Genomic DNA, 57,671 nt, shown 5'->3' with positions numbered 1-57,671 from the left:
CGCAGCATTGTCGCTTATGGTGACCGTGACCCTGCAAAGGTCCTCAATCGTGAAACCTGCACCGCCGACCCGTTTTGCAGTGACGGGTGAATAAGAAACGATATCGCTTTCCTCCACCACTACCTCGCGGCCCGCGTCAACAGTCCCGTTTGAGGCTGCATCGAGCAAGGCGGCACACAGAAAAGCCTTGAAAGTGCTGTTCATCGGAAACCGTTCGTCACCTTTATGCGACCAGGTTTTTCCCGATTCAGTATCAATGATCGAAACACCAACCCTTGCCGACAGGCGAGTCTCGATGTCCTCGATCGCCTTGGCTACGGGACGAGGATTGAAATCGGCCGCCTGAGCAGACCCCAGTGTCAAAAATGGAAGAAGAATGCCTACGAGGGCACTCTTGTGGATGCTCAATGTCATCATGATCTCCAGGAAATTAGATATATTGCCCGCTACAACCCGCCCCCGTGAGGACTGCAACTGGTCCAACAGACATTGCGCTTGCCATTTGCATAAGACAAATGATGAATGGTGGTATCAGACATGAGAAAAACTAGGCCATAAGCCCGTGGACATATCCAGGATACCACTCAACGCCCTTCGCGCTTTCGAGGCTTCTGCAAGGCTGCAGAGTTTCACGAGGGCCGGGCTGGAACTACGCGTTTCCCAGACGGCCGTAAGCCACCAGGTGAAGGCACTTGAAGAAACACTGCAGGTGTCGCTGTTCAAGCGGCAACCCCGCGGTGTCACGCTGACAGATGAAGGCCAGGCACTGCTTCCCGTGCTTTCCGATGCCTTTCGCCGCATGAGCGAAGCGCTCAGCCGGTTCGAGGATGGCAACTTTCGGGACGTTCTGACCGTCGGCGTGGTGAGCAGCTTTGCCACCGGCTGGCTTCTGCCGCGACTGCAGGATTTTTCCAAGTCGCATCCGCAGGTCGATATCCGCCTCAAGACAAACAACAACCGCGCCGACCTGCTAACGGATGGGTTGGACTGCTTCATCCGTTTCGGTGATGGCGCCTGGCACGGAACGGAAGCCGTAAGCCTGTTTGATGCCAAGCTGTATCCGGTCTGCTCACCGGGAGTTGCGGACCGTATTGGAGAACCTGCTGATCTTCTGCGCGAAAACTTGCTTCGGTCCTACAGGTTGAATGAATGGACACTGTGGTTTCAGGCAGCAGCCCTTGCTCCACCAAGGAGCCGCGGCTGGATCTTCGATTCATCGCTTTCCATCGTTGAGGCGGTATCGCAGGGAGCCGGGATAGGTCTTGTTCCCGCCCGCCTTTTTGAACGGGACCTCAGGGCCGGACGGATCGTGCAACCATTCAAAACCGGCGTTGAGACCGGGAGCTATTGGCTAACCTGGTTGAAGTCACGCGAGGAAACCGGTGCAATGCGTATCTTCCGCGAATGGATCACCGGGATAGCAGCTTCCGAAAAATAGACCGGATCAACTCTTGCGTCCGACGACCATCTCGCGTTTCCCCGCAAAACCCGCTTTCTTTTCGATGGCAAATCCGGCCGAATGCAGATTGCGGCGAACCCAGCCTGCAGCCGTGTAGGATGCGAGTGTACCGTCCCTCGCGGTCAGTGTCGCGGCACTCGCCAGAAGGTCCGCATCCCAGAGTTCAGGATTTTTCGCGGGACTGAAACCATCCAGATACCAGGCATCGACGGGTGCGATGACCGTTCCATCCACCGGCACTTGTCCGCTTTCAACGACAAGATCTGCAATCAAATCTCTTGCATCGCCAATCCCGAGCAGAAGATCTGCCTTTGAGACCGTCATCCGGTTCCAGCCCGGTTTCGGTGCCCATTTCGAGATCAATTCCGCCGAAGTTTCAGCAAGCACCGGAAACGCGGCAAGGGCCCGTTCCAACTGACCGGCCGTCATCGGAAAGAGTTCAAACGAGATGAAATGAAGCCCGGGGGGCCTGCTCATGCCGGCGAGCGTTGCAAGCGTTGTCAGGAAGTTGAGACCGGTTCCGAAGCCGAATTCTGCGATGGTGAAAGCCTGACGCCCCTCAAACCGCTCCGGCAAGCCGTTGCCGTCCAAGAAGACGTGGCGGGTCTCTTCCATGCCCCCGGCCCTGGAAAAATAGGTGTCGTCAAAACCCCGGGCCAGCGGCACCTCGCCCTCCAGCCATTTCAGGTCCGGTGCACCTGAAGGCTCCCTGGACGTGTCTTTCTGTTTGGGGTCTTGCGCCGTCATCTTTCCAAGTGCCTTATTTCCTTTGCCAAGCGTGCCGTGTTCTCATATGAGAGCCGGTCTAGGCAATCAATCCCAGGAAGCCCTCCGACATGGCGTCACCGTCTGCCGCCCCATTCGATATTGCCATTGCCGGCGCCGGAATTTTTGGCCTTGCCATTGCCTGTCAGGCGATCAGGGCAGGCCTGCGCACCGTCGTGCTGGAAACCGAGCGTGTCGGTGCCGGTTCGAGTGGCGGACTTCTCGGCGCCCTGATGCCGCATATGCCGGCGCGGTGGAACCCTAAAAAGGAATTTCAGTTTCAGGCACTTCTCTCGCTGGAAAACCATATTCAAGCGCTGGAAGCAGACACCGGTCTCAATTGTGGTTACAAGCGCTGCGGTCGCATTCTGCCGCTGACGACAACGGACAAGCTTGAGCATCATCTGGAACGTGCCGAAGAAAGCAAATTGCGCTGGCACCCGGACGAAACCGGCTTTTCGTATGCGGTCGAGCCTGCGGGGAGCCGGTCCGACTGGCTGAACGGTGCAGCGGCACCCTATGGCATTGTTTATGAGACGCTGGCAGCACGTGTCTCCCCGCGAAGATATCTATCGGCTCTTGCAGCATATGCCAAACAGCACGGAGAATTGCGCGAAGGCGCAAGGGTCGTGGGTTTCGAAGACAAGTCAGGCGAAGTGCTTGTTGAGGGGCAAGCTTCTCTATCCGCCAAACGTCTCGTTATTTGTGGAGGTTTTGCGGCATTCGACCTGATTGAACAGTTTACCGGTGAAAAAATCGGACGCGGGGAAAAGGGTCAGGCGCTGCTGCTCGACGGCAGGGGCCTTGAGGACAAACCGGCGATCTACTGCGACGGGCTCTATGTTGTTCCGCATGGCGACGGAACTGTCGCCATCGGCAGCACGTCCGACCGGACATTTGAAGATGCGTTCCCCTCACCGGCGCGTACGTCCGAGCTGATCGAACGAGCGACAAGTTTTTGTCCTTCACTGAAAGGTCGGGAGGTCTTGACCGATTGGGCCGGCATCAGGCCACGGTGCAACAAGCGCGATCCGCTGGTGGGAAGACTTCCCGGCTTTGACGCAGTTTACGCTGCTACAGGCGGCTACAAGATCTCGTTCGGCATCGCGCATCTTGTCGCCGATTGCCTGGTCTCCGAATTTGCGCAAGGCAAACCTCAGCACGAACTGCCGCAGACCTTTCGGCCAACACACCACTTCGGTGCAAATCATCTAAAGGACGACAACTGGAGAAAAGGCTAACCCATCATTGTTGATGCGATCCGGGTTAGAACCCGCATTTTCGATTTTGATCTCAGGGGATGACGAACGCTGAATTACGGTCAGAGGAAAGTGGTGACTGCATAGAGCCAGTAGAGGCTGAGCGAAACGGAGCCCCAGAACAGAAGATTTTTCGCCACAAGAAACGAGAGGGTTGCAACCGTACCGCGATGTTTCGACAGCGCAGCAGGTTCGCTTCTTCCCAAATCCGGGTTACGAACTTCCCTGACGGCTGTCATGGCTCTGGCCATACTGGCGATCCTCGAAACTTTTGCGCGGTCTAGCGCAGGAACATTATTCTCCGGTACCTTATTAATAAACATTACGGAGCAAGTGTTTAACTCACGTTTAAATTCAGTATGAATGCATTCTTAATTTTCGATAGGATAAAATTAAAAATATACACAACTTGTTTGCGTATCTGTTGATTGTTTTAATAAACATTCAGTGTCAAAATTTACGATCTCTTCAACAACATTGGAAATCTACTCTCTCATGAGCCTAGAAAGTGTACGCGACCATTTTGCCAATGCGGCACCCGAGCTCGAAATCATCCTGACGGACGAGAGCAGCGCAACAGTGATCCTCGCCGCAGCGGCGCATGGCGTGTCTCCCGGCCAGATTGCAAAGACATTGTCATTTCAGTTGAAGGACAGGGTCATTCTGGTTGTTGCCCGTGGCGATGCTCGCCTGGACAACAAGAAGGCCAAGGCGGCTTTCGGCGGAAAGGTGAAAATGCTTGGTCTCGAAGAAGTCGAAAAACTCACGGGACATCCGGTGGGCGGGGTCTGCCCGTTCGGACTTGCCCAACCGCTGCAAGTCTATTGCGATATCTCGCTGAAGGATTTCGAAATAGTAATCCCGGCAGCTGGAGCCACGAATGCCGCGGTCAGAATTGCACCGGATCGCATGGCCGAAATTACCGACGCGCAATGGGTCGACGTGTGCCAGCGTCCGGCAAACGGAAGCTGATGATCAGACCTGATAGTAGTCACGATACCAGGCGACAAATTTGGCGATGCCGTCCCTCACGGACGTTCTGGGCGTATAGCCTGTGAGCTCGCGCAACAGATCAGCATTCGCCCAGGTTGCCACGACATCACCGGGCTGCATCGGCATCAGATTGCGTTCCGCCTTTTTCCCGATCGCCGCCTCGATTGCGTCGATGAACTCCGTCAGCTGCACGCTTGTGGAGTTGCCTATGTTGACGACCCGCCAGGGCGCAACCGGTGACAGGCTGTCGCCCTCGGGAACCTCTTCACCGTCAGCGGGACGCACAGGGACGGCATCCATCAACAGCCGGATCCCCTCGACAAGGTCCTCGACATAGGTGAAATCCCGTTTCATGTCGCCAAAGTTATAGACGTCGATCGGCCGCCCTTCGAGGATGGCCTTTGCGAACTTGTGGTGTGCCATGTCCGGTCGCGCCCAGGGGCCATAAACGGTAAAGAAGCGGAACATCGTGATCGGCAGATCGTAGAGATGGGCATAGGAATGCGCCATCGACTCGGTCGCCTTCTTGGTCGCGGCGTAGAACGACACCTGATGGTCGGCCTTGTCCGTCTCCGTATATGGCATGTTCTCATTCGCACCATAAGCGGACGATGTTGACGCCAGCAGCATATGTTCAGGTGGAAAGGCCCGCGCGGCCTCGAGAAGCTCGAACGTGCCGCCGATGTTGCTTTCAAGGTATGAACGGGGATTTTCAATCGAGTAACGGACACCTGCCTGTGCCGCAAGGTGGATGACAAAATCCGGCTTTTCCGTCCGGAACAGGGTCATCAGGAGGTCCGATGCCTCGATCCTGTCGTTGATCGCCTGAAAATGCTCGTGCTGCAGGAGCATCTGCTGCCTGCGTTCCTTCAGCCGGACATCATAGTAATCCGTCATCGCGTCAAGGCCGATGACTCTGAACCCGTCCTTCAAAAGACGCGTGCACAGGAAATAGCCGATAAACCCCGAGGAGCCGGTCACCAGTACGGTTTTCATTTGCGCCCGTCGTCCCTTCGCCGAAACGGAATAGTCGATGGCGTCTTAAAGTGCTTCTTGTTCCCGGGCAACGGCAAAGTCCGTTTGGGGCTGCTTCCGACGGGGCCCAAAGACCCGTCCGGCCGCGTGTTGTGCCCCAAGCAAACGGCGCGGCCCCCATTTTGCGGAGGCCGCGCCGTTCAATTTTCAGTCCGCGGGACAGACATTCCCTTTGCTCAGCTTCCCAGGAAACCCCGCTCGCGCAGATAGGCGATCACTTCCTCGGCAATTTCCTCCGGTTCCCGGTCAACATTTTTCAGGTGAACTTCAGGGGTCTGCGGCGCTTCATAAGGACTGTCGATCCCGGTGAAATTCTTGATCTCACCACGATCCGCCTTCGCATAAAGGCCCTTGGGGTCACGCTGGCGACAGATTTCGATCGGCGTATCGACAAAGACTTCGATGAATTCGCCCTCTCCCATCAGGTCCCTGGCCAGTTGCCGTTCGGACTGGAAGGGAGAAATGAAGGATACCAGGGTGATCAGACCGGCATCGGTGAACAACCTGGCAACCTCGCCAACGCGTCTGATGTTCTCCACGCGATCAGCGTCTGTGAAACCGAGGTCCTTGTTGAGACCGTGGCGCACGTTGTCGCCATCCAGCGTGTATGTGTGCCTACCGTCAATGTGCAGCTTCTTTTCGACGATCGAGGCTATGGTCGACTTTCCCGAACCGGAGAGGCCGGTGAACCAGAGAACCGCCGGTTTCTGGCCCAGCTTTTCGGATCGGGCACCTTTGTCGACGTCGAGCGCCTGCCAGTGAATGTTGCTTGCCCGACGCAGCGCAAACCAGATCATGCCGGCGCCAACCGTCGCGTTGGACATGCGGTCGATCAGGATAAAGGACCCGGTGGACCGGTTGGCCTCATACGGATCGAACGGAACTGCCGAAGACAGCGCGAAATTGCAGAAGGCAATCTCGTTCAGCTCCAGCGTCTTGCCTGCGACATGCTCGAAGGTGTTGACGTTGATCTTGTGCTTGATCTCGGAGACCGTCGCTGTCACCGTCCGGGTACCGATTTTCAGAAGATACGGGCGGCCCGGCAGCAGCGGCTCGTCGCTCATCCAGATCACGTGTGCAGCAAACTGATCGGCTACATCAGGCCGATGAGCGGTCGTGGACAGAAGATCACCGCGCGAAATGTCGATCTCGTCTTCCAGCGTGATCGTGACCGCTTCGCCTGCGGCGGCCTCCGGAACCTCACCTCCTGCTCCGATTATGTTCTTGACCCTGGACATCTTTGCCGGTCCGGCAACGACAAGTTCATCGCCGACTGATACACGCCCGCTGGCTATCGTGCCGGAATATCCACGGAAGTCGAGATTGGGCCGGTTGACCCACTGCACCGGAAAGCGGAATGGCGCCTCAAGCGCATGCTCGCCGACTTCGACGGTTTCCAGATGCTCCAGCAGCGTTGGGCCGGAATACCAGTCCATATGCTGCCCTCTGGCCGTAACGTTGTCGCCAAACCGGGCGGACATCGGGATCGCCTGCAGCGTTTCAAAATCGAAACCATTGGCGAAAACCTCGAACTCCTTGCGGATTTCATCGAAACGGCTTTGAGAATATTCGACGAGGTCGATCTTGTTGATCGCCAGCACAACGTGCCGAATGCCGAGCAGCGAAGCGATGAAAGCGTGCCTGCGGGTCTGCACAAGCAGCCCGTTGCGGGCATCGACCAGCAGAACGGCAAGATCCGCCGTTGAAGCCCCTGTCGCCATGTTACGGGTATATTGTTCGTGCCCCGGGGTATCGGCGACGATGAACTTGCGCTTGTCCGTTGCAAAGAAACGGTAAGCAACGTCGATGGTGATGCCCTGCTCGCGTTCGGCTTCAAGACCGTCGACCAGAAGCGCAAGATCGATGTCTTCCCCGACCGTGCCATGTTTCCTGGAATCGCGCTCAAGCGCGGCCAGCTGGTCTTCAAAGATCAGCTTGGTGTCGAACAGCAGGCGTCCGATAAGTGTCGACTTGCCGTCATCCACAGACCCGCATGTGAGAAAACGCAGCTGGTCCTTGGTTTCCTGCGCCAGGATATAGTCCGTGACCGCCGTTTCCGCGGCTTCTTTTACATCTGCAGTCATCTCAGAAATATCCTTCCCGCTTTTTCTTTTCCATGGACGCGCTTTCGTCCTTGTCGATCAGGCGGCCCTGCCGCTCCGATGTGCGGGCGATCAACATTTCACGAACGATGGCGGGGAGCGTGTCAGCATCGGATTCAATGGCACCGGTCAGCGGGTAACAGCCGAGAGTGCGGAAACGAACTTTCTTTTCCTGGATGATCTCGCCCGGATTCAGCTTCATCCGGTCATCATCAACCATGATGAGCATGCCGTCTCGTTCCACCACCGGTCGCATGGCCGCAAGGTAGAGCGGGACCATCGGAATGTTCTCGGTCAGGATGTACTGCCAGATATCGAGCTCGGTCCAGTTGGACAACGGGAAGGCCCGGATGCTCTCACCCTTGGCAACACGGGCATTGTAGAGGTTCCAGAGTTCGGGACGCTGGTTTTTCGGGTCCCAGCCATGGCTGGCATTGCGGAATGAAAACATGCGTTCCTTCGCGCGCGACTTTTCTTCATCCCGGCGAGCGCCACCAAATGCGGCATCGAAACCGTATTTGTCGAGTGCCTGTTTCAAGGCTTCCGTTTTCATGATGTGGGTGTGAACGGATGAGCCGTGATCGAACGGATTGATGTTTTTCTGAAGACCTTCAGGGTTGGTGTAGATCAGAAGATCCAGTCCCAGACGCTTGGCGGTATCGTCCCGAAACTGGATCATCTCCCGGAATTTCCAGGTCGTGTCGACATGCAGCAGCGGGAAAGGTGGTTTGGAGGGGTAAAACGCCTTCATTGCAAGGTGCAGCATGACGCCGGAATCCTTGCCGATGGAGTATAGCATCACCGGATTGGAGAATTCGGCCGCCACTTCCCTGATGATGTGGATGCTTTCCGCTTCCAGACGCTTCAGGTTGCTGAGGCGCTCGGGCGTGATCCCGTGAGATTGCATATTCATGTTCACTTTTCCGTTGTGTCCGGCGAACCGGCCTTATCTGGACCTGTCCTGTCAATATTGTGGCAGCCCGCTAAAGAACGGGAGCAAACCCGGGCAAAAGCTCCCTAGCACTGACGGCAATGAAGTGAGAGTTGCGGAGATCGTCCTTGGTGGCATTTTCCGGCATCGCATAAACGAAATCAGAACCAGTGTCCGCAAGAACGACGGCCCCGCCCGCTGCGCGCACGACGGCATCTCCCGCCGCTATGTCCCATTGCATGGTGGGAGCCAACCGCGGGTAGAGATCCGCCTTCCCGGCAGCCACCCAGCACAGTTTCAGCGAAGATCCGACCGAAACAATTTCACTGACTTGCAGCTTGTGCATGAATGCAGCTGTTTCGTCGGACATGTGGGACCGGCTTGCGACAACCGTCAGGTCTTGCCGGGGTGCATTCACCGCGATCGCTTGAACGTCTTCGATGTTATTGGTGTCCTGGACACGACCGGCAAACGCGCCTTGCGCACTTCCCCAGTAGATCTCCCCAAGAACCGGGGCATAAACCACGCCGAACACCGGCACGCCGGCATCTACCAGGGCGATGTTGACGGTGAATTCACCGTTCTTCTTGAGAAATTCTTTGGTGCCGTCTAGCGGGTCCACCAGGAAATAGACATCGCCGACGGCGGGAAGATTGCCTGCTTCGACAGCTTCCTCGGCAACCACCGGAATGTCGGGGAACGCGTCTGCAAGCCCGGCCAGTATGATCTTCTCGGCCGCGGCATCTGCCTTGGTTACAGGAGAACCGTCAGTCTTGCTTTCGACTTCGAACGGCTCGGCATAGATTTTTAAGATCTCCTCGCCAGCACGAATTGCCAACTGGCTCAATAAGGATATCTGGTCTTCAGTCATGAACGCCTCTAGTTCGCCAAAATCTGCCGATCTTGAGCGAGTTGTACCGGATTTGTAAGTCCGTAAGTAAATGGAACGCATGCATCAATTCAAGAAATGGCGTTCCACGATTGTGCCTGAAAAGAAAAAGCTTCGAACAATCGGCCCTCTGACGAAGGCTATTGTTCCGCACTCCGGGTCACAAACCTGCGAAGCGGGGAATACGACTGTTCTTGAATTCGAATGCCTCCTGCAGTTCGCAAAACACGGGACCTGGATCATTTATTCTTCTGCATTGCGAAAGCACGTTTTCGCGCCAGTCTAAAATCCGGAAAGGCAATCTGCAACAAATCTCTTCATTAAATTGCAATGAAACATCGAATTTCAACCGTAAATTACTTCAAATTTAGTTACATTTTTACCTTTTTACGTTAATGTCAGAATTTCATTAGTTAATTTTCCGGAGAAAATCAATATAACTCGTTATCTACACATGAAAAATCTAAAATTCGGAAACAGTTAAACGTTTGATGGGATAGATTCATTTATTGGAAACCGCTTTCAACTACGCTTTAATGACAATAGGTGCCGACAGATTTCCGAGCCTACGCGAGATGACCATGTCGAACGTCAATCCTGCACCGCAGCAGAATGCGGAAGATGAAGAGCTTGAGGATTTCAAGCCACGCGCCCGGCGCGCCCGCGTCTACAAGAAAGGCAAGATGGTCTTTCAGAACGGGTTGAGATCCATACCCTGCGTTGTCCGGAATATTTCCGATGGCGGCGCGATGCTGGAATTCGACCAGCCTTATATCCTGCCAAAGGATTTTGAACTTTATATCGATCTGGAAGACTACGAAGTCACCTGCGAGCGTCGCTGGGAAGCCGGCCTGAATTGCGGCGTCATGTTCACAAGTGAAAGACGCAATGTTCCGCAGCAACGCTACCAGACGCTGAAGCCGTCCGATAACACCTTGCAGGAAGATCACGAAGATGATCTTGAAGACGATGACGCGCTGGACGCGGAAACTTCCGGCGAGGCGTCACAACGCCAGCATCCACCGGTGAGTGGAAAACCGGCCTTTGGAAAACGGCGCTGACGCGCATGATTATTCATAAGGGGGTGCAAACCTGAGCCGGATTCCGATTCACGGAATGACAAGGTCTTCTTGTTAAAAGAGTCATGTTCCCGGGCACTAAGTGCCCCTGAATGACCGTGAGATGTGAAACGAACATGCCCGACGCAAAACAAGAGCCGCTGACTTCAAGCGAAGAGACCGAGAGCGACATCAACGAACGTGCACGTCGTGCCCGTGCCTTGAAACGGGGCAAGTTGCTGTTCAATCGAGGCCTGCGTTCCGTGCCCTGCATCATTCGAAACCTGTCCGATACCGGTGCAAAGCTGGAATTCGAACAGGCCTATCTGCTGCCGCAGGAATTCGACCTGCAGATCGATCTTGAAGATTTCGAGGTGACCTGCGAGCGCCGCTGGGAAGAAGGCCTCAGATGTGGCGTGGAATTCATCAGCGAAAAGCGGCCGGTCGGAAAACTGCGTGCCCAGATCCTGAAATCATCAGACGACGCACTCACCGAGGAAATCGACGAGTTGAGAGATTCGCCGGACAACTATTTCTCGCGCAAGCGCGTTATGGACGAGAAGAACAAGCCCGCATCCGAGCAACCCGTCAGAACCGCGCGCCCAGCAGGCGGCAAACCCGGGTTCGGTAAACGGCGCTGAGCCGAAACGCTTGTCACGGATGCAGGATCAGGAGACCCGCAGCCCTGCGCTTCCTCCGTCACGCCCGCGGTTCACCGCTCAGCCTGCACACTTCCTGTAGCGCTCGTCCCGGTCAAACGCCGTGGCCAGCGGAACGGTGCTGCCTGCCGATCCGATGCCGACAACCATCGGCGTCCCCACATCGATCGGCATCAGCCAGCCTCCCGCAATTGAATGCAGCCCGGCTCCAGGTGAATGATGCCCACGGACGATCCATGCGAGAAACAGATTCCCGACCGGGACACAGTAGCAGACGTCGCAGGCGCCCTTGCTTGATTCGCAAACAAGAAACGGGGTTGAAGGGTCGAGGATCTGCATGATGACCATCGTCTGCACCAGCCAGCTCCCCAGACGTCAGTGAATACGGCACCCAACGGCGAGATACATGCAGCCTTCAGGGGTTTCCTCCTCGCAGGCTGTCCGTCGCGCCGTCAAGTGTGTCCGACACCGGCGCCACCCGGCATGAAGCAACAATGTGAAATACACAGACACCGGAGCCACAATCCCCGGTTACCTTGCAAAGAGCGTGGTCCCGATTTGCCAGCCGGGCCGCATTCTGACATGATCGCGGCGCCGGACCGTATTTTGGTTCGGTTATACCGCATTAAGCAAGAAGCACCCCGGCAACACTGCTGGGGTGTTTCGCGTTTGGGTCGAAGCCCAACTCCGTAGCCTTCTCCCCCACACGTCCTGCTGTTTGCATCACCGACACAAACACGGGTTCCATCGTTCTGTGCAATTTCTGTAACGCGCAAGAACACTTGGCCAAAAGGGCTTTTCCGGGATTAAGTGGGATTAGGTGATTTCTGGCGGTTTTCTGCCGTTTAACCCGAAATCAACCGCGACCAGGCGCGCAACTTCGGGTGGCTAAAATGACGGAACACTGCACAGCGAAGTCTTGGGCCATCTGAAAAAGTGCAATTGAATCAATAGTCGCGCAAATTCAAGGTGGGAACTAATTCTGATTTTGGGAAGGCAGTTCCCATCTCGCTAAAATTGGCGGAATTCTGCGGTGAGCAGGCAAAGTCGCAAAATCGAGGCACTGGCCATGGTAGGAACTTTCAAGATGGGTTGAAGGGCCGTTTCAGAGCGCTTCAAACAGGTGTCGAATACCGCTGGATTACCGCTCTATCCTCCTTCATATTCAAAGTTATGAGAATTCCGCCCAGGAGTTGTTCAAGAGCCCGCCGCAACCGGCTGCTCCAATGCGGACTTTCGATTTTCTTCGCAGGATTGGCGGCAATGCGGACAAAGCTGCCGTTGACGAAATTTTTCCGAATGCCGGCTTTCAACCCACCCAGCGTCTGAACACTTACGGACGTTCCAACCTTTGCCATTTGTCTTGGTCTGCCAAGTAACAAAGGTATATGACTTCGGGAAGGTTTTCGGGCGTAATTACGATGTCGCGTTTGATCTCTTGACCAATTTTGGCGCAGAAATTGAGCACAAGATCGAGATCAGCCTGCGAGGTGATCTCACGGGGATCGAGGTCCAACTCTATCTCATCTGCAACGAAAAAATGAGTGTTGATGAAAAGGCCACCAAGGTTAATCCGGAGAAGATGCGAATGATCGGCATCGTCGAAAATCGAGTTGGCTGTGGATGGAAGTGGGGCTTCATCACCGTCGCAAAAATAAGCAGCTTTGCCCAGACTAGACGATAGGCTGAGCAGCCGGTTCCAATCATCAACCGTCGTTTTAAAGGCATAAATGTCACGTAGTGAGCCATCTACTTCGAGTTCAAAAACCAAATCTTGATATAGCATTTGAGATCTTCTCATTCATCACAACTAAGAATTACTATTTCCCAAACCGGACATCCATGCTCGCCGCAGCATCTGTCAAGTTGGGCTAATTCCGTTGAAAAAGTCCTCTGCCAAGTTGTCAGAGTATGGTTCCAAGAATTGGCAAACGGCTGCCTCTGTCATGCAGGCTTCGTTGTTTGTTCGATTGGGAAGAGCTTTGCGAGTTTTCTGAGGTTCTGGGCGGTTGCTGCGAGGAGGAATTCATCGTTCGCCCCGTTTGTTCCTCGTAGTCTGAGCCTCCTGAGACCGAGAATGCGCTTCAGATGAGCGAACAGCATCTCCACCTTTTTCCTGAGCCGGCATGAGATTGCGTATTCTTCGGTTTCGGCAATGTCGCGCGCCATTTGCCGTGCGCCTTCAAATTCTGATGCTGTAATCCGGCGTGGTGAGTTCTTGGGGCAGCACTTTTCCTTCAAGGCGCATGCATCACAGTCTGCTTTCAAAGCGCCATATTTTGCAAAACCTGTGTCTTTTGGTTTCTGACGGATCGTCTGAAACGCGCGCCGGCTTTTGAGCAGCTGCTTGCCGGACGGGCAGATATAGGCGTCAGCCCTGTAATCATAGGTGAAATCGTCGCGCGCGAAGATGCCATCTGTCCGGTTTGATTTATCAAACACCGGTATGTGCGGCTCGATGCCGTGGTGCTCAACAAGCCAGTTCAAGAACTCGGCAGTGCCATAAGCCGTATCGGCGATCAGCCGTTCCGGCCACAGGTTGAAGCGCTCCTTCACCCGATCGATCATGGAGATCGTGGCATGGGTCTCTGCGGTGCGAACCGAGCGGCTTGCCTCCACATCGACGATGATCGCATGGTCCGTGTCGATGAGATAATTGTTTGAATAGGCAAAATAAGCCGGACCATGATGCGCGGCGGTCCACTGACTGGACGGGTCGGCATGGGACGTGAACTTGGGAGCCACATCGGTGGCGGCGCCAAAGGCTTCGTCATCAAGGGCAAAAAGGTACTCGCGCACGGCGCGGGCTGCAGTCTGCGGATCGATCTTGTCGAGGTCCCACTCTTCCTTGGCCGTCGAATTCTGCTTGTTCACATCCGCTTCGACCAGGCTGGCATCGGTTGCAAACCGTTCACCGCCGACAACACCCTCGGCAATGCAACGGGCGACCACTGTCTCAAAAACCTTGCGAAACAGCTCGCTGTCCCGAAAACGGCCATGACGGTTTTTGGAAAACGTCGAGTGATCAGGCACTGCATCGGTCAGATCCAAGCGGCAGAACCACCTGTAAGCCAGATTGAGATGCACTTCCGCGCATAACCGGCGCTCGGAGCGAATGCCGTGCGTGTATCCGATGATCAGCATCCGGATCATCAGTTCGGGATCGAAGGATGGGCGTCCGGTATGACTGTAGAACGGCTTCAGATGATCTCGGACGTCAGAAAGGTCGATGAACCGGTCAATCGAGCGAAGCAAATGGTCATCAGGCACATGATCGTCCAAGGAAAACTCACAAAAGAGAGCGCTTTGAAACTCCTGCCTAGACCCCATCATCCGATTCAAGCCTCCGTCATTTAGGCAATTGAATCAGCCAAAACCACTGCTTGCAACACTTAGTTTTTCAACAAAATTGGCTCAAACCGGGCTTTCGCTGCAATTGCAACGAATGGCAGCATTCGATTTTTCAGAACATTCCATATTGCACATTATGCGAGTCACAATCCTGAGGTTGGCGTGGTCACCTAGATCGACCAGATGATCAAGAAAACACCCACAAAAAACAGCAAATGAGATGCCCAAAAAAAGAGTTCCTGTGCATTTCTGAGACGCTCGACACCTCTATCTGGCACAAAGAATGCCGGATGGTTCAAGTCGTCAGCCGTTTGTTTTAGCACCTCTCCTAGTTCACTAAACTCAGTATCTTTTTCGTTTACGATACCGTTGCTCAGTGCTTTGGCCTGTGCGCACTTAATTTTTTCTGCCAGTATCAAAGCTTTCCCTCTAAGGGATTCTTTTGCAGACCACAGTTTGTGGAAATAGCTTGTAACGAGATGCAGTCCGCTGGCCAACAGACTGAAAAAAAAGCACCAAATTGGAAATTTGGCCGGTGCGACTGGATCAATTTCTCCAAATAGTTTTCCGACTGTTACAAGCGAAAGCGCGAGGGCTGTTCCATTTGCGACAGTCGAGTACTTCACCAATGACGACCACAATTGGTCTATTTGTTCAGAAGCTTGTGACATCAAAAAACCAACCTTCCATCTATGATTGCAGTCACGAGTGTATCACACCCAATATGTTATGAATTTATTCGTTTTTTAATTCATATCGGGGGCTGCGGTGCGTGGATTAATTCGGCTGGTCTTTCTCTCCTTTTTGCTGTCCTTCGGGTCCATTTCTGGATCCATCTCTCAAACACCCCCTCACGTTGACAAAACCGAGCAGCTTGTCGCCGAAGTGGTCCAGGCGGCGCGAACCAATCAGCTCAGTGCGGAACGTGTCCTATATGCGGCCGATCAGGCGATCGACGCAGCGGCCGTGATCGTCTCTTCGATTCAAAACAGCCGGCTCATTCATTCGGAACTGAAACGCCTTGCCACCGGTGCACCAGGCTCGCGCGCAATCATCGTCATCGGGCCCGACGGCAAGCTCATCCATGTATAGCGTGCAATTTCGGCAGGCACGACATATCCGCACATGTCACTGGAGGCATGCGAATTCATCGTTGAATATACTGGGAAAAACTGGCTGGGGTGGCTGGATTCGAACCAGCGCATGCCGGTACCAAAAACCGGTGCCTTACCGCTTGGCTACACCCCAAGGCCGTGGAGACGCTATATAGCGAGGTCATTTCAGAAGCGCAAGCCTTCCCTAACCCAATCGTTCCCGCAGCCACAGGAGTTTTCCCCAGGTCCGGCAAGCGGGTCCGACAAAGTAATCCGTTAGCTCATTTCTGCGCCGTGCTTCGGCCGGTGTTCAAACAGGTCGCGGAGCGTGCGCCGGGGCTATCCTTCTGGTATTGCAGGCGGTTTTAAAAAAGTGATGTGCGGACCGGCAAATCTCTTGCGGGATCAGATGAGCTTTGCTAAATGACCCTCCACGCAGCGAGGGCTTGCCCCGCTGTTCCCGATGGGTTTAGCTGAAGCCCTGCAAATGTCGGAGTGTAGCGCAGCTTGGTAGCGCACCTCGTTCGGGACGAGGGGGTCGGAGGTTCGAATCCTCTCACTCCGACCATTTTTCTTCTCCTGCATTGAATTGATTCCAGGGCGTTTTTCGCACCGGTGAGCTTTGTGCTGAGTTTTCGATGTTTTCAGGCCCATGATTGGATCATCGGTTCAGCTTCAAGGCAGCTGATTTGCTCTTCTTAAATCAAAGCCGGAGCCAATGAGTTCTGCGGAAGAACCAGAGAAATCATGGACAGGGGCTACTTTTGGTTGTTCAATTTGGCCTGCACCTTCGTAACGGTGTTCAACATCCAGAGAAACTCGGGAATGGCGCATGTATCGATTTTTTGAGGCCGTGTTTTTCCGAAACGCGAAGCGCATTGCCATTCTGACAGCGATCTTGTTTGTCGTGCCTTCTGCGGGAACCGCAAACGAAAAACGTCCCAGTCTTCCCCCTTTTACCAAGGCTGATGTCCCCCCCGCTCCTGATTATTCCAAGAAGGCGAGCTGGCTCGCAAAACCCGAGGATCCCGATCAGTTCGACATAGATATTTTGTGGCTATATCCCACGGTTCTGACGGGTGACAGCGCCTGGTTGATGAACATTTCCCGCAAAGACCTTGTCGCGAGCGCGGAATTGAGCATCAAAACCGAAGCCCGGGTTTTCTCCGGGCAGGCCAACCTCTATGCCCCCCTTTACCGGCAAATGAATCTGGCCGGGTTCTACCTGTCCGAGCCCGAGAGGGACGTTATTGTCGAGTATGGTGTCCACGATGTCCGGCAAGCTTTTGAACACTACATGCAGCACTACAACAAGGGACGACCGTTTATTCTGGCGGCCCACAGCCAGGGATCTTACCTGCTGACCCAGTTGCTGGTGGAGTATTGGGGCAAAATCGGCATCGAAGACCAGTTGATAGCCGGTTACGTGGTGGGCTGGTCCATCACTGATGAAGATCTTCGTGACAATCCGAGTATCGAAATATGCGATGCTGCCCACCAGACCGGCTGCTTCGTCAGTTATAACTCGGTCGCGCCCGGCAAACAGAAAGAGTCACCAGTCATTTTTCCCGGCGCCATCGTCGTCAATCCTCTCACCTGGACGCGGGAGGATACGCTGGCACCTGCTTCACGCAACCGAGGCTCTGTGTTCATGGAAAAGAACGGGACCTACCAGATCCTGCCTGGATTTGCCTCCGCCCGAATTGCCAATGGCGGCCTTGAAGTTGTCGCCGAAGATCCGGACAGGCTCAAATCCAAGTTTTTCCCGGAAGGGGTCTATCACAGCTACGACTATCCCCTATTTGCCGAAAACATTTCCATGAACGCAGCGCAGCGGATCCAAGCCTATCTTTTGTCTGGAAAGTAAGGCTGACAAGGCCCAGGCAGACGGTTGCTCCCTGGCCTCTACAAAGACCGTGGTTTTCCGGTCAGTTTTTGCTAGAATTTCCGGTAAATCAGTTAGAATCAGCGGGGCCAGAGGCATATGAGCGGGTCAGTTGTCACCATTGCCTCGTTGAAAGGCGGCAGCGGCAAAACCACTCTGGCCACTTGTCTCGCCGTCCATTGGCATCTGAAGGGCCTGAACCCGCTTCTTGTCGATGCAGATCCCCAACGGTCCACCAGCCGCCTTGTGGAACGCGATCAGGCGCTTGGCGGGGTCAACGTACTTGAACAGGCCGACAAGGTTGTCTGGAACACGATCAAGCAGCAACGTTCATCCCACAGTATCACGATCGTCGACACGCCCGGTTTCGACAGCGACATCACCATCGCGGCACTTGCAATCGCTGACATCGTTCTGATCCCGGTCAAAGCCTCACCTTTGGATGTGGATCGTATGATGGATACAGTTCGAACCCTGATGAGCGGGGTCAAGGGCTGGGCACCGACTTTCCGCTGCGTATTGACACAGACCGTTAAAGGCAGCGTCATTTCACGCCATGTCCGCAGTGAGCTTGAGGACGGCGGATTTCCCTTGCTGACAAGCGAAATGCACAATCGCGTCGCCTACGCAGAAGCAGGTCTTTTCGGCGCAACGCCCAGTCTGATCGCGCCGGAAGGTCCCGCAGCGCGGGATATTGCGCACATTGCGGATGAAGCTGACGCGCTCATATCGACAAAAAAGGCGCTCAGCGCATGAGCAAGAAACTGCCCAGAACCTCGCAAAGAACGCTCGACGATTTGCGCAAAGCTGCAAATTCCGCGCTCCATGCCGAGGAAACGGCCCAGCGGCGGATCACCCCTGAAAGTTTCCTTGAACCGGAGGAAGCAGAGCCAGCTCAAGATCAGGAGCCGCTCAGCGGAAAACCGGAAAAGACAGGACCTGACCAGAAGGCTGTTCGTTCCCAAGACAAGGACGCCCGCGCCGTTGCTGTTCATGCTCGACAGGAAAGTCGCGGTAACCGCCCTGACAGAGAAAGTTTCCGGAGGTCGTCGGCCAACCTGATTGTTGAGCGGCACGCCAATTTCGCGGCCATCGCAAGTCTTGTGCCCATGCCATGGGTAGACCTTGCAGCAATTGCTGTGGTGGTCGATCGCATGCTGCGTAAACTGGCCCGCCTCTTTGGCGCTCCCCTCGAGCGTTACAGGAGCAAACGGCTCGCCACAGCAATGTTAACCGGAATGGCTGCGCCAGGAATAGCCAGCCTCACGACAGTCGGATTGTTGCGTATGGCACCGGGACCCAATATTTTGGGAATGGCAATCACGTCAGTTTTAGCAACGATTTTGATCCGGATCGTAGGGGAAGTTTACATCTCGCACTTGTCGTCACCGGACGCACAGGTTGATGCTGTAGAACCCGACCCGGTTCCTTGTTGAAACCGATCAACCAGGGAATTCACCCTGGGTTTTTCCGATGTTTACTTGAGCAACCCACATATAAAGGTCGATTTGCTGCGGTAACCCTTTCCATTTATCATCATAAAGAGTACCGTTTCGTCCGAGCGATATGCCGTTCAGAAATACAGGCCACCTTCATTCCAGCCGGACGATGGGGAAACTCTTCGGCCAAAGCTGATTTCAGGAGATTTCTATGGCGAGCAAGAGTACCGCAAGCGAATCGGAAGAACCCGAAGTCGCGGAGACTGACGTTGAAGACCTTCAGGAAGATCAGGAGTTTGATGTCACCCGGGATTTGACGGCTGACAATCTAATAAAGGACTACGTGATCGCCTCTGTCGCGGCGAGTATTGTTCCAGTCGCCTTCTTTGACATCGCTGCTGTTGTCGCCATTCAGCTTCGCATGATCCAGAAGCTCTCCCGTCTCTATGAAAAGCCGTTTTCTGAAAAGCTGGGCCGCAAGGTGGTTTACGCTTTGGCCGGTGGTGTACTCGGGTATGGGGCCGGATACGTTGTTGCGGCAAGCGCGACCAAAATTATCCCCGGCATTGGCTGGATGGTTGGCATGGTCTCCCTGCCTGTCGTTGCCGGCGGCGCGACATATGCGGTTGGCCGGTCCATCGTCAAGCACTATGAAGAGGGCGGTACCCTTATGGACTTCGACGCCAGCAAGATGCGGGATTTCTACAAGGAGCAGTTCGAAAGAGGCAAGGATCTGGCCCGTAGGGCGAAAGACAAAGTCAAGCCGGAATCTGAAGCTTCCGAGGAAGCAGCGTCCTGACCACGAACTGACGACTTACAAGTTTGCGACAAGCCGCCTTGATAATTCAGGGCGGCTTGTTTGTTTGGCGTGTTCAACCGGTCAAAGCCTGAAGATCAGATAATACGGCGGCCCTTTCGCTTCCGGACAGCCAAGGGACTCTTTGCGCGCTCTGCGGCAAGCAGCACGAGAATGCCGACGACCGGACTGAAGACGAATGCGATCAGGAAGTTTCCCACAAAACCAAAACGCGTATCACGGCCCAATATCCCGATTATCCAAGCAGCAACCACCCAAATCAGAAAAATCCATGGATTGATGAATATGGTCATTGGCGTTTCGTCTCCTTGGCGGATGAAGCCGGTTTTCCATCGTCCTCGCCGGACTGAGTGTCTGTTGCGTCACCGGTTCCGGTATCTGAATTCCGAATGTTAAGCGGCACCTGGAACTTTGCCACGGTGTGGAACTCTTCGCCATTGTGCCGAACGACAAATACCTGAGTATCGGTGATGGCGCCCTTGCGATCAAATACCAATGGTCCGGTCACGCCCACAAACTGCTCCTTGTAGCGTGCGACCTTCAGTGTATCCGAGATCTTCTGTGCATCCAACGTATCGGCGCGCTTGACCGCGTTCCGAAGGAGCGTGACGGCGTCATAACCCAGCGCTGCGTTCAAATCCGGCAGATGCCCATATCGCGTCTGATATTCCTCGATGAATGTCTGCCCCGTCTTCGAAAGACTGTCCCGGTCGTAAAGGGACACGCCAATGGTGTCCTTCATGTCTTCCTTGCCAACTTTACGCTCAATTGTTGCGGAAAAGATGTACTCCATCCCCAGAATCGGCAAATCCAGCCCAAGGAAGCGCGCCCGCTTGATGAAGTTTGAAGTTTCGTCGACAGATGATGAAACGATGAAAATTGCATCGAAATCAGTGCGTTTGAAAAGTTCATTGTCGAGGACGAACATCAGAAGCTCGTCGGTTGACCGCTGTGTTCCCGACAAAAACCCCCGATAGACAATATTGGCTCCAGCGTTTGTCATTGCCTCGGTGAAGAAGTTTGCACATTCTTTGCCATAGTCGCTCTTGTCAGAAAAAACGAGGATTCGCTCCAGGCCATTGGACAGGGCGTAACTGGCAATCACATCGGCGTTGGTTGCATTGTTCGGCTGAAGTGCAAAGACCGTTTCAAAGCCATGATTGGTCAGCGATGTCGCGGTCGCGTGGGTCGCCAGATAAAGAATTTCATTGCGAGAGTAGATCGAGCTTGCGGTTATAGCTGTATCTGACCATTCGTGGCCGATGACACCAATCAGGTCTTTTTTCCGGGCAATCCGATCGGACAGGCTCATTGTTGTCTGAACGACTGTTTCCAACGCGGTCTTGGTTGTAACGCCTCTTTCCATGGCAAGCTGCAGTACCAATTCTTCTCCCAGAACCTGCTCCTTGCTCGCATTGATTTCATCGACCCCCATCTGTGCGCCATTGATGAAGCTCTGTTCCTCCCGGTCTTCGGCATAAACGGCAACGACGCGGTACCCTTTGAAGTCGTCCTGCCAAAGACCTGCAATTCCAGGGAACCACTCCTTTAGAATGCGGGGCTGCGGGGTCATCATGCCGATGCCTGCAACGAGTACGGCCATAAACGCAACAACACCGGTGACAATCAGAAAGCCTTTGAACCAAGGCCGCCCCGCCGGTTCATTTGTATCCGTTTCGTCGCCGCGCTCCACCATCGGATCTATCGGTCACTGCCCAGAATCAGCGGTAAACCATCCTTGCCGGAACCGATGACAACTGTCTTGGAATTCGGAGACGAGGCCAGATCCTTGGTTGCCTGAACCCCTTGCCAGCGCAGCAGATCCTCCGTCAGGCTTTGTTTGACAATGTTCTGGTATTTCTTGATGCCTTCTGCCTCGATAACCTTGCGTTCCGCTTCCTTCTGCTCGATCTGAAGGCGATAGGTGTAGGCCTTTTCCTGTTCAGACAGGGTCAGTTTGTTTTCGATGGCCAACCGCACAGCCGCCGGCAGTTCGACATTCCGAACGAGAACATCATCGACGATAACGTAACGGTCTTCGACACTCGTCAGACTTCGAATTACGACTGTTTCAAGAAATCCGCGTTTGGATGTGTAGACCTGTTCAGGCGTGTACTGGCCGACTGATCGGCGCAGGACGGCTTCGGTTTCCGGGAATACGATTTTTTCCAGATAGTCCGGGCCAACAGTTACGTGCAACAAAGGCAAAAGACGTACATCAGGCTGATAGCGCACTGCGATTTGCAGATCGACCGGAAGACCGTCTCTGGTCAACATCGTGTAATTGCGCTCTTTGGTCTGCAGCCGGACATTGTAGATGTTCATCTTGTTCCACGGCCAGATGATATGAAGTCCCTCACCGTAGATCCGCGACAATTCCGTGCCGGAAAGCCAACGATACAGCACGCCAGCCTCACCGGACTGCACCGTGATGACAATCCTGTTCCACAAAACCCCGAGACCAATGCCGCAAGCCAGCAGCATTATCAGAAGGTAAAGCTGAAGACGCCGCCGACGGTCACTTCTTAGCTCTTCTTCGTAGTCATCATATTCATCTTCGTAAGCCATACGGCTTGCTCACCCCACGCGAGACTGCGAGAAACTGGACTATACGAACAAGCTGCCCGGCTTTCCAGTGAAGAAGCATCTTGTCCAGCGGCGATTGTAAAGCCTTACGTCCGTTTCGATTTCCTCTCCTCTGTCGAGCCTGTACGCAGATAAAACAAGGCAATCGGAACAGGGTGGTCCATCAGGGTTTCTGCTGCGTGCCAAGCCGGCCTGAAAGCCATTCCTTCAACTCAGGTCTGTGGATGACCGAGAAGTGGTTGGCATCAACGCGATGCAACTGAACCTTTGCGCTCGTCAGTGCAGACCAGCCGTCCAGGTAATCGCCGTCGGCTCCCTCTGTCGCCCGAACCAGATGGATCGATACATCCGTCCGCTCGGGGACGTATTCGAGAGCTGCCTTGTAGTTCGCCGAATAGACGGCAAACAACCGGTGCAGATCCTCCGCCGTGCCTCCCGGGAACATCAATTCAAACTGAGGGAACCCGAGTGCCTGTTCGACAACATCCTGATCCGGCTCAATCTCCACATCCGCTGCGAACAAATCTCTCAGAAACACTCTTTCACACGCTTTTTCAAAACCGGCTTCCTCAAGCCCTTCAGTCTGTTCGAAAGCCCGCAAATCATCGGGCGCATAACTGTCGACCAGCCCCAGAAAGCTGACTTCCTGCCCGTTTTCGGAAAGCTGCCGCGCCGTTTCGAAAGCGACGATACCGCCAAACGACCAGCCGCACAGGCGGTATGGCCCATCAGGTTGCACCTTGCGAATTTCCTCGCAACAACCTGATGCCAGTGCCTCTACGCTTTGCGGCTTGCAATCCTCGCCGGGCCTCAGTCCATTGGCACGCAGTCCATAAAGGGGCGTATCCATGGTCCAGGCATCCACCAGTGGCTGATAAAAGCCCAAGGTTCCGGCCGCTGCATGCAAAAGGAAAAGCGGTTTTTCTTGCTTTGCATTGTCGCTCAGGGCGGCATTTTTCAGTTTTACAAGCAAAGTCCCTTGTCCTGAGGGCACCACAATCGGACCCGGATTTTCAATTGCTCCTTCCTCATTCTTGTCCTGAAGCAGCCTGGCCTGGCCCGATATCGTATTGGCCCTTGCCAGATCGGTAACCGACAGCTCCGTTCCAAAAACCTCTTGAATACGGCTCAAGAGCCGAATGGTCAGCAGACTGTTACCGCCTGCCTCTCCGAAATCGTCATCAGCACCAAGCTGGCTCGTGGCAAGGTCTTTGCCGAGCACCTCATTCCAGATTTCAACCAGCCGGCTTTCATGCCAACCGTGCGTGCGCGCCCCTGGTTCGCCCATGTTCCGGCGGCGTGTCTTCTTCAATTCTGCCAATGATTTGCGATCAACCTTGCCGCTCACCGTCTTGGGCAATCCCTCAACAATGACCCACTCGACCGGCACCATGTAGGCCGGGAGCATTTCAGTAACATTCTTTTTCAACTCAGCTGATTGAACTCGATCATCAACCGAACCGACATAAGCTGTCAGAACCCTGTCGCCCGCCGAATTGCTTTCCAGGACAACCGCCACTTCGGCAATTCCGTTTGCCGAAATTGCAGCTTCCACTTCTCCAAGCTCGATCCGGTGTCCCCGCACCTTCACCTGATCATCAACACGGCCGTGAAACTCGACAAGCCCTCCACTGTGGGGTCGGAAAGATGCGAGGTCCCCGGTGCTGTACAACCTGATCGTTCTCTTGTTGAGGCTGTACATGCAAAACTTTTCGGCGGTCAGGTCCGGTTGGTTGTGATATCCGTCCGCCAGCCGGTCTCCGCCAATGTGCAATTCTCCAATGATGCCGTCGGGCACCGGATTGCCGTCTTGGTCAAGGATATAGATTTCTGTGCCAGGCAGAGGCCGTCCGATCGGAACGCTTCCCTCAAAACCATCGGCCTTCACGTTATAGACAAGAGCAGTGATCGTCGCCTCGGTTGGCCCATAGGCGTTGATCAGACGCCGGTCGGGCAGATCGCAGGCTTTCCAACGGCTCAGCAGATCAGGTGTAAAGGCTTCGCCGCCAACGACAAGCAGCCTCAATGGCAGTGCCGTCAGGTCCTCATCGTTCATTGTCCAGGATCTCAGGAGTTCACTGAGATAAACAGGAGGCAGGTCCGCCACCGTTACGCCTGCCTTTTTCAGAAATGTCAAAAATGCCCCGGGTGACTGAAGATCCTTGGGGTGCAGTTCCAGACGCCCGCCCACGGTCAGGATCGGCAGTATTTGCTCCAGTGCAGTGTCGACGGAGGTGGAAGCGAACTGCAGCACCACATCTCGTGGAGACAAGCCGTATTCTTCGCCAATGATCTGGCAGTGCGCGGACAATGCCTTGTGTGAAACAATTACACCCTTCGGCCGGCCCGTGGAACCTGAGGTGTAGATGATATAGGCGGGATCGTCCGGCTTGACGTTTCGGACAGACAACCGGGTGAAACGGCTTTTTAGGCTGCTCCGTCGATTCTCAAGATCCAGAACGTGCCTGGGCGGGTTTGGAAGATCTCTCAGCTTCTTGACCCAGTCGCCTTTAGAAACCACTGCCAAGGCACCCGCGTCCTTCAAAATGAAGGCAACGCGTTCCTTAGGCAGGTCCGGGTCGATCGGCACCCAAACAGCACCGACGCTCATGGCAGCCATCAACGTTGCAATTCCGTCGCTCTCGCGTCCCAGCAGGACAGCGATGCGGTCGCCGCGTTTGAGCGAGAAACTTTCAAGCGATCTTGCAATCTCGTGGCTTCTGGCAATCAACTTCTTGTAGGACAGGTTAGTGCCATTCCCTGAAATCGCGACGGCGCCAGGTGTCCTTTTGGCCTGATTCAGGATCAATTCATGGATGGGTGTTTCGGCAACCGCCGCCCTGCCCGACCGGTTCCAGTGATGCAGCGCCCTGTCTTCTTCGGCAGCGGTCAGAACCGACATTTTCGAAAGGGAAAGCCCGCTGCCCCCCGCCATAAATTCCAACATCTCCTGATAGTGCTGCAGCATCAGCGCCACTGTGTCGGACCGGAAAAGGTTGCTATCAAAGTTGGCAACCAGGCGAACATTGCCGCCAGTCTTTTGAATTTCTATTCCGAACACCGAACCGCCCGTCTGCCGTATCTCGGGCATCAACTCAACTTCGCCGCGGGCAAATACAGAGTGTTCGCGCAAATGATCGCCGAACCCCTGGTAGGCGAAGGTCACCTCATAGGGTGGTTCACCGGTCTCGGTACCGCCAGTCTCACGGGCGACTTCAGCAAATGGATACTCGCTCTTGGCAAGTCCGGCTGCGAGTTCCCTGTCGACAAAGTCTGCGAATTCAGCGTCCGTTTGACCAGGATCGATGGCCAACCGCAGGGCGACGATGTTGGCACAGTAACCGACTGTTTCCGCAAATCGCCGCATTGGGCGGCGAAGGGCCGGGATACCGATCACAAGGTCCTGTTGGCCGGTGTATTTGTAAAGAATTGACGCGAATGCGGACAGATAGACAGAACTCGCGCTAACACGCCGCTCTCTGGCGCGTTGGTCCAGTCTGCCGGCGAGATCGTCAGACAACCTCACCACCAGGCTCTCGCTGGCACCGGTTTCTTGATGTCTGACTTTGTCGGCAATGGGCCATTGCAACCGTGGTAGCGGCCCCTTGAGCATGTCCAGCCAATATGATTTCTGTTCCTGGCCTTTTTGCGAGCGAATGAAACCGGCCTCCCACTCGGCAAAGTCGGCATAATCGGCTGACAAATCGCTTTTTGCCTCAGGCGCTGATTCACCGTAAGCGAAATGGGCATAGGCACTCCAAAAGTCCCGCGCCAAAATCTCAGATGTGAGCCCATCGGTTATTATGTGGTGCGCCGTGATCAGAAAAATACTGTCCTGACGGTCCAGCTTTCCGCCTGCCGCATGCTCAACGCGGAAAACACCTTTGTCGAGGTCAAACGGAATGGCAGCTCGCTGTTTCAGACAAGCCTCTGTTTCGATCTCTTTCGAAAGCGTGATCGGCTGGACCTCGATGCTGCCTGACATTGCGGTCAGGGCTGCTGTCTCGCCGTCAAGAACAACCCTGGTTGCCAGGATTGGATAGCGCAAGACCAGCCAATCGACCGCCTGCTGCAGGGCCTGCCTGTCCGCCGAGGTGCATTTGAAGGCCATTGGAACATTGTAGTCTGAGCTTCCGGGATATAGTGACTGGTAAACCCAGAGCCCCTTTTGCGCCTCACCCAGAGGTACATAATACGGTCCTGCCCTGCCTGGCAGGTGATCGATCGAGGGTGTGTTTGCTTCACCAGGTGGAAATGTCTCGACAATTGCGGCCAACTGAGACGGTGTCTGCTCCCAGTCCAAATCATCATTTTGAAGAACCACACCAAGTTCTTTCTCCAGCGCGTAACCAAGCCGCAAGCGGGCCATTGAATCCACGCCAAGAGCTGCAAAACTCGCATCACTTTCAATATCGGCGGCAGCCACCCCCAGCTCGCGTGCCAGAGTGCTGCAGATGACCTGTAAAGCTCGCGGCCGTTTGCCTGCAGTTGTTTTTTGCGCTGTCCTGGAAGGAGGGGACGCGTTGATTGTCCCTGTATCGGGTTCCTGCACCTCGGACTTCAGCCAGTGACGTTCACGCGCGAACGGATAACCTGGCAGGACCAGCATGGGTCCGGATCTTGAAACAGCGACAGCGTCGTCGGAGGCGGGTTCTCCATGTAGCTGTGACGGCAACGGGCTTTCGAGTTTTTCGATAAGTTCCTCGATGTTTGACGCTGAATAAGTGATGCCAGCGTCAAGGGCTTCCCGGCCAAAGGACAGTGTCCGTGAAAGAGCCTCTAGCGAGAGACTGTTTGCAGAACGAAGGTAGCCGGCGAGTTCTTTCCGAACCTCCTCCAGTTGGCCTCTGGTGCGGGCAAATACCGGGAAAGGACGGCGGATGCGGGGCTCTGGAACCGGATGATGCTGAACAGTGGCCGGAGCCTCTTCCAGTATTACATGAACGTTCGAACCGCCGGCACCAAAGGAGCTGATTGCAGCTCTGAGAGGCGTTTCCCGGGTGGTTTCCCAGACTTGTCCCTTTAACTGCGGCTTGAACGGCAATCCGTCAAAAACGCCCTCAACTCCTCCTTTGACGAATGACGGAAACAACTCGCGGTGCTGAAACTGCAGCAGCACCTTTGTCAACTGGGCCAAACCCGAAGCGGCTTCTGCATGGCCCATGTTGGTCTTCACAGACCCGAGGGCAACGGCATTTTCGTGCCCCGGACGTCCGGCGAAAACTTTGGATAGAGCCCTCAGCTCAATCCTGTCGCCCATGTTGGACCCGGTTGCCGCAACTTCGATGTAGTCAATCGTATCCGGATCAATACCGGCGCTCTCGTAGGCCCCCTGAAGCAGTTTGACTTGTGCGTCGGCATTTGGGACGGCGTATCCGGCGGAATGGCCGGAATGATTTGCAAAACCTCCCTTGATCACACCCAGCACCTGGTCCTGGTCTGCCAAGGCACGATCCAGCGGTTTCAGCAGCACGGCTCCCACACCTTCGGCAGGTAGATATCCATCTCCTGCACCAAGGGACCGCTTCTGCGGATCAGAGCTAACCAGTCCGGCACGGCTCAAGGCCTCGAATTTCAAAGGGTGAATGGTGAGATTGACACCACCGGCAAGCGCCAACTGGCATTCGCCGGCGTTGAGGCTTTGGCAGGCCTGATGGACGGCCTGAAGACCTGACGAGCACATGCTGTCCAGCGCGATACTCGGCCCCTGGAGGTCAAAAAAGAAAGAGACCCTATTTGCGATCGCCGAATACGAGTTCAAAGCCAGCAGGGCCTTGGCATCTTCCTCGACGGCCAGGCCCGGATACTGGTTGTACATGGCTCCGACAAAAACGCCGACGCGCTTGTCATAGTGTTCGGCCAGATGCGGCCGGGTATGGCCAGCGCGCTCAAAAAGATGCCAGGCTGTTTCCAGAAACAGCCGTTCCTGCGGATCCGCAAGATCCGCCGCGCGGGGTGAATAACCGAAGAAATCGGCATCGAAACAGTCGACACCTTCCAGGAAGGCTCCCCATTTGCAATAGCTGGTGCCCGGTTCTCCTTTGGACGAAGAATATCGTTTCAAAAGATGTGCGCGGTCCTCCGGGATCTCTGTCACACAATCACGGCCTTCGCGCAAAAGGTCTGCGAAACCCTCAATCGTCTCCGCACCCGGGAAACGCCCGGCGACCGCGATGATCGCGATCTCCCGATCCCTGGGTGAACCATCCCGTTCAGAAGCGCTTTCTCTCAACGGCGGTGCCAACAGCTCAGCGCTGTCCGACGTTCCGTCAAATGCGGTTCCCCTTCGCCCGAGAAGTTCGTCTGCCACACGGCCGATGGTTTGAAACTCAAACAGAATGGTCTGCGACAGCGGGCCAAAATCACGCTCCATCGCCTCAACGATCTCCAGCGCGGACACGGAGTCCACACCGAACCGGTCGATTGTGCTCTCCTCGTCCAACCGATCTTCCGGGATACCGAGACACTTGGAAAAAGCTGTCTTGATCGCAGCAACAATTGCCATGCGTCGGGAAGCTCCCGCTTCGTTTGCGGAAGTTCCGGTCATTGTTGCTTTTGAGATGGTGCTTTCCGGTTTCTCGGAGGATGACCCGTCTCCGGGTCTCATCATCTCGCGCAAGCGGGCATGATCGCCTTCAAGAACCAGGACCTGTTCCCGTTCAACAGACGCCACGATCACATCGAGCGCCGCTATTGCCGGTCCCGTTTCCAATGGCCGGACTCCGGCGCTGCGATCCATGAGCCGGATTGTATTGGCGTCCATCTGCATACCGCCATCGCGCCAGTAAGGCCAATCTATGGAAACTGACCGACCCCGGCGCAAGCCCGCCTCCGCTTGTACATTGCGCCAGGCTGCAAAGCGATCAAGGAACGCGTTGGCCGTGCCATAATCGGTCTGGCCGGGATTTCCAAGAGCGCCGGTCGCTGAGGCCAGCAACACAAAAAACTCGATTGGCATGGAACCGATAGCTTCGTCGAGCACTGTTGCTCCGGCAACCTTTGGAGCAAGAACGCTTTTGAATGTGGTCTCTGTCTTCCGACTCAGCAAGCCGTCCTTCGTAACCCCCGCTCCGTGGAAGACACCGGTCAGATCACCATCGGATTTCCGAATTTCGTCCAGCAGAGCCGAAACCGCTGCCTTGTCAGTGATATCGACCGGACGGTAACGGACTGTCGCTCCCGTCATTTCCAGATCGCGCACCTGCTGTTCGATCACCTGGTCAGGGGCGGAGCGCCCCGTCAGCCACAGGATCGGATCTTTGGTCCCATCTGCAATTGCGCGGGCAATGTGAAGACCCACACCTCCTGCGCCACCGGTCAGCAGATACACGCCCCGGTCTTTCCATGGTCTGGTCTCATCAGTTTTTTCAGGCTGAATTTCATTCCAGGAGCGGACGAAACGCAAACCTGACAAATACCGAATTTCACACTGTGTTCCGGCGGTATGCGCATCAGCTTCCAAGCAGTTCGCAAAATTGCCCGCAGACGTATCTGTGCCGACAAGTTGACAGGACCATTCCTTGTTTTCCAGAGCGGCGGAGCGCAGTAAACCGGACAAGCCTTCCAACAAACTGCCATGCCTGTCCGTCGGCACCACGACTTGAAGAGTGGCTTTTAGCGGCCCTCCCGACAGTGTCTTTAAAAACGTGAATAGCTGCAGCGCGTAGGATTCAAATACCGCATGCGGCTCAGTCTCCTCGGTTACAAGGCTAAGAACCGTGACACCACGCCGCTCCAACTCATCAGCCAACAACGGGTGGGAAGTTCTCACCCCGCACAGCACACAGTAGCGGTTTTGAACGGAGGCATTCCTTCCGGAGGGATGCGGGGTCTCTGCCCAAACCGGTTCAAATAACAACGGTAGCATTTCCCGGTGTTTCGATGGTCCGGACGGGGTCAAGGTTTGAGGCGCCGTATCGGGCAGCCAGCAATAGTCTTCCGCAAACGGGTAGGTCGGAAGACTGATTGGTAACGGGTCCCGGTCCACCCTCAACGCAGCCCAATCGACATCACCAAAACGCACCCACCGGTCAGCTGTTTCGGAATACCGATTTGGGGGAACACCTTCGCACGTTTGGCGCTTTGCGCCGTTGTGAAAAATTCCCTCGATCGCAGGAGCGTCCGCCAGATAGCAATCCAGCTTGTTCACCAGATCAGCCCTATCATCGGCGACAATCGCCAGACGCTGCTCAAAAGTTTCCCGCCCCTCCTGCAGCGTATAGGCCACAGACGGCATGTCATTGTCTTCGAGCTGTTTCAGGTGGTTTCGAAATCTGGAGAGAAGGACGGACAGACGTTCCGCGTCCCGGGCAGAAAACGGATAGACCGCAGGACCAATTGGCGAAACGGGCTGCGTTTCCTTCTCATACTCCGCTACCACGAAATGGGCGTTCGAACCTCCGGCCCCAAAGGAGGAAAGACTGGCGATCCTGGCCTTGCCAGTTCCTTCATTCCAGTCTGTTTCCCAGGCTGCAAGCTTTTGCTGGACTTGAAAGGGCGAGGCATCAAAATCAATATGAGGATTGAGACGGTCCGAGTGCAAAGAGGGCACGATCTGCTTGTGTTCAAACTGCAGCAGCACTTTGGTTAGACCTGCAATTCCCGCCGCGCTTTCCGCATGTCCGATATTGGATTTCACGGAGCCGATAGCACATCGGCGGGAGCGGTCCGAAACCCCGCCAAAAACGCGGGTCAGAGCTTCTATTTCTATCGGATCGCCGAGACTGGTGCCAGTGCCGTGGGCCTCGACGAAGCTGACTTCTTGCGCGGTTATGCCGGCATTCGACAGCGCCTTTTGAATGACGGCCGACTGGGCGGACAGATTGGGCACGGTATAGCCGTTGGTCTTGCCGCCATGGTTGAGCGCTGACCCTAAGATAACACCGTAGATCCGATCACCATCGGCTTCCGCCCGGCTCAGCGGTTTGAGCAAGACAGCTCCAACGCCTTCTGCGGGGACATAGCCGTCACCGCCCTCACCGAAGCTTTCGCATCGACCTTCGCTGGACAGAAAACGTCCCTGTGCCAGTGCGAGGTATTTGTTGGGATGGGTTGTCAGATTGACCCCGCCCGCAAGAGCCACGGAGCATCCGCCAGACCGCAAGCTTTCGCAGGCCAGATGGATAGCCGTCAGGGACGACGAGCACATGGTGTCGAGCGCAAGGCTTGGCCCGTTGAAATTCAGAAAATAGGAGACACGGTTTGCGATGGAAGCCGGGTTGCCTGACAGTGCAACCGGATGCCCGGCAGCGGCCATGTCGCGGCCATAGAGCTGATACTCCTCCCACATGACCCCGACAAAAACGCCGGCATCGGCGCCTGTCAGACCGTTTGCATGGCCGGTGAGAGACGCCCGCGTATAGCCCGCATCCTCAAGTGTTTCCCAGGCACATTGAAGAAACAGCCGCTCCTGGGGATCCATAAATTGCGCTTCGCGCGGAGCGATGTTGAAAAACATCGGATCGAAACGATCATGTCCCTCGATAAAACCGCCCCACCTGCTTGTGGTTTTCCCTGGTTTTCGCTCGGGGTCATAGTGGTCGGAGTGATCCCACCGGTTTTCGGGAATCTCGGTGATACAATCACGCCCCGCCGCAAGGTTTTGCCAGAACTCCTGTGGTGTTCGGGCACCCGGATACCGACCGCAGAGCCCAATTATCGCGATCGCGTCGTTGGAGCGCGCACCCTTCGGCGCCACGTTCTGGAGCGCAGGCGTCGAAGCGACCAAATCCCGCTGGTTCCCCTCTCCGCCAAACATCTCCGCAAGCCGTTGCCCGTGATGTTCACGAAAGTATCCGATCAACTCTTCCAGAGACTGGTGCTCAAAGAACAATGTTTTGGGCAGTTTCCCGAAATCGCGCTCAAGAAGGTCCGTCAGGCGCATAATCAGCACCGAGTCGATGCCGTAATCCTCAAGAGGTGCTGACAATGAGATCAGCGAGATTTCAACTTCTGTTTCCCGTGCGATCAATTCGGCAAAATACTGCCCGGCAGCAATCCCTGCCGGTGCGCCAGACCCGGTCGCTTGAGCAACAGCAGATGGCCGTTCCGTGACTGGAGCATTCAGCTCCTTCAGCGAAAAACCCTCAAGTCGGACACAGATTTTGCCCGTCTCGCCGAGCAGATCAATGTTCAGTTTTCGAATGCCGCTTGCTGCCGGCAAAACTGACAGATGCGCCCACATGTCCGGAACCGTCGGGCCGTAAACCGTCAATCTATCGATCGCGAAGGGCAGAGCGAGCCCCGCGTCACCATCACTGGCAAAGGCAACAAGAACAGCCTGAAAAGCGGCATCGAGGATGCTGGGGTGCAGCAGGAAATCACCTTCCTGATCCGCGATCACACGCGGCACACGCAACCGGACAAGGACGCCGTTGCCTCCCGTACTCAACTCCGTAATCGCGCGGAGCGAGGGGCCATAATCGATACCAAGAGCCGAGTAACAGGCATAAAGCCAATCCGGGTCATGCGCTGTCCGGCAAATCTCGTGAAGACTGTTCAGGTCAACTGATGAAGGCTGGATGGCAGCCGGCAGAGCGGAGACCTTACCCGTGACATATGGGACCGGCTCTCCGGTTTCCGGCACAAGCTTGAATGGCACTGACGCGGTTTCCTGATCTCCAAACAGGACCTTGAGCGCTTTCTGACCCGCGTTGAGTTCAACCGGCCGACGCCACGTCACGTCCGTCAGAGCGAACGGTATTTGGGCAATACCCGGTGCTGCCAGCGCGGCCTGACATGCAATCTCGAGACTCATCGCTCCAGGCAAGATGCGGTTGCCTCGCACGACATGATCCTTGAGGTAAAACGCATCTGCCTCGACAATATTGGCGGCAGATGCATCGGCATTCCCGGTCTGGCCATCACCGTCCGCGCTGTCCGTCTCGATCCGGAGTATGTCCCGGGCGAAGGAATAAGTCGGCAATCTCAACCGTCGGTGTGAACCGGGATTGACGATCTTCCAGTTTATTTCTCCACCATCTATCCAATGCCGGGCAATTTCGTCCGGGTGGGCACCAGGCCTAAGCAAAACGCCTTGAGGCGGGCTCCAGTTATCAGGACCGGCGAACACTGTTTCCGCTGCCTCACCCCGCAGATACCGCAACAGGTCCGTCCGGAGATCATCCAAATGCCTGCAGACAATTGCCAGACGCACTGCCATATCAGCCCGGCCGACCTGCAAGGTGTAGGCGAGATCCGCAAGGCAATCATCAGGGACTTGCCCGGTATCAAGGTGCCTCAACAGAGCTTGCGCACTTTCGTTCAACCGGGTTTTATCTCTTGCCGACAGCACAATGATTTGCGACGAGACATTTTCTGGATGAAGAGGATGCCGATTTTCCGCAGGACGGTACTCCTCCAGAATCGCATGGGCATTGACGCCGCCAAAGCCAAAACTGCTGACGCCTGCACGCAGCGGCTGTTCGATACCGCTCTCGTCGGGAAGTGGCGTCCATTCTTCCCGTGCTCGAACGACACGGAACGGAGTGCCATCGAGATCGATGTAGGGATTGATTTCCTTGCAGTTCAGGCTAGGAGCCAGCGTCCTGTGCTCCATCTGCTTGAGCACCTTGATCACGCCGGCAACCCCGGCCGCAAGCTCAAGATGGCCGATGTTCGTCTTGACCGACCCCAACCCACAGAGGCCGGTATTCCGCATTTCCGTTTGTCCCGATGGTGACCGGAATGCGGATTTCAGAGCGTTGACTTCTACCGGGTCACCAAGCGCGGTTCCGGTTCCATGTGCTTCGACATAGCCAACAGTTCGCGGATCCACCCCAGCGTTTTCATAGGCGGCCTTCAGAAGGTCAGCCTGAGCACTCGTGTTCGGCGCTGTCAGAGAATTGGCATGGCCGCCATGATTGATCGCTGTTCCCCGGATAATGGCCAAGATCGGATCACGATCGCGTTCAGCATCCGACAAGCGGCGGACAAACAGCATGCCGACGCCTTCGCCGCGGACATAGCCATCTGCGTCCGCAGAAAACGTCTTGCAACGGCCGTTCTCGGACAACATACCAGCCCGGGCAAAGTTGATATGAGCTTCCGGTGTGAGGATGGTATTCACCCCGCCGACAAGCGCCATATCACAATCACCAGCCTTGATTGCCTGAACCGCGCGGTGCAGTGCGACGAGCGAACTGGAACACGCTGTCTCGACGGGTTCACTCGGCCCGTGCAAATCCAGAAAATAACTGATCCGGTTGGGACCGACGGACGGCACAGAGCCGGTCGCGACGTATCCCTCGCCTCCCGCGTGGCTACCGATCTGACCTCGGTAGCCACTGGACGAAGTGCCGACAAAAACCCCGACTTTCTTCCCGGCTAGGCCGCGCGGCGAATGGCCTGCATCCTCAATCGCCTTCCAGGCATGCGTCATCATCAGACGCTGCTGTGGATCCATCAATTTGGCTTCGCGTGGCGAAATACCGAAAAAGAGCGGATCGAACTCGTAAACACCATCGATGAAACCGCCCCAATGAATATTGGTTTTTCCCGGCTCTTCTCTCGGATTCCCATCGACTGCCTGCCACGACCAGCGATCGGCTGGAATTCTCGATATGCAGTCGCGTCCGGCAACAAGATTGGACCAGAATGCATCACCATCCTCAGCCATCGGGAAGCAGCAGCTTTGGCCAACGACCACGATCGGGTCATCACCGGCCTGAAGGGATGAAACTTGCGCCGCCTTGGATGCGTCGTCACCGGACTTCTTTGCCTTGCCGGGTACTGATGCAACAGCCCCTTCTTGCTGACCTGGCCGCGACATACCAAGCTGCTCATCGGTGAGGCCGTCACAGATATGATCGGCCAATCTGGCAAGGGTTGCGAATTCGAAGAAGTCCGCCGGATTGAGTTCAAGGCCGAGATCAGCGTTAATTTGCGTTGCAAAACCAGTCATGCTGACGGAATCGAAACCAAAGTCGCCAAGCTCCGTATCGACATCCAGCGATGACGGTTCCACCTCCAACGTTCTTGCGGCAATATTTGTGACGATTTCAAGCGTCTGCTTCTGACGGCCGGCCTCTTGTGCGGGTTCGCCGAACGCGGTGTCAGCACCTTCTCTGGTACCAGCGGAAGCCGGACTACGCGTCACAAAACCTTCGAAAATGACTTTGATATTGCCCAGATCATCGCAGAGGCTGATATCGAAAGAAGCATCTCGTTTCCGAACAACGGCCCACATCTCCGGGTGTGTCGGACCGTAGACTTTCGTGCTCCGGACGGAATAGGGCAGCGCAAGCTCATTGCTGCCTGAAGCATCTGCTTGCAGCGCAAGAACGGTTTGCAGAGCCCCGTCAAGCATGGAAGGATGCAAGGCAAAGCCGGTATCCGCTTCCCTGGGCAGTTCCAGGTGCGCGACTGCCGTGTCTTCACCACGCCAAATCCGGTTGAGCCCGCGGTGTGCGGGACCATAGTTCAGACCAAGGTCTTCAAACTGCCGGTACAGTTCAGCAACATCAACCGGCTCCGCCGCGATGCTTCGTGCTGCAGGCAGGTCCAGAGCCGGACTGGAAACGGACAGCAGCTTGCGAAGAACTCCTTCAGCATGCCGCTGCACCCCGTCGGCGGATTTCGCCGATATGACATAACGCGCGTTCTCAACCGCGCCATCCGGCAGCGACACTTCAAGCTCCACCTTGCCCGTGGTCACCGGGACACTTCCGACCCAGGTATGGCCTGTCAGCTCAAAGGCTGTTGCATCTCGTGTTGAGTTTGCCAAACACCGGCTCAAAAGCTCGAGCGAAAAAACACCGGGCAAAATCTTGGACCCATAGACCTGATGATCGCGCAGGTAGCATTCCGAGCCGTCCATGGCATGAGTGAAGGCGGTGTGCGGCAGGGAGGCCTTTTGACGGCCCGGCGTTTCACCAATCCAATAGCGGGTCCTGGAAAAAGGGTACCCCGGCAGTGCCACCCGGGCACCTGGGCGTCCTCTGCGAACAGTAGCCCAATCGACACCAAATCCATCGACCCAAAGCGCCAGGAGATCATCCGCGCGACCCCTCGTGGCAAGCCCGGCCGCCGCCTCCCGCAGCGGGCCGTCGTTTTCCAGAACCGAAGTTCTCTTGCGGCCGGACTTCAGGTTCCCGGCATGAAGCTTTCCGGTATTGCGCCCGTCGACGAAAGCCTGCAACCGCTCCAGAAGGACTGAATGGCTCCCCGCCAGGAAGCCGAGGCGGAAATCCATGGCTTCCCGGGCCTGCTGAAGCGTGATGGCAATATCGGAAAGCTCAGGTATGTTTTTGCCAGAAGACAGGAACTGGATGAACCGTTCTGCGGTTTCCTTCAACTGGGCTTCTGTCCTGGCCGACAGGATGATCAGCTCGGGTTCGTCAACTCTATAGTCTGATGGTGGCGAGATGGCAGGTTGGTATTCTTCAAGAACGACATGCGCATTCGTTCCGCCGAACCCGAAACTGCTGACACCCGCCCGCCGCGGGAGATTTTCGCCCTTGTCCGTGAAACCGGGCTTCCAGATTTCGGCGCGATCTGCCAGATGAAACGGACCCCCATCAAGTTTCAAATACGGGTTGGGATCACCGCAATTCAAAGACTTGACGATTTCGCCGTGACGAAGTTGCAGCAGTACCTTGATCAAACCGGCAATGCCGGCGGCAAGTTCCAGATGGCCGATGTTTGATTTGACGGAACCTATTGCGCAATGTTGGCTTGGGGCAGCCCCGTAGTCAGCTTCGGCCTCTCTGGAAAGGTCGGAAAAAGCTGCCGTCAGGGCTTCTATTTCAATGGGATCTCCAAGCGGCGTTCCCGTGCCATGTGCCTCGACATAGCCGACGGTTCTCGGATCAATTCCTGAGCGTCTATATGCGGTCCGGATGAGATCTGCCTGCGCTTTGGGATTGGGTGCCGTCAGGGAGGCAGCATGGCCACCATGGTTTTCCGCGCTCGCCCGGACAACCGCCAGAATGCGGTCACCATCCCGCTCGGCAGCCGCCAGGGATTTCAGCATTACAAGCCCGATCCCCTCTCCCCTGGCGTATCCGTCTGCCCGGGAGGAAAACGGCTTGCATCGCCCCTCGGGCGACAACATGCCTGCCTTGGCAAATCCGACGAAGGCTTCGGGAAGAAGCAACGTGTTCACACCGCCGGCGATCGCGTGCAGGCAATGACCCGTGCGTATGGCCTCAACGCCCCGGTGCACTGCGATCAGGGCGCTTGAGCACGCGGTTTCAACCGCAATGCTTGGTCCATGAAAATCGTAGAAGTAACTGATCCGGTTCGGTCCGAGAGACGGTGCCAATCCGGTCATGGAATAACCTTCGACCTGAATGCCCGCCTCCGCGACCAGCCGACTGTAGCCTGTGTCTGCAGTCCCGACGAATACACCCGTATCGGAACCAGCGAGAGACGAGGGAGCATATCCTGCATCTTCCATGACCCGCCACGCCTGCATGAGCAGCAGGCGATGTTGTGGATCCATCATCCGCGCTTCCGGTGGTGTGACACCGAAAAAAGCGGCATCGAACTCTCCGATGCCCTCGAGAAAGCCGCCCCACTTGACGTTCCCCTTGCCAGATTCCGTCAGCGGATCCCCCCAATAGTCCCGCCAGTCCCAACGGTCTTGCGGAACCTCCGAGATCGCATCCCTTCCCTCTTTCAGAAGTTGCCAGAAAGCCTCCACATCCGGGGCGCCCGGGAACTGACAACTCATGCCGATGATGGCTACCGCGTCGTCCTGACGGTCCGGGCGCTCATTGATCACCGCGGCAGCGGGGACTGAGGGTGCCAGATACTTCGCGGGCTCTGTCGGATCACCGGGAATTTCGAAGCCCGAATTTCGTGCGTCATCTTCTGACCCCGACGTGCCCATGCCAAGAGCCACTGCGATGCGACTGCGTTTCTCATCACACAGATGCGCTGCAAGTCCCGCCAACGTCGGAAACTCGAAAAACAGTGTTGGCGTCAGCTCGAGGTCGAAGTGTTCGTTCAGGCGATTGGCAAACTGGGTAAACCCGATGGAATCGAAACCGTATTCCGTCAATTCTTCGTCCGGATCGAGATCTTCCGGCTGGACCTTCAACTGCTCGCTGGCAATTTCGGTCAAGCTTTCCAGAAGCCGCCGGTGCAAAATTGCGGGGTCCGCCGATTTCTTGGACAATTCGGTGTCGACAGGTAGAACCGGCGGTTGCTGAATTTCTGTTTCCGGTTTGAAAACCTCTTCGACAAAACGGCGGATGCGATCAGCCTTGCCAGTCGCAAACATGACGCGGGATGCAGTGCCAGCGAGCGCTTCGTAGAGCGCCTTCACCCCATTTTGGGTCTCAAGCGGGGCAAGACCCGTCGTTCGGCGCATAAGATCTTCTTGCACCTTCGACAAAGTCATGCCGCCATAGCGCCAAAGCGGCCAGGCAATCGACACCGTGCGACCCTGGCATTCTCCTCTCAAGCGGCGGCTTTCGCGTTCCTGCGCAAAACCGTCGATAAATCCATTGGCCGCGCCGTAGTCCACTTGCCCGGGATTTCCAACAACTCCTGATATCGAAGAATAGAGCGCAATAAAATCAAGCGGCTCGGTTCCAAGGGCGCGGTCCAGGGCGATTGCTCCGGACACCTTCGGCGCTAGAACAGAGTCCAGCTGTTCTGGTGTTTTTTGAGAAAACACCCCATCGGCGATGACACCGGCCATATGTATGACGCCGTTCAACTGTCCGTATTTGCGGCGTAAGTCTGCCACAGAGCGCATGACCGCGTCTTGATCCGACATATCAACCGTCAGGTGATGAAGGCCGGAGGTCTTTCTGATCCAGTCGGCGAGCGCTGCATCGGGATCGCTCCGGCTCGCCAGCACGACAGTGCAATCGGTGACGTGCGTGAATATCTCCCGGGCAAGACCTTGTCCCAGCGCACCGGTTCCACCGGTGATGAAATAGACACCGCCCGTCCGCCAAGGAACGTCTTCAGGCGTGGGCGATGCCGGCACTTCTTCCCATATTTCTTCGGTAAGCGCACCACTTTGAAGCCTGAGGACAGCACCTGCCGGGGCAGCAGCATTCCTGGTCAGCACAGCCTGGAGGTTCTCAGGAGAAGGCATTTCAGAGACCAAGAGAACCTGACCGCCTATCGAACGGTGTTCGCGGCGAATGCTGCGGAACATGGAAGCCAGCCCTGCCAATGCGGTTTGGTCTTCCGCAGCTTCCAGGATCAACTGGATCAGAACTTCACCGCTGGAAAGCTCTCCCTTTGCAATTTCGAGAATTTGGCGTGCGAGCATGCGATACCGCTCATCCAAACGCGCAGCCGGGTCGTCATCGAGCAAACGCACGTCCCATTCCGGCGATCTGTCAGCCAACATGCCTGATATCTTCGATGACCCGACGATAAGAACGACCCTGCGCAGGCGTTCCTCAACGCCGGTGGTTGTCGGGAGCGGACGCTGCCGTGGCTCAAAACGGAGACATTCATTCTTCTTCGGAACATTGAGAGCCCTGGTCGCAAATCCCTTCAGGGCAACGCGCACGCTGCCGTCACTGGCGACAAGATCGACATCCATCTTCGGGCGAGCAGCTTCCCGACCCCCGATTGTCCGGACACTGACCCACATCTTCGGCTCACAAGGACCGAACGTTTCCGCACTGTCCAGTGAGAAGGGTAAAGCGGTTTCCGGCCCCTCATCATTCCAGCCAACTCCGATCGCCGACTGAAGCGCCCCGTCCACAAGACTTGGATGAAAAACAAAATTACCAAGTGAAACATTCAGGTGTTGAGGCAGTTCGATTTCGGCAAAAACCGATGAGTCTGTCTGGTTCCGTTCGTTTATCGTCAAGCGGTTGATCACACGGTGGCCGGCCCCATAGGCCAGACCAATCCCATCGAAAGCGGCATAGACCTCGTCGTGGGTCAGATATTGACCGCTGGATTGCTTCAAAGCCTCGAGGTTTATGGATCTTTCGACACAAGAACCTGCTTCACTTACGTGCAATTGGGCATGCAGTTGGCGTTCACCAGTATCTGCAAAACTGGAAACTTCGACCCTGAAGCCGCCATTTTCTGCCGCAGCGAAATTGCAAAACAGTTCGGCATGTCCTTCTACCCGAAGCGGTGCCAGCCAGACGATCTGCCGGAGAAGCGGGTTTTTCAGACCGTTTTGAACGGCAGCCGAGCGCACTAGTTCCAAGTATGCAACACCGGGCAGAACCGGTGTGCCGGCGACCTTGTGATCAGCGAGGAACACTTCCTGGCCGGTCAGAACCAGAGCAAACTGCCCCGCCTCCCCCGGCTGTGGCGAGAGCAGGCCATTTGCATGCCGCGGGTTTGCCTCTTCAAGTGGCAACCAATACCGTTTGCGTTGGAACGCATAGGCCGGAAGCGATATGCGGCGCGGTCGCTCTTTCCCATAAAGACGCGCCCATTCGACGTCTCCGCCCTCGACCCAATGCCGGGCAATGATTTCCGCGCTTCTTTCTGAAGGGTTCAAAGGATCGGCTTTGCCGCGCCGCCCGCCCGGAACCCTTCCGGTGATCGCGGCTGTTGCATCGCCGCCAAGATACACTTCCAGTTTCCGCGCAAGGTCCTCGCTGCTTGTTGCAAGGAATACCGCGCGGCGCCGCATTGCGTCCCGGCCGGTCTGCAGGGTGTAGGCAAGCTCACGCAGATCGGCCTGTCTTGCGACCGCACACAATCTTGCGATCCCTGCTTCAAGCGCTGCTTCGGTTTTCGCGGAAAGCGGAACAAAAAGAGGTGTTTCAACCTCGTGCCATGCATTTCCGTCAGGGCGGCGGTACTCCTCAACGACCAGATGGACATTGGCCCCGCCTGCGCCAAACGAGCTGACACCCGCTCGCAAGGGCTGTGTCTTGCCATCAAGATCAAGACGTTTCCAGTCAGAGGCTTCCTGCAGCAGGTAGAACGGGCTGCCATCAAGGTCCAGCAAGGGATTGGGAGTACCGGCGTGGATCGTCTTGAAAAGCGTCCCGCCTTTCATCGCAAGCAGCACCTTGATCAGACCTGCGACACCAGCCGCAGTTTCCGTGTGCCCGATATTCGATTTGACCGACCCAAGTCCAATGGACGCCTGCGCCGGAGGGTCCAGGCCCCAGTTTTCATAAAGTTCCTTGAAGGCAAGTTTCAGCCCCTCGGTTTCAACAGGATCTCCGAGCGGCGTTCCGGTGCCGTGACATTCGATCAGGCCAATTGTGCGTGGATCGACACCGGCCTGTTTGTGCGCCTCGACGATCAAACGGGCCTGCGCTTTCGGATTCGGTGCGGTCAAGGACGTTGCGCTGCCACCATGGTGTTCAGCAGATCCCCGAATGACACCCAGGATCGGATCGCCGTCTCGTTCGGCCAGGTCGAGCCGTTTCAGTAGCACGGCCCCAACACCATCGGACCGGGCATACCCATCCGCGTCCCGGGAAAAGGCTTTGCAGCGGCCGTCCTGCGTGATCATTCCCACCTTGGAAAACATGATGTGCTGCATCGGTGACAACAGCAGGTTCGACCCTCCGGCAATCGCCATTTCGCAGCCTTCAAAGCGAATGCAGCTTACGGCCCGGTGTACCGCGACGAGAGAGCTTGAACAGGCCGTATCCACCACTTCGCTCGGCCCATGGATATCCAACAGGAAGGACAGCCGGTTCGGGCAAAACGCATGACCGAGCCCCGTAAGCTGCTGGGCGTCCATTATTCCCGCGCGATTGACCATGTTGGTGTAGTCGAGCAGGTTGATGCCCAAAAAGAGGCCTATCTTTCGGCCTGCAAGCGACCCTGGAGCATATCCGCCCCTCTCTATCAGGCTCCACACACATTCCATGAACAGCCGGTGTTGCGGGTCCATCAACTCGGCTTCGCGCGGTGAGATGCTGAAAAACCCCGCGTCGAAGTGATCGGCCTGGGGAATGAAGCCACCGAATTTTACATCGGTAAAGGCACCCTTCTTGGGATCCCCGAATACACTCCTCCAGTCCCAGCGTTCTGCCGGCACCTCCTCCATACAGTCATCGCCAGCTGCCAGATGACTTTCGAATGCCTGCAAATCCGGGCTTTGCGGAAACATGCCTTCCATCGACAGAATGGCAATCGGTACAGCGCCCGCTTCTTGCTCTGATGGTTTCACGTGAGGGATGCTTTGCTCCGCATGAGTTGTTGCCGTCCCCCTGGGTTTGGCTTCATGCGGTTTTGCCGGTTTGAACACCGCGCGATATCTGCGCATCCATCGGCTTTCGGCTCCGGTTTCGCCTTCGTGAGTGTCAGCTGTGTCCGCCTGGCCGGCAGGTTCACTGCCGCGCTCGTGCCGTCGATTGGCAGAATTCGCGATCGGAGTGTTTTCCATGATCGATGCGGCGTAGTGTTTCTCGATCGGTGAACCATACCGGTCCATCAGGATCGCGCCGAGGTCATCGAGGTTTTTGGCCTCAAAGAATGTGGTTGGAGCTACGGAAATTGCGAAGTGTTTCGAGATCTGCGCCATGATTTCGGTGATCGCAATGGAATCAACACCGAAATTGGCCAGGTTTTCCTGAGGATCGAGTTTGTTTTCCGGAATGCGCAAGGCTGCGGCTGCGATCTTGCATACATCGGCAGAGAGGAGGTCGGATGCGGCAACCACCTCCCTGGGTATTGCGACAGCATGTGCCAACCGGGTGGCATCCTGTGCAGCCAGGCGCGCATGTGCCCGCTCGACCAACTCCTTGTCCAGAAGCCGAGCCATTCGGGTCCGCGTGTCGCTGGGGCCAGGGCTCATTCTGCAGCCGCCTCCCGAGACCTGTCTGCATCATCACCCAGCATATCGCGGTAGTGGCGCATATGGCCGAGAAGTTTCCAAAGATCGGCCTCCCACTGATGCCGATAGGAATCGATGAAGTAATTCTGTCCGAGATCCGGCGTGTCGGTTTTCTTGGCTTTCAGGAACTGCTCCAAGCCGGGCGTCCTGCCGAACAGGGCGCGGGCATAGTTCAAAACGAACAGACCCTGGGTTTTCAGCCCGTCTCCCAGTCCACCCGCAGCATTTATGAAACCCATGAACAGGATGTTGTCCAGATCGCGCGGCGTGGAATGCATGAATAGATCAGGGATATCTCCCTTCCACTCCAGCAAACCTTTGTCGAGAAAAGGAAAATCGCGGTTGTAGCCAGTTGCGTAAAGCACCAGATCAACGTCTTGCCTGGTTCCGTCCCTGAAGATGGCAGTCTTGCCCTCAAAGCATTCGATATCGCCTTTTGGTGTGATATCACCATGGCCAATGTAGTAGAGCAACAGCGAGTTCATCACCGGATGGGCCGCATCCAGCGGATAATCAGGCTTCGGAAGACCGTAGTCTGTGCCATCGTATCCGGCGAGCTTGAAGACTTCCTCGATGTAAGCAAGCGTTTCTTCTTTGGTCGGAAACTTGTTACCCAGCTCCATCATCCATTGAGGGGTGGGTTTTCCATAGATGAATTTCGGCTGGTAGTAATATCCGCGCCGCGTACTGTGCGCGACGCTTTGCGCCGTTCGCGCGGCGTCAACGGCAATATCACACCCCGAGTTTCCGCCACCGACCACAAGAACCCGTTTTCCGGCAACCTGTCTCGCCGACTTGTAGTCTCTGACATGGAGGATTTCGCCTCGAAAATCGCCAGAGTAAGCAGGATCCGGATATCGAGGGACGCGCTGCAGGCCATTGCAGACAATCACCAGCGGATAAAGTTCATCATGCCCGGCTCGTGTCTGAAGCCGCCAGTTTTCGCCTTCCTGCGTGAGTTTTCTAACCGGAGCATTGAAGTGTGCCCGGTCATAAACACCAAACTCCCTTGCATAGGAGCGGATATAGGCCAGCATCTGCATGTGGTTCGGATAGTGCGGATAGCTTTCCGGCATTGGAAAGTCGGCGACCTGAGTGTTGAACTTCGGCGAAATCAGATGAAGGGACTCATACGTCCGGCCACATTCGGCCTCCGCATTCCAGACACCTCCGAAATCAGCTTCAGCCTCATAAAGATCCACCTCTATGCCGCCTTCAATCAGCTCACGCGCTACCCCGATGCCCGTTGGTCCACCCCCGACAATCGCAACCTTGTTTGGCACAGTGCTCATGAGGGAAGGTTCTCCTCGATCGCAAAGCCCTGGACCTTATCCAATGTCGTCAATTTGACACCAACCAGCCGCAGGCTTTCATTTCCGTCCGTATTGTAGGCCTCCACCGTGACACCATTGGAAGATCCGCTCGCAGCAGACAGTTTCAAGCTGACCTGATCGCTGGCAGGTTTAAAGCCATACATGGCCTGAACACTCATGGGGAACGGCAACGCCTTCGGGCCATCATGTTCAAACGAGGTGTCCGACACTGTGAACGCCAGCAAGCGCCAGACCGCATCCAGAATGAAGGGATCGAAAACCATGCCCGCCGCTTCGGCAGCGTCATTCGACGGGCGCGTGAGCCTCGCCCAGAACACAGCGTCGTCACGGAATACATGATCCACCCGTGCCATCTCAGGTGACGGCGGACCGGAGTGAATAGAACAAACTTCGGCAAAACTTCGGAACGCGTCGGTGATTTCTGTTCCCGGCAGCGGTTGATTGCCAGCCAGGGTCTTCCCGGCGGGCGCTGCCAAAGCCCCGGAAACGCTGGATCCAAGATGGCACGGATGTCCGTCCTCTCCGTCAGCTTCGACCCTGAAAAGCAACCCTTCGGCATCGGACATCACCGAAATATTCAGTTCGCGCGGCTTACCGTTTATGGCAACCGGCGCTCCCCACAACAGGTGCTGCAATCCGTTGACCCGCGTGCCGGTCAACCGCTCCAAAACGCTGCGAGACATTTCAGGCAGCAATAGCCCTGTCATCAGTCTTTGCTCGCCGCTTGTATGCGTCGTCAGGTAGGGCTCGGCGCCGCTCAATCGAATAGTCATCTGGCCGACTTCGCTCGCTATCGCCTGTTCGCCAAACCAGGACGGACCACCCGTCAAAGGCTCGGACACTGCCGGGCTTTCGTGGTTGGCGGCTTCCGGTTTTGGCCAATATGCAGTTTTCCTGAACGGGTAGCCGGGCAAGTTGATCCGCGCAGTTTCGGATTTGGGCCATCTCAAGTCAACGCCGCCGGCCCATAGCGCCAAAGCCTTGTCCATTTGACGCGCATCACCAGACCGGAGCCACTTCTCTCCCAGCGCCCGCACTTCCCCATCCTGTTCAAAGCCCGACGAACCGGTGTTGCCGTTTGACGTGAAGTGCATGCCCTCAAGCGGAACCCCGTTTGCTGCAGCTGCCAGTTTGCGCAGAAGATCCGTCCGGTCGTTGAAGACGAAGGCCAGTCGGTCGCAAAATCCGGACCGGCTCGCCTGCAGGGCCGCGGCAAGACCGTCCAGATCGATGTTCTGCCGCGCGGTGACAAAGCGCTCAACCTCTGCCGCGTAGTCGATCAGACGATCTTTGTCTTTGGCAGACAGCACGAAGGCACGGGGCTTCATCCCTCCAAAATCCTTGGTTCGCGCAACGTGTTCTTCAAGAACCAGATGCGCATTGGTGCCGCTGAAACCGAACGAACTGACGGCGACACGCCGCGGTGCACCAGTCTTGTCTTGCTGCCACTCCTCCAGTGACTTGCTGACTGAAAAAGGTGTGTTGGAAAACGGGATATGGGGATTTGGTGTGTCGATATTGATTGAAGGCGGGATCTGCCTGTGTTCCAGCGCCAGCATAGATTTCAAGGTCCCTGCAACCCCCGCAGAAGCAAGCAAATGACCGATGTTGGATTTTACCGAGCCGATCGGACAACTGTATCCTGCCGGAACATTTTCAAACGCGTCGGTCAATCCTTCCACTTCGATGGGATCGCCCAAGGGCGTGCCCGTGCCGTGGCACTCCAAAAGTCCAATGCTCGCCGGATCGATGTCGAACCTTTCGTAGACCGATTTGATAAGGGCGGTCTGGGCTTTCGGATTTGGCGCCGTAATTCCGTTGGTGCGCCCATCCTGATTGGTCCCCCAGCCGCGAACAATAGCTCTAATCGGATCGCCGTCCCGTTGCGCTTCCTCCAGACGCTTCAGCATGACGACACCCACCCCCTCTCCGGGGACAAAGCCGTTTGCGCGTTCGTCGAAGGAAAAACACCGTCCATCCGCCGACAGCATGCTCACCTTGGCAGTATCTATGAACATTTTCGGACCAATAAGAACGCACGCCCCGCCTGCAATCGCCAGGTCGGAAGTGCCCGACAGCAGACTTTCGCATGCCTGGGCGATGGCGACCAGAGAACTGGAACATGCCGTGTCCACCGAGATCGAAGCTCCGCGCAGATCGAGCAGATAGGAAATCCGTGCGGCCAGGATCGACCCGGAATTTCCGAGAAGACTGTAGGTATTCTCCTCCTCGATCAGGCCCTGGTATCCGCTCGGACCGGACGCCGCATAAACGCCGCACGGGCTGCCGGAAAGTTGTGCCGGATCTATCGCGGCGTCCTCAATCGCGTGCCAAGCCGTCTCCAGGAAAAGCCGTTGCTGCGGGTCCGTAAACACTGCTTCCAATGGCGTGACATTGAAGAACTCGGCGTCGAAACGGTCAATTCCTTCGAGGGAACCCATCCACTTGCAATAGGTTTTTCCCGGAGCCTGAGGATCAGGGTCATAGTACCGGTCGATATCCCATCGTGTGGACGGAACTGCGTCGATACAGTCCCGGCCAGACGCAATATTCTGCCAGAATGTCTCGAGGCTTTCCGCCTTTGGAAACTTGCCGGATGCGCCGATGATGGCGATTGCTCCGCTGCCGGTAACTGGTTCTGTCTTTGCTGCATGCAACGTGGTCGGTGCCGGGCCGGATCTACCCGGTGGCGGCTCAACAGGCTCCTCCGAATGATGCTCTTCGCGTTCCCCGACCGGATTTTCCGCCGCCGGGATCAGCCCGGCAATATGTGAGACGAGCGCACCTGCGGTTGGATGCGCATAAACAGCCGTCGCGGGGAGATTGATTTCATACTGCTCGTTGAGTTTTCGGATCCATGTCACGGCAAGGATCGAGTCCAGCCCGAGATCCAGGAAGGCGGATCGATCGGAAATCTCTCCCGGATCGATCATCAGGTCCTGTGCGAGAGAGATAATGATGTCTGACCGCAGATCTTGATCGACGGCACTTGCTTCCTCCGTGCCTTCGACGGATGCGGCAGCAGCCGGTTGTTGCCCGGCTTCGGCCTCCTCGCGCGGTTCATCTGCGTTACCGGCACCAATCACCTCTGCAAAATGACCCGTCAGAGCCTGAACCGTCGGATATGCATAAACGGCCGTCGCCGGTAAGGCGATGTCGAACTGCCTGTTGAGATTGCGGATCCAGGTAACGGCCAGAATTGAATCCAGTCCAAGTTCCAGGAAAGTGTCCTGTGGCCGGATGTCAGATGCGTCAATCATCAGGTCATTCGCCAATGACATGATCAGATCCGCTTTCAGTGCCGACCGGTCAAGATCAGGCTCTCTTTCAGGTTCCCTCTCTTTGGACCCAAAAGTTTCAGAAGAAAACTTGGCTGCAATCCGCTGTTTGACGTCCTGATTGCCGATGAAAGTCTTCTCGTGCATGGCAAGTTCGCACTCAAGAACCTTTTCCAGCGCAAAGCGGACACCCTCGGCATGCCCTGTTTTCACGGCAATCAGCCGTTCAACCGGTTCCCTGGCCAGCGCATGGGCTTCGTCCAAGGCAAAACCAAGCACATCGCGCGCCGGATGACTTGTTGCACGCTCTGTTCTGTCTGACAGGTCTTTGCCCCGGTACTGCCGCGCCGAAAACAGGATTTCCCGTCCAAGTTCATCACCTAGTCTTTTGGGGAAGATCAGTGTTGCCCCGGCTCCAGGCGTAAAACCCAGCAGCAGATAGTTGCTTTGGTAGATCGCCTCGTCGGCCATGATCGTGCGATCGCAATACATGCCGAGAGACCAGCCGGCTCCGATCGCATGCCCTTGCATAGCCGCAATGACAGGAAGGCGACACTCCAAAGGCAGGGAATAGATCTTCCGGTCTGTAAACCGGCTACCACCTTGCTGAAGATCGTCGAGCCCTTCCCGGGTACCGCCACATGCGAAATAGGTGTCGTGCCCAGTCAGCACCACCACCTTGGCCTCCGGCAGCAAAGCGACGGTTCCGAAGGCCTCTTCTAGTCCGTCCATGAAATCGGGCGTGAACATGTTGCGGCCGGACCGCTCCAGCATGGTTATGAGAGCCACCCCATCCTCAAAGAGCTCAAGGCGCATCACATCCGTCTTCAAGGTGATCGGTCTTGAAGACGGATGTGGCTTCCTGTCCTCGGGGGCCCGCACCGCATTCATGGGGAACAGCGCAGCTGTATTGTCACCAAGAAGCTGCGGCAAATCGCGACGCATGTGCTGTTTCAAGAGAACCAGCGACTTCCGCGGTCCCTGTGCAATATCTTTCGCCAGCGCAAGGGCCGCGTCATACTCCTGCCCGGCGTCCACCCGAAGTGCACCACGCCGTTCTTCCCTACCGAGTGCGACAGACCGTCTTGCGACAATGAAATCGGCTGCAGCAAGAAGTGCGCTCGCCCGGTCAGGCGTATTGCCACCGGCACACATCACAACCGGTACAGGGCACTCAAGCAAGACTGCCGGTTCCAACTCCGCTGGCCATTCCCCTGACGTGCCCCAATCTTCCGCCAGGACGACTACAATCGCGTGTATGGTTTCGTCCACGCCCGATTTTTCAAGCGCCTGGGCGAACAAATCAGCTTGTTGAGGCCCCCAGATGCCCGAAAGGGTCAGAACATGAACGCCCTCTGTAGTCGCATCTGGAAGGACTTCGCCAGCCATCGCTTCCTTTTCAGAAGTGGCCGCAAGGGGTGCGAGAAGGACTTTTCCGGATCGGGCGACGGCGGAACCGCGCGAGACCGCAACTTCGGCAGCCGGCTCCGCCAAGGTTATCTTTGGTTTGGGAACCGCCGCCAGGACAGGCTCGCCGCGCTTTGCAGACGGCGCCGACCGGGTTGCAGGATCGTCACCGGGCGTGCTGCGGTCCGCCGCTGCTCGCTTGCCAGCCACCCAGTAGCTCTTGTCTGCAAACGGATAGGTTGGCAGCGGCACCCGAAGCCGCGGACGCTGGAAAACTGATCCGGCGTCAATGGAAGCGCCTGCCAGGAATTTCCGTCCAAGGGCCCTCAGGTTGGCGCACCTTGTGTTGCCGGCCGCTTCCGTCAGCCTTGCAGGCAACTGCGGCCCGCCATTGACGGTGACAGGGCACTCTCCGGATTCCACTCCGCTGTCCGCGCGCCCCCGCAGCCATGTTCTCAAGGCCTGGCAGACGTCGTCCAGGCCACTTGCGACAAGTGTCAGCCGGTGCGCCATTGACCGTCTGCCAACCATCAACGTGAATGACACATCTTCGGCGAGGAGCTCATGAGGCTTTTCGAGATGGATGACAAGGTTTTCAGCCTGTGCCTTCAGTTGATCTTGGGTACGGGCAGAAAGCACAAACAGCAGATCACCGGCGGGTTCCGGTTCTTCCTTCCTTTCCGGCGCGTCCTCAATGACCGCGTGGGCATTGGTGCCGCTGAAACCAAACGAACTGATCGCCGCCCTGCGTTTCTTGCCCCCACCCATTGGCCACGCCACCGGTTGCGTATTGACCGCAAATTGGCTGGAAGGGAAATCGATGGCCGGGTTACCTGTGCCGAAATGGATGCTCGGGGGAATAGTTTGCTCGCGCAAGCTCAAGAGCACCTTGGCAAGGCCTGCAATTCCCGCCGCAGTGGTCGCATGCCCAATGTTCGACTTCACCGCTCCAAGATAGACTTTACGCCGATTGTTTTTGCCAAATGCCCGGGTGAGAGCTGCATGCTCTATCGGGTCTCCCAGAACGGTTCCCGTGCCATGAGCCTCGACATAGTCGATGGTGCCCGGATCAATGGCATTTTCCTCGTAGACCTGACGGATCAAACGCTCCTGAGACGATGCGCTCGGCGCAGTGATGCCATTGGTGGTGCCATCCTGATTGGTTCCTGACGCGGCCACCACACCGAGGATCGTATCGCCATCTTTCAGCGCATCCTTGAGTGGCCGCAGGAGAACAGCTCCGACGGCTTCTCCCGGAACGATACCGTCGGCGCTGGCACCGAAGGCGGCGCAGCGGCCGGTCGATGACAACATCCGTGCCGCATTCGCATAGCGGAAAAAGCGCGGTGAACACTGAACGAAAACGCCGCCTGCCAGCGCCAGGTCGCATTCCCCGTTTCGAAGGCTCTGACAAGCCAAATGCAGTGCAACGAGGGAACTTGAGCAAGCTGTATCAATGGCGACTGCCGGTCCTTTCAGATCAAGCCAATAGGAAATACGCGCCGGGATAAGCGACGTCGTGTTCCCCCAGAACGCCTGGCCCGGCGGCTGCTCATCAAAAAGTTCCTGATAATCCCCATGCGCACAGCCCACGAACACGCCACAGCGACGACCGATGATATCCTCGCCTGCATGTCCGGCGCTCTCCAGCGTCTTCCACGCCTCTTCCAGGAAGAGCCGTTGCTGTGGATCCATATAAGTCGCTTCAACGCCGGAAATCCCGAAGAACACCGGATCAAAGCCATCGATACGATCGAGGAAGCTGCCATGCCGGCCATAGTTTCCCTGTTCGGCATCCCGGTGAAACGGCGACAGATCGAAGCGCCTCACCGGCTCAACCAGGTCTTCACCTGCAATCAGATGGTGCCAAAGATCGTCCATCGTCGGTGATTTTGCGAACCGGCCGCTTGCTCCAACGATCGCTATCGCCTCATCGGTCTCCCTCGGTGCAGCGGCCGTGATCTCGGGATCCGCTGACGGTTGCGCGGCAGAGACGGCAAGTGTGTCGCGGGATTCGAAGGCTGCCTTTTCACTTTGTTCTGAAATCCCGGGATAGCCGCTGAGCAAATGCGCCAGCAATCTGGAAGCATTTGTAAAATCGAAGAGAACGGTCTGATCGATCTCAATTCCAAATGTCGTGCGCAAACGGTGAACGAACTCGGCACCCAATATCGAGTCCAGACCGTAATCGGCAAAACTGCGCTCAATTTCAATAGCCGCAGGCACGATGTTGAGCGTTTCACCCAACGCCGCCAACAGGCGGTCGCGAACGGTCACATCCGTTTCACCATACGCTTCGGAAGGGAGTGCAAGGCCAGAAACCTCAAGCGGCCTTTGATCTGCTTTGGCAACGATAATCTGTTGCCCCAACTCCTGTTCCTGGGCAGAAGAACAACAGATCCACTCAAAGCTGTTTGCCTCAAGCGCCTCTCGCCAACCTTCGGACGTCAGCGAGGGCGACCCCGGGATACGCCGGTCTCCATCGACAAAACGCCACCAACCGTCCAGCAAACCAAAAGTCACATGCGTGAAGACGGTGGGTCTGCTGGTTTCGTTTAAGAGCAGGAGACCGCCCGGCCTTAACGTTTCACGCACCCTTGCCATCGTGCTGGAAATATCCGCTGTTGCATGTAGAGCGTTCGCAGCAATCACAATGTCATAGCACCCGGATTCGAAACCCTGTTCCGAGAGCGGTTTTTCAATGTTCAGCAGCATCGGACGCAAACCGGCAACCCGGTCGGCATAATTCCGTTCGGCGTGAATCAAAAATGCCCGTGACACGTCCGAATATCCATATTCGGCAATCCTGTCCCGATGGGAGGCCAAAGCTTCAAACACGGGTTCGCTCGTACCACCCGTCCCTGCTCCGATTTCCAGAATTCGGAATTTGCGCCCTGGAGTGTTGTCTGCCGCCACAATTTTTCCGGCGGTTTCCGCGACCGTTTGACTGAAGCGCGCAGCCACCTGGTTCTCCTTGTAGACCGCTTCTACAAGAGATTGACGCCCATCTGGGAATAGAACGTCGGTGGCTTTTTTTCTACCTGTCAGGATGTCCGGCAACGACCGCAGGGCCGTTTCTGCCAATTCAAATTGTGCCCGCGACTTGCCTGCCTGCCTGGCCTTTTCCCAAGCGGTCCACGCTTGAGGTTCATCGCATTCGCCAGGCCCGTTTGATATCAGGGATCGCGCTGCGCCAAGCCATTTCTTGAACGGTAGCGTCACCTCGTCGTCTCGAACTTCGTTCAGAACCGCCGCCAAAACGCGGGAGGCCGCAGCTTCCAGATGCTGTTGGTGTTGAAGCAGCCCAACGTCGCCTCGCTTTTCCTCAACGCTCTGACGAATGTCCGCGACTTCGATTGGGGCGGTGTGGGGCACCGCGTTGTCCAGTCCAGTTACACTTCCGGGGAGCCAGTATCTGTTTTTTGCAAAAGGATAGGTTGGCAAAGAAACGATGAGCCCGGAACGATGCCCTGGCAAGTGTTCCCAATCCACATTCACGCCTTCGACCCAAAGGCGGGCAACTGTTTCCAGATGACCGGTTTCCCAGGCTCTTTCGACAACATCCCCGATTACCTGATCAGCCGCCAGCGCACCAAGCGCGCCTTTCCTCGAATTCTGAATACTCTGCGCGTGCGGGACGCACGGCTCTTCATCTTTCAGCCAGGCATCAAGCGCGTTCCGCAGTTCATCCCCACTAGCCGTCACAAGGGCAAGCCTGCAGTCCATCGCTTCACGGCCGATCTGCAGCGTATAGGCGATATCGGCAAGGTTGGGAGCAGTCCGGGGAAATCCCCGGTCAACAGAATTCGACGCAATTAGCTCAAGCAGACCATTGATCGAGCGGGACATATCCAAATCCGCAGGCGTTGGGCGGCGCTCAAAGGTCTTTTCGCACCAGTTTTGCAAAGCAGGAATATGTGATGTTTCCAGTCCAAGAGCATCGAAATCTTCCTCGGGGTCAATCTGTGCCGGATCAATTGCCAGGATACGGCCGAGTTCAACCTGAACTTCTTCAGGTGACACGCTTTCACTAAAAGACTTCCGGTTCGGCAAAGGAGAATTCTTCAAAAATCCGAGCAGCCGCTTCACATACTCTTTCAGCCTGTCGGGGTCTTGTGCTGACATCAAAATCAGTTGCGGTGTTTCAGCGACATCCCCACTCGAAGAAGGGCCATTCTGGTCTACCCATTCTTCCAAAATCACATGAGCATTCGCGCCGCCGGCACCAAAGGAAGATACCCCGGCCCTTCTCGGTGACCGGGACGACCAAGTTGCTGCCTCCCTTTGAATTACAAATGGTGTTTCCTCCAGAGCGATATTCGGGTTGATCCGCTCCGCATGCAGACTGGGAACGAGCACCCGGTTCTTCATTTGCAGAACCACCTTGGTCAAGCCGGCGATCCCAGCAGCAGCTTCCAGGTGACCTATCGAGGATTTCACCGATCCCAGTGCACACGAACCGGCATGTTCCGTTACAATGCCAAATGCCTGAGTCAATCCATCGATTTCAATTGGATCGCCAAGTTCCGTGCCGGTCCCGTGCGCCTCGATGTAACTGATGTCGCCCGCCTTGAGCCCGGATCGGTCAAGGGCGGCGTCTATCACATCCCGCTGCGCGTCTGGGTTGGGAACAGTGTATCCGTTTGTGCGGCCGCCATGGTTTACGGCACTGCCCCGAACGACCGCGTGAATCCTGTCCCCATCTGCTATGGCCCGGGACAACGGTTTCAACAGAACGCATCCGGCTCCCTCACCGGGAACAAACCCGTCGCCGCCTGCGCCAAAACTCCGGCACCGGCCTGTCGGGCTCAACATTCGAGCCGCGCTTAGCTCAGCATAATTCGATGGATGCAGATAAAGATTGACGCCACCGGCCAGTGCCAGGGCGCAACTCCCGCTTCTCAGTTGCCCGCAAGCCTCATGGATTGCAGAGAGCGAAGACGAGCACATCGTGTCGACAGGCAGACTTGGGCCGGAGAGATCCAGGATGTGCGATACCCGGTTGGCGAAGCTGGCAAAGGATGTCGATGGCCGCACCATCGCCCCGTGCTCGGACCGGAATGGCCCAAAAAGCGCGAACCCGGTCTTGGTCACGCCTGCAAAAACACCAACGCGTGCACCACCGTGCTCTGTACCGGCTATTTCCTTCAATCGATCTCTCGTATAGCCGCCATCTTCGATAGCCTGCCAGGCGGTCATCAGAAACAGCCGTTCCTGCGGATCCATGCCTGCGGCCTCCCGCGGAGACAGACCGAAGAACATCGGGTCGAAATCGGCGAAACCGTCCAGAAACGCACCCCACTTGCAGTAGCTTTTGCCCTGCGCCACGGCCTTGTCGGGATCGGGGTCGAAGACCTCCTCCAACGCCCAGCGGTCATCGGGGACAGCACCGACTGCGTCATGGCCGGCAAGCAAGTTGTCCCAGAATTCTTCCAGATTGGCTGCATCGGGATAGGTTCCGCTCATGCCGATGATGGCAATCGGTTCATCATCGGCGAGGCTTGACGACGATATCCCGGAGGTGGGCACAACGCGGGCGCGTCGGCTTAAAGGCTGTTCAGACCCGGCCGTTTCCCCCGTCCATACTCCACATGCTACGGGTTGGGTTTCAACGAGGAACGTACTGACCTCATGCAGCGTCCGGTAGCGGAAGAACAGGGTTTTGGGCAGTTTTTCAAAGACGTCATCCAACCGGCTGTTGAGCCTGGTAATCATCAGCGAGTCGATGCCGTAGTCTTCCAAGGGCGTTTGCGGATTGATCGCGCTTGCCGCAAGACCGCTGATCTCGGCGAACAAAGCGCCGAGTTTCCGGACCACTTTGTCTTTAAACTGACCTGAAGCGTTCGCGAGACCTGCATCATCGTGTACAGGCGCTGACCTATCCGGCGCCGTCGCTCTTTCTCCGGCGGCAAAAAACGCCCGAATTCGTGCCTCGTTTCCACCAACCACGGCTACTTGGGCGGCGTCAGACACAATGGCTTTTTCCAGCGCGGCCAAACCGGCTTGTGTCTCCAGGGGTCGCTGCCCCATCCGGCGGTAAAGAGCGTCTTTCACCGTGTCATCAGCAGACATGCCGCCATCCGCCCAAAGGGGCCAGTCGACAGCAGTGATCCTGTTTCCGGATCGTGTTGCGAAAACGTCCAGAAAGCCGTTTGCTGCAGCGTAACAAGCTTGCCCGGCATTTCCGAACGGCCCGGCAAGCGATGAAAACAATACGAACGCGTCGAGTGATGTATCTGAACAAGCGTCCGCAAGCGCCAGCGCACCCTGCACCTTCGAAGACATGACACTTTTCAAGTGCCTGCTGGACTTTGTGGCAATGTATCCGTCGTGCAAAACCCCGGCACAATGGAAGACCCCGTTTAGTTTTCCGTGCACCTCAATGATATGGGCAGCAAGATCACGGACAGCCTTCGGGTCACAGACATCAACCTGACGGTAGGCCGCGACAGCACCCTTTTCGCGCAACCCGGACAAGACTTTTTTCCGGTCTGCATCAATCGGACTGCTGCCAGTCAGAACAATTACGGCGTTCTTGACGGTCACGGCAATATGTCCGGCCAATAACCGCCCCAGACCACCCATCCCTCCCGTGATCAGATAAACACCCCCGGTGCGCCACGGGGTTTCGACGGTTCGCTCTGCCAGCTCCTGCCAACACCAAACCTGACGTTGTCCTTCAACGTAGCGCATGCGCACGCTGTGCAAATCGCCAGCAGCCTCCTTCAGCCAGACCAGGGTCTGCTCGGACGAACCGGCAAGCGGGACCTCAACGACCTGACCGCGAATACGAGGGTCTTCTTCGTGGGCCGTTTGCAGCATGCCGGTCAGCCCGCTGAAAAGAGCATTTTCTCCCTCAAGTGCAACGGCAAGTTGGACAAGAACATCTTCCTTGCCACCGGAGGCCATTTCCTGCCGCAGGATTTCCAGAAGCTGTTCGGCCGCATCGGTATATCTGTCGGAGATGGTCCCGCCGGCAAGAAGCAGGTTGTGGCTGGTTAAGGCCCGGTCGGCCGGAACATGGACCCCGCAACCGACAACGACATGGCGGCCCGAGAAAGGAGTAGAGGATGTCGCCTCTGCTGTTGTCCACTTCGCCGAAAAGAGCATCTTCTCGCGATCGCTTTCAGCAGGCCTTGCAGCGGGCAGCCAATAGCGGGTCTCGTCGAACCTGTGCGCTACCAACGGGGACCGTGCCAGGCGCTGCTCAGTATCGACGCTTTCCAGTACAACATGTGCGTTCGCACCACCGAACCCGAAACTGCTTACCCCGGCCCGTCTTGGGTGGCGATCATTGCCTCGTTTCCAGGGTTCCCGCCGGGTCAAAATCCTGAATGGACTGCCCTCCAGATCGATGTGCGGACTGCGTGGTTCGCTGTGTAATGTGGGTGGGAGTTCGTTCCGGCGCATGGCCATCAGCACCTTGATGACACCGGCGATACCGGCTGCGGCCTCCAGGTGACCGATCGCCGATTTCACGGTTCCAAGGCCAATCCAGGGAGTGGCAATTGGCTCTGCGCCCAGCAATTGGGAATAGGCGCGGCGCAAACCGTTGATTTCAACGGGATCTCCCAGTTCGGTCCCTGTGCCATGCACCTCAATGTGGCTGACGGACTTCGGATCAATATCTTGCATTGCCTCGATGATCAGCCGCGCCTGTGCTTTGGCGTTCGGAGCTGTCAAAGCTCCCGACCGGCCACCATGGTTTTCAGCGCCCCCGGCGATCACACCGTGGATGCGATCACCGTCGCGTTCTGCGTCGGTCAACCTTTTCAGCAAAAGGGCTGCCACACCCTCGCCTCTCGCATAGCCGTCTGCTGCCTGTCCAAAGGTGTGGCAACGGCCGGCTGGTGACAGCATTCCTGCCTGATACGGACCTTCAAAGCCGTCCAGCGCCAGACACAAATTGACGCCACCGACAATGGCAGCCGAACATTTGCCACTTAACAGAGTGTCTCGAGCCCGCAACATTGCAACGAGTGAGCTGGAACATGCCGTATCAATCGCCTGGCTCGGTCCGTGAATATCGAACTGATGCGAAAGACGGTTTGCAGCCATCGCGAGGGAATTGCCAGTGGCAACATAGCCATCGGACGGGAGGTCCTCCGAACGCCACAGTTCGGCATAATCCAGCGAGGTTATGCCGATGAAAACACCGGTATCGCGCGGCAGGTCCTGCGGCTTGTATCCGGCGTCTTCCAGAGTACGCCAGGAGGTTTCCAACAAGAGTCGCTGCTGAGGATCAAGCCGTTCGGCCTCGACCGGCGAGACATTGAAGAAAGCCCCATCGAAGCGGTCAATATTCTTCAAAAACCCGCCATGCTTGGCAAAACCCGCTTTTGCAAACCTGTCGGCATAGACTTGGGAATATCGGCCAAGGGGCAGATCGCCCGTTAAATCGTGTCCCTCCAGCAGATGATCGAAGAACGTTTCAACATCTGGGCTCTGCGGAAACCGGCCAGCCATGCCAATAATTGCGATCCGGTTCTCCGGTGCTGGCTCCTCAGGTGTACCCGACCAACGCGAAAACCGGGCGCTTCTTTCACGCATGCCCCCGTCTTCCAGACCATCAGAAGACGCCACGCGCAGA

The 57,671-nt window shown here is 56.2% G+C and carries 27 protein-coding genes and 2 tRNA genes (2 of these 29 only partly in view); 11 read left to right on the top strand and 18 right to left on the bottom strand.

From position 1 onward, the window contains the following. Positions 1 to 417, bottom strand: the beginning of a protein-coding gene (bla, locus tag ACO6TI_RS15350; protein ID WP_422385244.1) for a class A beta-lactamase. 471 nt of this gene lie to the left of the window's left edge; 417 of the gene's 888 nt are visible here — the first part of the coding sequence; the start codon lies at positions 415 to 417; its stop codon lies off the left edge, out of view. Between the two features lie 145 nt (positions 418 to 562). Between bla and ACO6TI_RS15345 the strand changes: the two genes are divergently transcribed. Next, positions 563 to 1,438 (top strand): LysR family transcriptional regulator, encoded by an 876-nt coding sequence (locus ACO6TI_RS15345; protein ID WP_196878413.1) that lies wholly within the window; start codon positions 563 to 565, stop codon positions 1,436 to 1,438. Positions 1,439 to 1,444: 6 nt separating this feature from the next. Here the strand turns inward: ACO6TI_RS15345 and mnmD are convergent, their stop codons facing one another. Next, a complete protein-coding gene (gene mnmD, locus ACO6TI_RS15340) occupies positions 1,445 to 2,206 on the bottom strand; it encodes a tRNA (5-methylaminomethyl-2-thiouridine)(34)-methyltransferase MnmD (RefSeq protein WP_422385243.1) in 762 nt (253 codons plus the stop codon). A gap of 89 nt (positions 2,207 to 2,295) precedes the next feature. On the opposite strand from mnmD, the gene ACO6TI_RS15335 reads away from it, so the two are divergent. Next, the gene (locus ACO6TI_RS15335; RefSeq protein ID WP_422385242.1) at positions 2,296 to 3,465 is read left to right on the top strand and encodes an NAD(P)/FAD-dependent oxidoreductase; all 1,170 of its coding nucleotides are present in this window, start codon (positions 2,296 to 2,298) and stop codon (positions 3,463 to 3,465) included. Between the two features lie 80 nt (positions 3,466 to 3,545). Here ACO6TI_RS15335 and ACO6TI_RS15330 read toward each other — a convergent pair whose 3' ends face one another. Beyond that, positions 3,546 to 3,734, bottom strand: coding sequence for a hypothetical protein (locus ACO6TI_RS15330; protein ID WP_055112071.1), 189 nt, complete (start codon positions 3,732 to 3,734; stop codon positions 3,546 to 3,548). Positions 3,735 to 3,978: 244 nt separating this feature from the next. On the opposite strand from ACO6TI_RS15330, the gene ACO6TI_RS15325 reads away from it, so the two are divergent. Beyond that, complete coding sequence (locus ACO6TI_RS15325; RefSeq protein WP_422385241.1) at positions 3,979 to 4,455, top strand: YbaK/EbsC family protein; 477 nt, start codon at positions 3,979 to 3,981, stop codon at positions 4,453 to 4,455. A 3-nt stretch (positions 4,456 to 4,458) separates the two neighbouring features. Here ACO6TI_RS15325 and ACO6TI_RS15320 read toward each other — a convergent pair whose 3' ends face one another. The 4 genes from ACO6TI_RS15320 to cysQ form a co-directional block, all read right to left on the bottom strand. Then, positions 4,459 to 5,472 (bottom strand): GDP-mannose 4,6-dehydratase, encoded by a 1,014-nt coding sequence (locus ACO6TI_RS15320; protein ID WP_422385240.1) that lies wholly within the window; start codon positions 5,470 to 5,472, stop codon positions 4,459 to 4,461. Between the two features lie 215 nt (positions 5,473 to 5,687). Next, the gene (cysN, locus tag ACO6TI_RS15315; RefSeq protein ID WP_422385239.1) at positions 5,688 to 7,595 is read right to left on the bottom strand and encodes a sulfate adenylyltransferase subunit CysN; all 1,908 of its coding nucleotides are present in this window, start codon (positions 7,593 to 7,595) and stop codon (positions 5,688 to 5,690) included. 1 nt (position 7,596) lies between these two features. Next, the gene (gene cysD, locus ACO6TI_RS15310; RefSeq protein WP_104702967.1) at positions 7,597 to 8,526 is read right to left on the bottom strand and encodes a sulfate adenylyltransferase subunit CysD; all 930 of its coding nucleotides are present in this window, start codon (positions 8,524 to 8,526) and stop codon (positions 7,597 to 7,599) included. A 70-nt stretch (positions 8,527 to 8,596) separates the two neighbouring features. Then, positions 8,597 to 9,415 (bottom strand): 3'(2'),5'-bisphosphate nucleotidase CysQ, encoded by an 819-nt coding sequence (gene cysQ, locus ACO6TI_RS15305; protein ID WP_104702966.1) that lies wholly within the window; start codon positions 9,413 to 9,415, stop codon positions 8,597 to 8,599. A 599-nt stretch (positions 9,416 to 10,014) separates the two neighbouring features. Between cysQ and ACO6TI_RS15300 the strand changes: the two genes are divergently transcribed. Next, positions 10,015 to 10,494 carry a PilZ domain-containing protein gene (locus tag ACO6TI_RS15300; protein WP_196878417.1) on the top strand — a complete coding sequence of 160 codons (480 nt, stop codon included), beginning with the start codon at positions 10,015 to 10,017 and terminating at the stop codon, positions 10,492 to 10,494. A gap of 134 nt (positions 10,495 to 10,628) precedes the next feature. Next, positions 10,629 to 11,132 (top strand): PilZ domain-containing protein, encoded by a 504-nt coding sequence (locus ACO6TI_RS15295; protein WP_104703087.1) that lies wholly within the window; start codon positions 10,629 to 10,631, stop codon positions 11,130 to 11,132. Between the two features lie 78 nt (positions 11,133 to 11,210). Here ACO6TI_RS15295 and ACO6TI_RS15290 read toward each other — a convergent pair whose 3' ends face one another. The 4 genes from ACO6TI_RS15290 to ACO6TI_RS15275 all read right to left on the bottom strand — a co-directional run bounded on the left by ACO6TI_RS15290 (position 11,211) and on the right by ACO6TI_RS15275 (position 15,172). Beyond that, complete coding sequence (locus tag ACO6TI_RS15290) at positions 11,211 to 11,507, bottom strand: hypothetical protein (RefSeq protein ID WP_422385238.1); 297 nt, start codon at positions 11,505 to 11,507, stop codon at positions 11,211 to 11,213. 976 nt (positions 11,508 to 12,483) lie between these two features. Continuing rightward, positions 12,484 to 12,936: a hypothetical protein gene (locus ACO6TI_RS15285; protein WP_422385237.1), complete on the bottom strand. Its 453-nt coding sequence runs from the start codon at positions 12,934 to 12,936 to the stop codon at positions 12,484 to 12,486. 158 nt (positions 12,937 to 13,094) lie between these two features. Further along, positions 13,095 to 14,483: a transposase gene (locus ACO6TI_RS15280; RefSeq protein WP_422385236.1), complete on the bottom strand. Its 1,389-nt coding sequence runs from the start codon at positions 14,481 to 14,483 to the stop codon at positions 13,095 to 13,097. A 188-nt stretch (positions 14,484 to 14,671) separates the two neighbouring features. Then, a complete protein-coding gene (locus tag ACO6TI_RS15275) occupies positions 14,672 to 15,172 on the bottom strand; it encodes a hypothetical protein (protein WP_422385235.1) in 501 nt (166 codons plus the stop codon). Between the two features lie 97 nt (positions 15,173 to 15,269). Between ACO6TI_RS15275 and ACO6TI_RS15270 the strand changes: the two genes are divergently transcribed. Continuing rightward, positions 15,270 to 15,593 carry a hypothetical protein gene (locus ACO6TI_RS15270; RefSeq protein ID WP_422385234.1) on the top strand — a complete coding sequence of 108 codons (324 nt, stop codon included), beginning with the start codon at positions 15,270 to 15,272 and terminating at the stop codon, positions 15,591 to 15,593. A gap of 81 nt (positions 15,594 to 15,674) precedes the next feature. On the opposite strand, the gene ACO6TI_RS15265 is transcribed toward ACO6TI_RS15270, so the two are convergent. Then, positions 15,675 to 15,749: transfer RNA gene (locus ACO6TI_RS15265), tRNA-Gln, on the bottom strand. Positions 15,750 to 16,086: 337 nt separating this feature from the next. On the opposite strand from ACO6TI_RS15265, the gene ACO6TI_RS15260 reads away from it, so the two are divergent. The 5 genes from ACO6TI_RS15260 to ACO6TI_RS15240 all read left to right on the top strand — a co-directional run bounded on the left by ACO6TI_RS15260 (position 16,087) and on the right by ACO6TI_RS15240 (position 19,718). After that, positions 16,087 to 16,163 (top strand) — tRNA-Pro (locus ACO6TI_RS15260). Between the two features lie 264 nt (positions 16,164 to 16,427). Next, complete coding sequence (locus ACO6TI_RS15255; RefSeq protein WP_422385233.1) at positions 16,428 to 17,462, top strand: DUF3089 domain-containing protein; 1,035 nt, start codon at positions 16,428 to 16,430, stop codon at positions 17,460 to 17,462. Between the two features lie 117 nt (positions 17,463 to 17,579). Further along, entirely contained in the window at positions 17,580 to 18,236 is a 657-nt protein-coding gene (locus tag ACO6TI_RS15250) for an AAA family ATPase (protein WP_196896036.1), read from the top strand. Continuing rightward, the gene (locus ACO6TI_RS15245; protein WP_422385232.1) at positions 18,233 to 18,916 is read left to right on the top strand and encodes a DUF697 domain-containing protein; all 684 of its coding nucleotides are present in this window, start codon (positions 18,233 to 18,235) and stop codon (positions 18,914 to 18,916) included. The genes ACO6TI_RS15250 and ACO6TI_RS15245 overlap by 4 nt, the downstream gene beginning before the upstream one ends. A gap of 214 nt (positions 18,917 to 19,130) precedes the next feature. After that, positions 19,131 to 19,718 carry a YcjF family protein gene (locus tag ACO6TI_RS15240; RefSeq protein WP_055112043.1) on the top strand — a complete coding sequence of 196 codons (588 nt, stop codon included), beginning with the start codon at positions 19,131 to 19,133 and terminating at the stop codon, positions 19,716 to 19,718. Between the two features lie 95 nt (positions 19,719 to 19,813). Here ACO6TI_RS15240 and ACO6TI_RS15235 read toward each other — a convergent pair whose 3' ends face one another. The 6 genes from ACO6TI_RS15235 to ACO6TI_RS15210 all read right to left on the bottom strand — a co-directional run. Then, positions 19,814 to 20,029, bottom strand: coding sequence for a hypothetical protein (locus ACO6TI_RS15235; RefSeq protein WP_055112040.1), 216 nt, complete (start codon positions 20,027 to 20,029; stop codon positions 19,814 to 19,816). Then, the gene (locus tag ACO6TI_RS15230; protein ID WP_422385231.1) at positions 20,026 to 21,432 is read right to left on the bottom strand and encodes an ABC transporter substrate-binding protein; all 1,407 of its coding nucleotides are present in this window, start codon (positions 21,430 to 21,432) and stop codon (positions 20,026 to 20,028) included. The genes ACO6TI_RS15235 and ACO6TI_RS15230 overlap by 4 nt, the downstream gene beginning before the upstream one ends. Before the next feature lie 5 nt (positions 21,433 to 21,437). Further along, positions 21,438 to 22,304 (bottom strand): prohibitin family protein, encoded by an 867-nt coding sequence (locus tag ACO6TI_RS15225; protein WP_051644563.1) that lies wholly within the window; start codon positions 22,302 to 22,304, stop codon positions 21,438 to 21,440. Between the two features lie 181 nt (positions 22,305 to 22,485). Further along, a complete protein-coding gene (locus ACO6TI_RS15220; protein ID WP_422385230.1) occupies positions 22,486 to 43,023 on the bottom strand; it encodes an amino acid adenylation domain-containing protein in 20,538 nt (6,845 codons plus the stop codon). Further along, on the bottom strand, positions 43,020 to 44,354 hold the full coding sequence (locus tag ACO6TI_RS15215; RefSeq protein ID WP_422385229.1) for a flavin-containing monooxygenase: 1,335 nt from the start codon (positions 44,352 to 44,354) through the stop codon (positions 43,020 to 43,022). The genes ACO6TI_RS15220 and ACO6TI_RS15215 overlap by 4 nt, the downstream gene beginning before the upstream one ends. Further along, a protein-coding gene (locus ACO6TI_RS15210) for an SDR family NAD(P)-dependent oxidoreductase (protein ID WP_422385228.1) crosses the window boundary here: on the bottom strand, positions 44,351 to 57,671 show its 3' portion. The gene runs 7,364 nt beyond the window's last position; the window shows 13,321 of its 20,685 coding nt (coding positions 7,365–20,685); the start codon falls outside the window, past its right edge; it ends in the stop codon at positions 44,351 to 44,353. The genes ACO6TI_RS15215 and ACO6TI_RS15210 overlap by 4 nt, the downstream gene beginning before the upstream one ends.

This window comes from Roseibium album (assembly GCF_965233825.1).
Taxonomy (GTDB): domain Bacteria; phylum Pseudomonadota; class Alphaproteobacteria; order Rhizobiales; family Stappiaceae; genus Roseibium; species Roseibium album.
This window is presented reverse-complemented; position numbering and strand designations above follow the sequence as displayed.

Coding starts and splice junctions, on each gene's coding strand:
- ACO6TI_RS15220 (WP_422385230.1), bottom strand. CDS start 43,023: ATGAGCCCTGGCCCCAGCGACACGCGGACCCGAATGGCTCGGCTTCTG.
- ACO6TI_RS15335 (WP_422385242.1), top strand. CDS start 2,296: ATGGCGTCACCGTCTGCCGCCCCATTCGATATTGCCATTGCCGGCGCC.
- cysQ (WP_104702966.1), bottom strand. CDS start 9,415: ATGACTGAAGACCAGATATCCTTATTGAGCCAGTTGGCAATTCGTGCT.
- ACO6TI_RS15295 (WP_104703087.1), top strand. CDS start 10,629: ATGCCCGACGCAAAACAAGAGCCGCTGACTTCAAGCGAAGAGACCGAG.
- ACO6TI_RS15230 (WP_422385231.1), bottom strand. CDS start 21,432: ATGGTGGAGCGCGGCGACGAAACGGATACAAATGAACCGGCGGGGCGG.
- ACO6TI_RS15325 (WP_422385241.1), top strand. CDS start 3,979: ATGAGCCTAGAAAGTGTACGCGACCATTTTGCCAATGCGGCACCCGAG.
- ACO6TI_RS15245 (WP_422385232.1), top strand. CDS start 18,233: ATGAGCAAGAAACTGCCCAGAACCTCGCAAAGAACGCTCGACGATTTG.
- mnmD (WP_422385243.1), bottom strand. CDS start 2,206: ATGACGGCGCAAGACCCCAAACAGAAAGACACGTCCAGGGAGCCTTCA.
- ACO6TI_RS15235 (WP_055112040.1), bottom strand. CDS start 20,029: ATGACCATATTCATCAATCCATGGATTTTTCTGATTTGGGTGGTTGCT.
- ACO6TI_RS15225 (WP_051644563.1), bottom strand. CDS start 22,304: ATGGCTTACGAAGATGAATATGATGACTACGAAGAAGAGCTAAGAAGT.
- ACO6TI_RS15240 (WP_055112043.1), top strand. CDS start 19,131: ATGGCGAGCAAGAGTACCGCAAGCGAATCGGAAGAACCCGAAGTCGCG.
- ACO6TI_RS15255 (WP_422385233.1), top strand. CDS start 16,428: ATGTATCGATTTTTTGAGGCCGTGTTTTTCCGAAACGCGAAGCGCATT.
- ACO6TI_RS15330 (WP_055112071.1), bottom strand. CDS start 3,734: ATGGCCAGAGCCATGACAGCCGTCAGGGAAGTTCGTAACCCGGATTTG.
- ACO6TI_RS15250 (WP_196896036.1), top strand. CDS start 17,580: ATGAGCGGGTCAGTTGTCACCATTGCCTCGTTGAAAGGCGGCAGCGGC.
- ACO6TI_RS15285 (WP_422385237.1), bottom strand. CDS start 12,936: ATGCTATATCAAGATTTGGTTTTTGAACTCGAAGTAGATGGCTCACTA.
- ACO6TI_RS15320 (WP_422385240.1), bottom strand. CDS start 5,472: ATGAAAACCGTACTGGTGACCGGCTCCTCGGGGTTTATCGGCTATTTC.
- ACO6TI_RS15215 (WP_422385229.1), bottom strand. CDS start 44,354: ATGAGCACTGTGCCAAACAAGGTTGCGATTGTCGGGGGTGGACCAACG.
- ACO6TI_RS15300 (WP_196878417.1), top strand. CDS start 10,015: ATGTCGAACGTCAATCCTGCACCGCAGCAGAATGCGGAAGATGAAGAG.
- ACO6TI_RS15275 (WP_422385235.1), bottom strand. CDS start 15,172: ATGTCACAAGCTTCTGAACAAATAGACCAATTGTGGTCGTCATTGGTG.
- cysD (WP_104702967.1), bottom strand. CDS start 8,526: ATGAATATGCAATCTCACGGGATCACGCCCGAGCGCCTCAGCAACCTG.
- cysN (WP_422385239.1), bottom strand. CDS start 7,595: ATGACTGCAGATGTAAAAGAAGCCGCGGAAACGGCGGTCACGGACTAT.
- ACO6TI_RS15280 (WP_422385236.1), bottom strand. CDS start 14,483: ATGATGGGGTCTAGGCAGGAGTTTCAAAGCGCTCTCTTTTGTGAGTTT.